Annotated in this window: 53 protein-coding genes (2 of these 53 cut by a window edge); 26 read left to right on the top strand and 27 right to left on the bottom strand. The window is 62.2% G+C overall.

Annotated elements, in window-relative coordinates; all coding sequences use genetic code 11:
- Positions 1–833, top strand: partial view of an aldo/keto reductase gene (locus PCA31118_RS09645; protein WP_150624986.1) — the 3' portion only. It extends 1 nt beyond the left edge of the window; only the last 833 of its 834 coding nucleotides appear in the window; its start codon straddles the left edge of the window (only 2 of its three bases are visible, at positions 1–2); the stop codon is at positions 831–833.
- Positions 834–981: 148 nt separating this feature from the next.
- Positions 982–2,250: an NAD(P)/FAD-dependent oxidoreductase gene (locus PCA31118_RS09640; RefSeq protein WP_150624985.1), complete on the top strand. Its 1,269-nt coding sequence runs from the start codon at positions 982–984 to the stop codon at positions 2,248–2,250.
- 167 nt (positions 2,251–2,417) lie between these two features.
- On the opposite strand, the gene PCA31118_RS09635 is transcribed toward PCA31118_RS09640, so the two are convergent.
- Positions 2,418–3,419, bottom strand: a complete 1,002-nt coding sequence (locus tag PCA31118_RS09635; RefSeq protein ID WP_150624984.1) for an LLM class flavin-dependent oxidoreductase — start codon at positions 3,417–3,419, stop codon at positions 2,418–2,420.
- Between the two features lie 155 nt (positions 3,420–3,574).
- Here PCA31118_RS09635 and PCA31118_RS09630 point away from each other — a divergent pair, with 155 nt between their 5' ends.
- The 3 genes from PCA31118_RS09630 (at position 3,575) to PCA31118_RS09620 (ending at position 6,931) form a co-directional block, all read left to right on the top strand.
- Complete coding sequence (locus tag PCA31118_RS09630) at positions 3,575–4,045, top strand: winged helix-turn-helix transcriptional regulator (RefSeq protein WP_246190151.1); 471 nt, start codon at positions 3,575–3,577, stop codon at positions 4,043–4,045.
- Between the two features lie 417 nt (positions 4,046–4,462).
- Positions 4,463–5,482, top strand: a complete 1,020-nt coding sequence (locus tag PCA31118_RS09625; RefSeq protein ID WP_246190176.1) for a patatin-like phospholipase family protein — start codon at positions 4,463–4,465, stop codon at positions 5,480–5,482.
- Positions 5,483–6,931: a GntP family permease gene (locus tag PCA31118_RS09620; RefSeq protein WP_150624982.1), complete on the top strand. Its 1,449-nt coding sequence runs from the start codon at positions 5,483–5,485 to the stop codon at positions 6,929–6,931.
- A 101-nt stretch (positions 6,932–7,032) separates the two neighbouring features.
- Here the strand turns inward: PCA31118_RS09620 and PCA31118_RS09615 are convergent, their stop codons facing one another.
- The 6 genes from PCA31118_RS09615 to PCA31118_RS09590 all read right to left on the bottom strand — a co-directional run bounded on the left by PCA31118_RS09615 (position 7,033) and on the right by PCA31118_RS09590 (position 13,629).
- Positions 7,033–8,013, bottom strand: a complete 981-nt coding sequence (locus tag PCA31118_RS09615; protein WP_150624981.1) for a M14 family metallopeptidase — start codon at positions 8,011–8,013, stop codon at positions 7,033–7,035.
- 128 nt (positions 8,014–8,141) lie between these two features.
- Entirely contained in the window at positions 8,142–9,461 is a 1,320-nt protein-coding gene (locus PCA31118_RS09610; protein WP_150624980.1) for an MFS transporter, read from the bottom strand.
- Positions 9,462–9,888: 427 nt separating this feature from the next.
- Positions 9,889–10,434 carry a carboxymuconolactone decarboxylase family protein gene (locus PCA31118_RS09605; protein WP_150625197.1) on the bottom strand — a complete coding sequence of 182 codons (546 nt, stop codon included), beginning with the start codon at positions 10,432–10,434 and terminating at the stop codon, positions 9,889–9,891.
- Positions 10,435–11,083: 649 nt separating this feature from the next.
- Positions 11,084–12,037, bottom strand: a complete 954-nt coding sequence (locus PCA31118_RS09600) for a GlxA family transcriptional regulator (protein ID WP_150625196.1) — start codon at positions 12,035–12,037, stop codon at positions 11,084–11,086.
- Between the two features lie 122 nt (positions 12,038–12,159).
- Positions 12,160–13,125: a LysR family transcriptional regulator gene (locus PCA31118_RS09595; protein ID WP_174990410.1), complete on the bottom strand. Its 966-nt coding sequence runs from the start codon at positions 13,123–13,125 to the stop codon at positions 12,160–12,162.
- Between the two features lie 132 nt (positions 13,126–13,257).
- A complete protein-coding gene (locus PCA31118_RS09590; RefSeq protein ID WP_174990409.1) occupies positions 13,258–13,629 on the bottom strand; it encodes a response regulator transcription factor in 372 nt (123 codons plus the stop codon).
- Between PCA31118_RS09590 and PCA31118_RS09585 the strand changes: the two genes are divergently transcribed.
- Positions 13,511–15,199: a sensor histidine kinase gene (locus tag PCA31118_RS09585; RefSeq protein WP_246190150.1), complete on the top strand. Its 1,689-nt coding sequence runs from the start codon at positions 13,511–13,513 to the stop codon at positions 15,197–15,199. The genes PCA31118_RS09590 and PCA31118_RS09585 overlap by 119 nt on opposite strands.
- Here PCA31118_RS09585 and PCA31118_RS09580 read toward each other — a convergent pair whose 3' ends face one another.
- A complete protein-coding gene (locus PCA31118_RS09580; RefSeq protein ID WP_174990408.1) occupies positions 15,200–16,447 on the bottom strand; it encodes an MFS transporter in 1,248 nt (415 codons plus the stop codon).
- Between the two features lie 15 nt (positions 16,448–16,462).
- Positions 16,463–17,104 (bottom strand): response regulator transcription factor, encoded by a 642-nt coding sequence (locus PCA31118_RS09575; protein WP_150624976.1) that lies wholly within the window; start codon positions 17,102–17,104, stop codon positions 16,463–16,465.
- Positions 17,105–17,530: 426 nt separating this feature from the next.
- Here PCA31118_RS09575 and PCA31118_RS09570 point away from each other — a divergent pair, with 426 nt between their 5' ends.
- From PCA31118_RS09570 to PCA31118_RS09530, 9 genes are all read left to right on the top strand, one after another.
- A complete protein-coding gene (locus tag PCA31118_RS09570) occupies positions 17,531–18,382 on the top strand; it encodes an alpha/beta fold hydrolase (RefSeq protein WP_150624975.1) in 852 nt (283 codons plus the stop codon).
- A gap of 112 nt (positions 18,383–18,494) precedes the next feature.
- Positions 18,495–19,214, top strand: coding sequence for a hypothetical protein (locus PCA31118_RS09565; RefSeq protein ID WP_150624974.1), 720 nt, complete (start codon positions 18,495–18,497; stop codon positions 19,212–19,214).
- Positions 19,215–19,224: 10 nt separating this feature from the next.
- The gene (locus PCA31118_RS09560) at positions 19,225–20,271 is read left to right on the top strand and encodes an alcohol dehydrogenase catalytic domain-containing protein (RefSeq protein ID WP_150625194.1); all 1,047 of its coding nucleotides are present in this window, start codon (positions 19,225–19,227) and stop codon (positions 20,269–20,271) included.
- An 11-nt stretch (positions 20,272–20,282) separates the two neighbouring features.
- Positions 20,283–21,137, top strand: a complete 855-nt coding sequence (locus PCA31118_RS09555; RefSeq protein ID WP_150624973.1) for an alpha/beta fold hydrolase — start codon at positions 20,283–20,285, stop codon at positions 21,135–21,137.
- Positions 21,138–21,172: 35 nt separating this feature from the next.
- Positions 21,173–22,180, top strand: coding sequence for a zinc-binding alcohol dehydrogenase family protein (locus PCA31118_RS09550; RefSeq protein ID WP_150624972.1), 1,008 nt, complete (start codon positions 21,173–21,175; stop codon positions 22,178–22,180).
- Positions 22,181–22,339: 159 nt separating this feature from the next.
- Positions 22,340–22,843 (top strand): DUF302 domain-containing protein, encoded by a 504-nt coding sequence (locus PCA31118_RS09545; RefSeq protein ID WP_150624971.1) that lies wholly within the window; start codon positions 22,340–22,342, stop codon positions 22,841–22,843.
- Positions 22,840–23,805 (top strand): dicarboxylate transporter/tellurite-resistance protein TehA, encoded by a 966-nt coding sequence (gene tehA, locus PCA31118_RS09540; protein ID WP_150624970.1) that lies wholly within the window; start codon positions 22,840–22,842, stop codon positions 23,803–23,805. The genes PCA31118_RS09545 and tehA overlap by 4 nt, the downstream gene beginning before the upstream one ends.
- A 211-nt stretch (positions 23,806–24,016) precedes the next feature.
- On the top strand, positions 24,017–25,462 hold the full coding sequence (locus tag PCA31118_RS09535) for a catalase (protein WP_150624969.1): 1,446 nt from the start codon (positions 24,017–24,019) through the stop codon (positions 25,460–25,462).
- A 185-nt stretch (positions 25,463–25,647) separates the two neighbouring features.
- Positions 25,648–26,646, top strand: a complete 999-nt coding sequence (locus PCA31118_RS09530) for an alpha/beta fold hydrolase (RefSeq protein ID WP_150624968.1) — start codon at positions 25,648–25,650, stop codon at positions 26,644–26,646.
- A gap of 275 nt (positions 26,647–26,921) precedes the next feature.
- Here the strand turns inward: PCA31118_RS09530 and PCA31118_RS09525 are convergent, their stop codons facing one another.
- Positions 26,922–27,668: a helix-turn-helix transcriptional regulator gene (locus PCA31118_RS09525; protein ID WP_343043273.1), complete on the bottom strand. Its 747-nt coding sequence runs from the start codon at positions 27,666–27,668 to the stop codon at positions 26,922–26,924.
- Here PCA31118_RS09525 and PCA31118_RS09520 point away from each other — a divergent pair.
- Together PCA31118_RS09520 and PCA31118_RS09515 are read left to right on the top strand one after the other, a co-directional pair.
- Positions 27,655–28,533: a fumarylacetoacetate hydrolase family protein gene (locus tag PCA31118_RS09520; protein ID WP_150624966.1), complete on the top strand. Its 879-nt coding sequence runs from the start codon at positions 27,655–27,657 to the stop codon at positions 28,531–28,533. The genes PCA31118_RS09525 and PCA31118_RS09520 overlap by 14 nt on opposite strands.
- Positions 28,530–29,327, top strand: a complete 798-nt coding sequence (locus tag PCA31118_RS09515; protein ID WP_150624965.1) for a SphA family protein — start codon at positions 28,530–28,532, stop codon at positions 29,325–29,327. The genes PCA31118_RS09520 and PCA31118_RS09515 overlap by 4 nt, the downstream gene beginning before the upstream one ends.
- 119 nt (positions 29,328–29,446) lie before the next feature.
- Here PCA31118_RS09515 and PCA31118_RS09510 read toward each other — a convergent pair whose 3' ends face one another.
- Positions 29,447–30,124 carry a hydrolase gene (locus tag PCA31118_RS09510; RefSeq protein WP_150624964.1) on the bottom strand — a complete coding sequence of 226 codons (678 nt, stop codon included), beginning with the start codon at positions 30,122–30,124 and terminating at the stop codon, positions 29,447–29,449.
- Between the two features lie 114 nt (positions 30,125–30,238).
- Complete coding sequence (locus PCA31118_RS09505; protein ID WP_150624963.1) at positions 30,239–31,117, bottom strand: pirin family protein; 879 nt, start codon at positions 31,115–31,117, stop codon at positions 30,239–30,241.
- Positions 31,118–31,249: 132 nt separating this feature from the next.
- Between PCA31118_RS09505 and PCA31118_RS09500 the strand changes: the two genes are divergently transcribed.
- Positions 31,250–32,155, top strand: a complete 906-nt coding sequence (locus tag PCA31118_RS09500; protein WP_150624962.1) for a LysR family transcriptional regulator — start codon at positions 31,250–31,252, stop codon at positions 32,153–32,155.
- Positions 32,156–32,159: 4 nt separating this feature from the next.
- Here PCA31118_RS09500 and PCA31118_RS09495 read toward each other — a convergent pair whose 3' ends face one another.
- The 7 genes from PCA31118_RS09495 to PCA31118_RS09465 form a co-directional block, all read right to left on the bottom strand.
- Positions 32,160–32,858 (bottom strand): fimbrial biogenesis chaperone, encoded by a 699-nt coding sequence (locus tag PCA31118_RS09495; protein WP_174990406.1) that lies wholly within the window; start codon positions 32,856–32,858, stop codon positions 32,160–32,162.
- Positions 32,859–32,878: 20 nt separating this feature from the next.
- A complete protein-coding gene (locus PCA31118_RS09490; RefSeq protein WP_150624960.1) occupies positions 32,879–33,217 on the bottom strand; it encodes a Csu type fimbrial protein in 339 nt (112 codons plus the stop codon).
- A gap of 49 nt (positions 33,218–33,266) precedes the next feature.
- On the bottom strand, positions 33,267–34,262 hold the full coding sequence (locus PCA31118_RS09485) for a Csu type fimbrial protein (RefSeq protein WP_150624959.1): 996 nt from the start codon (positions 34,260–34,262) through the stop codon (positions 33,267–33,269).
- Positions 34,244–36,643 carry a fimbria/pilus outer membrane usher protein gene (locus tag PCA31118_RS09480; protein WP_150624958.1) on the bottom strand — a complete coding sequence of 800 codons (2,400 nt, stop codon included), beginning with the start codon at positions 36,641–36,643 and terminating at the stop codon, positions 34,244–34,246. The genes PCA31118_RS09485 and PCA31118_RS09480 overlap by 19 nt, the downstream gene beginning before the upstream one ends.
- The gene (locus PCA31118_RS09475) at positions 36,597–37,424 is read right to left on the bottom strand and encodes a fimbrial biogenesis chaperone (protein WP_150624957.1); all 828 of its coding nucleotides are present in this window, start codon (positions 37,422–37,424) and stop codon (positions 36,597–36,599) included. Before PCA31118_RS09475 ends, PCA31118_RS09480 begins: the two co-directional genes overlap by 47 nt.
- Positions 37,425–37,431: 7 nt before the next feature.
- Entirely contained in the window at positions 37,432–37,944 is a 513-nt protein-coding gene (locus PCA31118_RS09470; protein WP_150624956.1) for a Csu type fimbrial protein, read from the bottom strand.
- 183 nt (positions 37,945–38,127) lie between these two features.
- Positions 38,128–38,913, bottom strand: a complete 786-nt coding sequence (locus PCA31118_RS09465) for a helix-turn-helix domain-containing protein (RefSeq protein WP_150624955.1) — start codon at positions 38,911–38,913, stop codon at positions 38,128–38,130.
- A 169-nt stretch (positions 38,914–39,082) separates the two neighbouring features.
- Between PCA31118_RS09465 and PCA31118_RS09460 the strand changes: the two genes are divergently transcribed.
- From PCA31118_RS09460 to tcuB, 4 genes are all read left to right on the top strand, one after another.
- Positions 39,083–39,532 (top strand): hypothetical protein, encoded by a 450-nt coding sequence (locus PCA31118_RS09460; RefSeq protein WP_217431255.1) that lies wholly within the window; start codon positions 39,083–39,085, stop codon positions 39,530–39,532.
- 135 nt (positions 39,533–39,667) lie between these two features.
- Positions 39,668–40,621 carry a LysR family transcriptional regulator gene (locus PCA31118_RS09455; RefSeq protein ID WP_150624954.1) on the top strand — a complete coding sequence of 318 codons (954 nt, stop codon included), beginning with the start codon at positions 39,668–39,670 and terminating at the stop codon, positions 40,619–40,621.
- 63 nt (positions 40,622–40,684) lie between these two features.
- Entirely contained in the window at positions 40,685–42,094 is a 1,410-nt protein-coding gene (gene tcuA, locus PCA31118_RS09450; RefSeq protein WP_150624953.1) for an FAD-dependent tricarballylate dehydrogenase TcuA, read from the top strand.
- Complete coding sequence (gene tcuB, locus PCA31118_RS09445; protein ID WP_150624952.1) at positions 42,081–43,304, top strand: tricarballylate utilization 4Fe-4S protein TcuB; 1,224 nt, start codon at positions 42,081–42,083, stop codon at positions 43,302–43,304. The genes tcuA and tcuB overlap by 14 nt, the downstream gene beginning before the upstream one ends.
- A gap of 3 nt (positions 43,305–43,307) precedes the next feature.
- On the opposite strand, the gene ftrA is transcribed toward tcuB, so the two are convergent.
- The gene (gene ftrA / locus PCA31118_RS09440) at positions 43,308–44,309 is read right to left on the bottom strand and encodes a transcriptional regulator FtrA (RefSeq protein WP_150624951.1); all 1,002 of its coding nucleotides are present in this window, start codon (positions 44,307–44,309) and stop codon (positions 43,308–43,310) included.
- Between the two features lie 129 nt (positions 44,310–44,438).
- Between ftrA and PCA31118_RS09435 the strand changes: the two genes are divergently transcribed.
- The 3 genes from PCA31118_RS09435 (at position 44,439) to PCA31118_RS09420 (ending at position 46,841) form a co-directional block, all read left to right on the top strand.
- Positions 44,439–44,858: a rhodanese-like domain-containing protein gene (locus PCA31118_RS09435; RefSeq protein WP_150624950.1), complete on the top strand. Its 420-nt coding sequence runs from the start codon at positions 44,439–44,441 to the stop codon at positions 44,856–44,858.
- Between the two features lie 120 nt (positions 44,859–44,978).
- Complete coding sequence (locus tag PCA31118_RS09430; RefSeq protein WP_150624949.1) at positions 44,979–45,713, top strand: ABC transporter substrate-binding protein; 735 nt, start codon at positions 44,979–44,981, stop codon at positions 45,711–45,713.
- Positions 45,714–46,253: 540 nt separating this feature from the next.
- Positions 46,254–46,841, top strand: coding sequence for a hypothetical protein (locus tag PCA31118_RS09420; RefSeq protein WP_150624948.1), 588 nt, complete (start codon positions 46,254–46,256; stop codon positions 46,839–46,841).
- A gap of 108 nt (positions 46,842–46,949) precedes the next feature.
- Here PCA31118_RS09420 and PCA31118_RS09415 read toward each other — a convergent pair whose 3' ends face one another.
- From PCA31118_RS09415 to PCA31118_RS09390, 6 genes are read right to left on the bottom strand one after another with little or no spacing between them, the layout of a single operon-like run.
- Positions 46,950–47,363 (bottom strand): RidA family protein, encoded by a 414-nt coding sequence (locus tag PCA31118_RS09415; protein ID WP_150661207.1) that lies wholly within the window; start codon positions 47,361–47,363, stop codon positions 46,950–46,952.
- A gap of 49 nt (positions 47,364–47,412) precedes the next feature.
- Positions 47,413–48,141: an amino acid ABC transporter ATP-binding protein gene (locus tag PCA31118_RS09410; protein ID WP_150625191.1), complete on the bottom strand. Its 729-nt coding sequence runs from the start codon at positions 48,139–48,141 to the stop codon at positions 47,413–47,415.
- A 14-nt stretch (positions 48,142–48,155) separates the two neighbouring features.
- Positions 48,156–49,115: an agmatinase gene (locus tag PCA31118_RS09405; RefSeq protein WP_150624947.1), complete on the bottom strand. Its 960-nt coding sequence runs from the start codon at positions 49,113–49,115 to the stop codon at positions 48,156–48,158.
- Positions 49,112–49,825 (bottom strand): amino acid ABC transporter permease, encoded by a 714-nt coding sequence (locus tag PCA31118_RS09400; protein ID WP_150624946.1) that lies wholly within the window; start codon positions 49,823–49,825, stop codon positions 49,112–49,114. Before PCA31118_RS09400 ends, PCA31118_RS09405 begins: the two co-directional genes overlap by 4 nt.
- Entirely contained in the window at positions 49,815–50,504 is a 690-nt protein-coding gene (locus tag PCA31118_RS09395) for an amino acid ABC transporter permease (protein ID WP_150624945.1), read from the bottom strand. Before PCA31118_RS09395 ends, PCA31118_RS09400 begins: the two co-directional genes overlap by 11 nt.
- A gap of 11 nt (positions 50,505–50,515) precedes the next feature.
- A complete protein-coding gene (locus PCA31118_RS09390; protein ID WP_150624944.1) occupies positions 50,516–51,376 on the bottom strand; it encodes a transporter substrate-binding domain-containing protein in 861 nt (286 codons plus the stop codon).
- Positions 51,377–51,665: 289 nt separating this feature from the next.
- Between PCA31118_RS09390 and PCA31118_RS09385 the strand changes: the two genes are divergently transcribed.
- The gene (locus tag PCA31118_RS09385) at positions 51,666–52,544 is read left to right on the top strand and encodes a LysR family transcriptional regulator (protein ID WP_150624943.1); all 879 of its coding nucleotides are present in this window, start codon (positions 51,666–51,668) and stop codon (positions 52,542–52,544) included.
- A gap of 485 nt (positions 52,545–53,029) precedes the next feature.
- On the opposite strand, the gene PCA31118_RS09380 is transcribed toward PCA31118_RS09385, so the two are convergent.
- Positions 53,030–57,281, bottom strand: the final stretch of a protein-coding gene (locus PCA31118_RS09380; RefSeq protein WP_150624942.1) for a hemagglutinin repeat-containing protein. It continues 4,670 nt past the right edge of the window; only the last 4,252 of its 8,922 coding nucleotides appear in the window; its start codon lies beyond the right edge, outside the window; the stop codon is at positions 53,030–53,032.

The raw sequence follows: 57,281 nt of genomic DNA, 5'->3' as shown, positions 1-57,281 counted from the left end.
TGCGAAAGATTGCTTTCCCTCAGGGCGACAAGGTGCCGGTGCTGGGTCAGGGCACATGGATGATGGGTGAGAAGCCCGAGCGGCGTCGCGAGGAAATCGCTGCGTTGCGGCTCGGCGTGTCGCTGGGCATGACACTGGTCGACACCGCTGAGATGTACGGCGAAGGGGCGACGGAGAGTCTCGTGGGCGAAGCGCTCGACGGCCTGCGAGACGACGTATTCCTCGTGAGCAAGGTCTATCCGCACAACGCCTCGAAGCGTGGCGTGGTTGCCGCATGCGAACGAAGCCTTTCCCGTTTGCGCACTGATCGCATCGACCTGTATTTGCTGCACTGGCGGGGCGATGTCCCGCTCGAGGACACGATTGCGGGTTTCGAGGCATTGATCGACGCGGGCAAGATTCGCCAATGGGGGGTGAGCAACTTCGATACGGACGACATGGAGGAACTGTTCGACGCGCCGGGTGGCGACGCATGTGCGACCGATCAGGTGCTGTTCAATTTGTCGCGACGCGGTCCCGAATACGATCTGGCGCCGTGGCTTGCCGCGCGCAAACTTCCGATGATGGCGTACTCCCCGATCGAGCAAGGGCGGCTGCCGACAGGCGGCGTGCTGGGTGAGATGGCGCGCAAACGACATGTCGAGCCATTGCAGATCGCCCTCGCCTGGGTCATGAGCCGCCCCGGGGTCATCGCGATTCCGAAGGCCGGCTCCGAAGCCCACGTGCGCGCCAATCGCGCAGCGCACGACATCGAACTGACGAAGGAAGAACTCGCGTTGCTGGACCACCACTTCGAAGCGCCGTCACGCAAGCGTCCGCTGGAAATGATTTGACCGTTGGCGCGGCGTCGGCAAGCACGCGTGGAATTCGACGATGCCCGGCTGTAAGTGCTTGACCCGGTGCCCTGTCAGTGCCCCGGCAGTGCCCTGACAGCACACAGGCAGTACACTACGCGTTTTCGATTTTTCGCAGGGCGCGTTCATGAGCGATTCACGTCCCGTTGTCGTTATCGGGGGCGGTTTGGTCGGTGTGTGTACCGCCGCCTATCTTCAGCGTGCCGGGCACGCCGTCACTCTCGTGGACCGGCAGTCGGCGCGACAGGCCGCGTCATTGGGCAATGCCGGCTGCATCAACGGCTCGTCGGTCGTTCCCATCGCCATGCCCGGTGTGCTCTGGCAGGTGCCGGGATGGCTCATGCAACCGGACGGGCCGCTGGTGCTGCGGTGGCGCTACCTTCCGCGCATGGTGCCTTGGCTCATGCGTTTCATTGCCGCGAGCCAGCCCGCACGCGTTGCTGCGCAGGCGCGTGCATTGCGTGCGCTGCTCGGCCCGGCGCTCGAGGCCTATGCACCGCTGCTCGACGATGCCGGGGCGAACGATCTGGTCACGCGCCGCGGTTACCTCATTGCGTATTCGAGCGAGCGCGGCATGTCGGGCGACGAAGGCGGCATGGCGCTGCGTCGCGAGAACGGCGTGCAGATCGAGACCCTGGATGCAGGCGCGTTGCGCGAATTCGAGCCAACGCTGTCGAGCGACTTCATCGGCGCGCGGTACATCAGCGAGACGGGACACACGTCGGATCCGGGGGCGCTGCTGGCTCGCCTGACGGCGCAGGTCGTCGCACGCGGTGGGCGGGTTGTCGATGCTGCCGCCACGGCAATCGAGACCAACGGCGCGCAGGCCGTCGCCGTGCATACCGACAAGGGACGCGAAGCCGCCAGCGCCGTCGTCGTCGCAGCGGGTGCCTGGTCGGCGCCATTCGTACGGCAGTTGGGCGACAACCTCGTGTTCGATACCGAACGTGGTTACCACGTGGAAATTCCGGCGCCCGAAGAGATGCCTTCACGTCCGGTGATGTGGGCAGAAGGCAAATTGTTTGCCACGCCAATGAATGGCCGCCTTCGCGGTGCTGGCACGGTCGAGCTCGCCGGTCTGCAAGCGCCGCCGAACTGGCGACGCGCCGACCTGCTAATCAGGCAGTTGCACAAAATGTTTCCGGGCGCCGTGCCAGGCGCCAGGACTACGCAGTCGGTCGACGGGGCGCGCTGGCAGGGATTCCGACCGAGTACGCCCGATTCGTTGCCGGTGCTCGGCGCCGCGTCGAAAGTGCCGAATGCGTTCTACGCGTTCGGGCACGGCCACGTAGGCCTGACGGCAGCCGCGTCGACCGGGCGCATTATCGCCGGACTCGTCAGTGGTGACCGGCCGGCGATCGATCTGTCCCCGTTCTCCATCGGGCGATTTCGTTGACGGCATGCGGCGTGGCGTACGCCACACCTGCACGCGCCGGCATCGATTACATGGCGATCGGCATATCGATGGGCATATTGATCGGCGTATTGGTCGGCGTATTGGTCGGCGTATTGATCGGCAATCGATCGCCATCCCTACCGCCGCGCCTACCGACGGATCGACCGTCAGCCCTGGCAGACCGCCGCCACGATGTCGCACGAGCGCAGGCGCAGCGCCGGATCGTAGATGTCCGAGACCAGCATCAGTTCGTCGGCCTGCGTGCGCTCCACCAGATCCGACAACCCCGCTTTGACACGCTCCGGGCCGCCGACCACGGCCACGCCGAGGAACGCTTCCACCGAATGCTGCTCGGCCGGATCCCAGCGTTCGTCCATATCGCTTACCGGCGGTTGCAGCTTCAGGCTTTGTCCGCGCATGAGCGCGAGAATTTTTTGCTGCGACGACGTTGCAAGGAATGCTGCCTCTTCATCGGTCGGTGCCGCGATGACCGGCGCACCCACCATCACGTATGGTTTGTCGAGCACCGCCGAAGGACGGAATAGCTCGCGGTAGATGCGAATCGCGTCGAACAGGAAGCGAGGCGCGAAGTGGGATGCAAATGCATACGGCAAACCAAGGTGCGCTGCGAGTTGCGCCGAGTACAGCGACGAGCCCAGCAACCACACCGGGATGTCACTTCCCGCCCCCGGTGTCGCAACGAGCCGTTGCCCCGGTTGGGCCGGCGCGAGCAACGCCCGCAACTCGGCCACCTGCTCGGGAAAATCGTCGCCGTTGCCCAGGCGGTCACGACGCAACGCTCGCATCGTCGCCTGATCGGCCCCTGGCGCGCGGCCGAGCCCGAGGTCGATGCGCCCCGGATACAACGCCGCGAGCGTACCGAATTGCTCGGCAATGACCAGCGGCGGATGATTCGGCAGCATCACGCCGCCCGAGCCGACACGAATGCGCGACGTCTTGTCGGCGATATGCCCGATCAGCAGCGATGTTGCGGAACTCGCGATGCCGTCCATATTGTGGTGTTCGGCCAGCCAGAAACGCGTGAAACCGAGCCGCTCGACGTGCTGCGCCAGTTCCGTGGACTGCTTCAGGGCCTCAGCCACCGTGCCACCGGCGCGCACCGGCACCAGATCCAGCATCGAGATGGCGGTTTTCGACAAACTGCTCATTGAGTTCTCCGTTAGCCTGCGCGCGACGGAACCCAGCCTGACGTCTCGAACATCACGCTCACGGGGTGACGCGCACTATGGTCACAAAGTATAGTGACGAAGGGTCAAAATCCCCAGTAGGCACCTTTTAGTTGAATAGTCACCATTTGGTTACCATGAGCAAACGCGAACCCTTTGTCTTCGAGGAAACCTGCGTGCCGCGTCGTGTGCTGGAGCTCTTCAGCGTGAAGTGGACGAGCATGGTGCTCTACGCCCTGCAATGCGGCACCACGCGCACCGGCGAACTACAGCGCCGTCTGCCCGGCATTTCGAAAAAGATGCTCACCCAGACGCTGCGTGAACTCGAACGCGATGGCCTGATTCACCGGGAGGTCTATGCGGTCGTGCCGCCGAAGGTCGAGTACTCGCTCACCCCACTGGGCGAGTTGTTCATCGAGCCGATCGAAATGCTGTACCGCTGGGGCAATCAGCACGCCGACGTACTGGCGCAACTCAGCCTGCGTCGTGGAAAACCGTCGCGGGATGGCTTGCCTGGCGGGGATACCGCCACGGATGACGACACGGATCACGACACAGACCGCAATACAAACGGCGACGCCGCTGCCAACGTAAAGCACGCTGCCTGACGCCCGCCTCAGACCTTCCCAGGCGCCCCGCGCCTGCCCATGCGAGCCCATGCGGCCACTCCCGCGCCGCCCAATGCTGCGCGGCATAGCGGTCACTTCACGGCAGCGCACGACACCTCACGCCCGCACCCGGCAACCGACCGCGCCGCGAGGTTGCCCATTTCATGTTTATCTGAGACAGTGGTTATGTTGCAGCGCAAACTGCGTACCTGCTGCCACCGTACTCTCGCCACGAACCCAGCGGCAACGCCGCATCGCCGAGGGACCATGCCACGCTCCCGCCCCACCCAACGTCCGCCTCAGGCGCCACGACCGGCACGTCATGACAGTGCGGACAGCGCCACCAGCGCCGCCAGTACCGCTAGCACCAAGCGCGCGTCGTCCAGCGCCCGCACGACCGTTCCCGTCGACCTCGCCTTGCAGGGCGGTGGCGCGCACGGCGCGTTCACCTGGGGTGTTCTCGATCGCCTGCTCGAGGCGATCTCGCACGACACGGCCAATGCGCCGTTTCACATCGAGGGCATCTCCGGCACGTCCGCCGGGGCCATGAATGCGGCGGTGCTGGCGACCGGCTATGCCCGGGGCGGCCCTGATGCCGCGCGCGGCGCGCTCGAACAGTTCTGGCGAGACGTGGCGCATGCAGGACGATTCAGTCCGTTGCGCCGCACGCCGCTCGACATCGTGCTCGGGCGCTGGTCGCTCGATAATTCGCCGTTCTTCATGTTCTTCGATCTGGCCGCACGCGTCGTGTCGCCCTACGATCTCGCCCCCCTCGAATTCAATCCGCTGCGTCGACTGCTGGCCGATCACATCGATTTCGACGGCATCGCCAAAGCCACCGCACCGAGCGACATCCAGCTGTTTATCACCGCGACGAACGTGCGAACCGGGCGCGGCCGTGTCTTTCGCAACGCCGAGATAACGCCGGACGTCCTGCTCGCCTCCGCCTGCCTGCCCATGCTCTACCGCGCCATCGACATCGACGGCGAACCGTACTGGGACGGCGGTTACGCGGGGAACCCGTCGATCACGCCACTCGTGCGCGAGACCGTATCGTGCGACACCATCCTCGTCCAGGTGAATCCGGTCGAGCGGAACGAAGTGCCGCGCTCGGCGCGCGAGATTCTGAACCGCGTCAACGAGGTATCGTTCAACGCCACACTGCTCAAGGAACTGCGGATGATCGCGGTGTTGCGTCAGGTCGTGGACGCCGGGAGCGAGGAAGGCAAACGCTGGGCGCAGATGCGCATGCACCGGATCGCGAGCGACATGATGACGTCGCTCGGTTACTCGTCGAAGCTCTCGGCCGAATGGGACTTCCTCGTGATGCTGCGCGACGAGGGACGCCGCTGCGCGGATGCTTTCCTGCGCGCGCACGGCGCGGACCTCGGTCATCGCTCGTCGCTCGATTTCGATCCGTTGCAGGAGGCCCCCTGAATGGAGCTCGCCGGCATTCTGATCGGGCTGGCGCTACTCGTCTGGCTCGCGTATCGCGGGTGGAGCGTGCTGTTGCTCGCGCCTGCGGCGGCCATGCTCGCCGCCGCGCTCTCCGGTGAACCGATCCTCGCGCACTGGACGCAGACGTTCATGCAGAACGCCGCGCGCTTCGTCGCCCAGTTCTTCCCGCTGTTCCTGCTCGGTGCGTTGTTCGGCAAGCTGATGGAAGACAGCGGTGCCGTGCGCGCCATCGCCGCCTTTCTGACCGAGAAGCTCGGTGCACGACGCGCGATGTTCGCCGTGGTCCTCGGGGGAGCCCTCGTGACCTACGGCGGCGTGAGTCTCTTCGTGGCGTTTTTCGTGCTCGCCCCCATGGCGCATGCACTCTTTCGCGAGGCCGACATTCCGGTGCGCCTGATGCCTGCCGCTATCGCCCTGGGGACCTCGACCTTCACGATGTCCGCCATGCCCGGCACCCCGGCCATTCAGAACGCCATCCCGATGCCTTTCTTCGGCACCACGCCGTTTGCCGCGCCCGGACTGGGCCTGATGGCCTCGGCGATCATGCTGGGCGTGGGGCTTTGGTGGCTGTCGTGGCGCGAAGCACAGGCACGTCGCAGCGGACATGGTTACGCGGACCAGGAGGTATGGGACAAGGCCGCCGATCCGACGGTCGTGCGCGAGCGCGCCAGCGTCGCGCGCGAATTCGATCCGGCGGAAATCGAGCAGGGCCATCGCCACGACGCCCTGCCCGGCGTCTTCACTGCCACGCTGCCGTTGCTCGTGGTGATTGCAGGCAACTTCGTGATGAACGTGATCGTCTTCCCGCGACTGGACGCCAGCTTCCTCGCCGAGCCGAGATGGGGCGGCATCACGCTGCAAAGCGTTGCCGGGGTCTGGGGCGTTTGCGTGGCGCTGGCGAGCGCCATTCTGGTGCTGGTGATCCTGCAATGGCGGCGCCTGCCCGCCCTTCGCAAAACGATGGATGCCGGTGCCAACGCCTCGGTGCTGCCCATCATGTGTACGGCAAGTCTCGTCGGATACGGCGGGGTCATCGCAGCCCTGCCGGGCTTCGAACTGGTGCGCGACTGGGTGCTGTCCATCGACGGTGGACCGCTGGTCTCGCTCGCGCTCTCGGCCAACCTGCTCGCCGCCATCACGGGTTCCGCATCGGGTGGACTGACGATTGCCCTCGATGCGCTGGGCCCCGCCTACGTGAGCCTCGCCGCGCAGCACGGCATCGACCCCGCCCTGATGCACCGCGTCGCCGTCATCGCTTCGGGCACGCTCGACAGCCTGCCGCACAACGGCGCGGTCGTCACGTTGCTGGCGGTCTGCGGCAGCACGCACCGGGAGAGCTATCTCGACATCGTCATGACGAGCATCGTGAGCGCGCTGATCGCGCTGGTGGCGGTGATCGTCGTCGGTTCGCTGGTCGGCACGTTCTGAGGCCACAGCGCGACATCACGCGCGCGCTCAAAAGAAAACGGGCCGGTGCAATACCGGCCCGCATCGAGTGACTTGTGTCAGTTTCCGGGGTCGCCGAGTGCTCAGCGATCCAGCAAACGTCCCAGACGCATCATCGTCACGTTCACCCCCAGATGACGCATCGACGGCTGCACGATCACGCAGTTGTCGTAAGGCGTGACGATCACGTCGTCGCCGTCGCGCGCGATCTCGGTACCGGCTTTCTCGATCACTTCCAGCCCCGTGAAGGGTTGCGAGAAGCGGAAGTCCATCGAGCGCGCCACCACCGGCTGCGTGATCTCGACGAATTTCTGTCGCGCCGGCGTCTGCGTGAGGAAAGACGCCACGTCGGCCTCGGCCACGACACCGGCGTGCAGCAGGAAGCGTGCAGCGCTGTCGAGCGCCACGTCTCGCGCACTCTTCGCGAAGTGCTGCCCCGTCTCGATGAGCAATGCGTTCTTCGGGCTGGCCGGATCACCGAAGCCGCCGTAGTCACGCATGCGGGTGCCGTTGGCATGGCCCTTGTCGATGATGACATGCTCGGGCGTGCCCAGTTCCGCTGCGAGCGCAATCGCCTTCTCCAGCGGCCCGGTCATCATCAGCGGCGCGGAAGCCTCATGCATCGAGTGGATATCGAGCAGCAGATCCACCGTGTCGATGAACGGACGCATCGCGCGCGCACGCGTGAGCTCGCGGCTCTGACGCTCGCCGTCGAGCGTCGAGGGCGTCCACACGCGGTTCATGTCTTCGTCGAGAAAGCGCGTGGCGTCCGCGTTCTCGGCGCTGAACGCCTCATACGCACCCACGTTGCCGAAACCCAGCGACAGGCGTCCCGACACCGGGCGCAGGCCTGAAGCCAGCAGCGCGTCGACGGCGATGGCGCCGCTCACCTCATTGCCGTGCGTGAGCGCGAGGATCATGACGTGCTTGCCGGGTTTGCCGCTGTCGAACGTATGCAGGTAGTCGATACCCGTGTTGCCTTCGCGCCAGCGGGTGATGTCGGGAAACGAAACTTCGATGGGGTACGCCGGCAAGGCGGCGCGGATCGCGTCAAGCGTGGTCATGGATAAGTGCTCCGCAAGGGTTTGCTGCAAAAAAAAGGGACGACGTCGCGCAAGGGGAAGTGCGGACGTCGTCGTTGCAGCGGAAATCAGTGCATCGGATGTCGGGACGGACGTTCGTCAGGCGGGCGTCATGCCTTCGTCGCGCGCGGCGTGCCGTGTGTCATGCCGACGATCTTGCCCGCCCGCACACGACGCGCGAGCGCCGTGACCGCCGTGATGCTGAGCACGGCCGTGGCCATCACGTAGAAGCTCGGTGCGAGCTTGTTCTGCGTGGCGTCGATGAGCCAGGTCACGATGAGCGGCGCGAAACCGCCGAAGAGCGTGACCGAGAAGTTGTACGACAGGGCCAGACCGGTGCCACGCGTGCTCGTCGGGAAAATGTCCGCGAGCAGCGCGGGCAGCGGTGCGAGGCTCACGGCGATGAGCAGGCCGACGAGCGCCTGCACCATCAGCAGCGTCTGGAATGTCGGGTAACGGTTGAGCAGTACGAACAGCGGGTACGTTGTCACGCCCACGGCAATGAGCGCCCAAAGCATGACGCGAATGCGGCCGAAGCGATCCGACAAATGGCCCACGACGGGTGCGGCGATCATCAGCATCACACCCGTCACCACAGCGCCGATGAACGACGACGTGGCCGGGATGTGCAGTTGCTTGACGGCGTACGTCGGCATGTAGAGCTTGTGGACGTAGTTGAACGCGGTCGCGGCCGCCACGACACCGGCGCCGAGCAGCATGTTGGCGCGATCGCGTCCGAACACTTCGCGAAGCGGGGACTTCTCGCGCTGCTTCTCGCCGAGCTTCTTGAAGTCGGCGGTTTCGTCGATGTTGCGGCGGATATAGAGACCCACCGGCCCGATGAGCAGGCCCACGGCGAAGGCAATACGCCACCCCCATGCGCTCAGTTGGTCGGCGGTGAGCAGCAGGCTCAGCAGTGCGGAAACGCCGGCGGCGAGCACCGTCGCGAGACCCTGCGTGGACATCTGCCAGCTGGCAAAGAAACCGCGCCGCTTGGCGTCGGCGTGCTCGACCATGAAGGCCGTGGCAGCGCCGAACTCACCGCCTGTCGAGAAGCCTTGCAGCATGCGCGCGACGATGATCATGAGGGGCGAGAGAATGCCGATCTGCTCGTAGGTCGGTGCAAACGCGATCATGGCCGTGCCGACCATCATGAGGCCGATGGACACCGTGAGCGACGCCTTGCGGCCCGCCCGGTCGGCATAACTGCCGAGGATGATCGAGCCCAGCGGACGCGTGACGAACGAGATGCCGAACGTGCCCACGGAGAGCAGCAACGACGTGGTGGCGTCGTGCGCGGGGAAGAACAACTGACCGATCACGATGGCGAAGTAGCCATAGATCAGCAGATCGTAGAACTCGAGTGCGTTTCCGATACTCGCCGCGCAGATCTCGCGCCACGGGTTATGGGGCTTGGTGTTACCGGTCATTCCTGGCTCCTGGAGGCTCGCTGGCGTTGAAAATCGGTGTGTGGACGGCCTGTGGGCGCGCCGAGCGCGCGCATGGCCGTCTGCCAGTCTCAGGAAGCGGAGTGTAGGCGGCGCAAAATGGCACTTCGTGCCGATTCGGCACGCAAAGGTGCTGATTGGAGCGGATGGGCACCAGCTTGATGCAAAACAATGAACTCCGTCACAGGATCCAGCGCCTGCCGCCCCTCAATAGACACCGAGAAATTCCCCCGCGGTACGCGCGGACGCGTCGAGCCGGTCAGCACCTTGCCATTTACGACGATCATGTCGTGCGCCCGTGCGCGTGCGAATGACATGCCGTCAAAACGGCGCCGCACGTTGTCATTGTCAATGGATGGCGACGATACTCGTCGCCGAGATCACATCACAGGCGTGAATCTGCTGATCCTTAGCTTTGCGATGCGGGAGGGAAGTCCAAAGTCGTGTCGTTGACGCGATTGAAGATATTGGTCGTCAGGATTGCGGTGACTGCGAAGATGGCTTCCGTCACCTGCACATCGCTATATCCCGCTTGGCGGACGCTATCCAACGTGATTTGGGGTACCGTTCCCGATGTGCGTACCAGCGTCAGCGCAAACTTGACGAGAGCATCGATCTTTGCATCGGCGCTCAGACCACCGGCGCGTAGCTCGCGCATCTGCTCTGCGGTATAGCCTGCCATTTTGCCCGCCAGTGTGTGTGCAGCGAGGCAATAGTCGCAGCCGCTGTTTTCGCTGATGGCAAGGTTGATCGCTTCCAGTTCCTTCGCCGACAGTGCACCACTTGATTTCAGGGCCGCGTTGACGGTCAGCAACGATTGGAGCGCGATGGGCGATTGCGAACCGATGGTCGCGTATGCATTCGGCACTTTGCCAAGGCCGCGCTTGATGCTGGTAAAAAGCTCTGCGGTCAGGCCGGTAGCGGATGCAACATCGATCGTAGACATGCGAGTCATCTTTGGGTCCTTTTCTAAAAGAGTTTCACTGTTCATCTGAGTTGCGTCGGAAAAATCAGTCAGATTTAAGGAACGCCGCCGCTCATATGCAACTGCTGCAACCCTAATGGAAACAAGAATTCGTTGGGAGAGCCTTCGGCAAACACAGCTTTCGGTCAGGCGTAACAATCCATCCGGGCGTATCAACTTGCTCGTTGATGGAATTTTTTGATTGGAGGCCGTGACGTGACTATCGCGAGGAAACCTGAGGGGGAGAAACGCATAAAGTCGAACGAAAACCGTCATTCGTCAACAATCCCGATGAAAAATGACGGTTCTCAAGGACCTGAATTCCGTTATCGCGTGCGTGTGGGGGACGTAGGACCCGCAGTTGGATTTTTCGCTTCAGCAACGCGGGATTCGGCGCCCCGCAAATCGGCAAGATACGCGCTGCTATCCCTATCAGGGTCATAGCCCGCAGCCTCGATCTTCATGAGCTTCCTTTGCACTTGTCCGCACGTGACCGGGACCGGCTCCTATGCGGTCTGTGCAATGGCGATCAGCGCAGTCGTCACGGCGATGCCGAAGATCATGCTGCAAGTAATGGGATGTGCGTTCACGGAATCCGAAGGTCCACAAAGGAAGCGGGCGACCGTCCCGCTACAGCTTGTTAGGCGGCAACGGGGGTCCTGGCATCTCGGCGCAATTCTTGAGGGCTTACGCCATAGGTGCTGACGAAGACCTCGCGGAGGTGGCTGCGATCACGAAATCCGGTTTCTCGCGCGATGACTTCCAGGGGGTGCCGGCCGCGCTCGATCATGGTGCGTGCCGTTTCGATGCGTAGCCGTTTCACCGCCTTTGCAGGGGATTGGCCCGTTTCAGACTGGAAGATGCGCAGGAACTGCCGCGTACTAAGATGCGCGGCGCGAGCCAGTTCTTCTACCCGCAATGGTCGCGCCAGGTTCTGGCGCGCATATTCGAGCGCAGTCTGGATGCGGTCCGATTTCGGCGCGAGCTTCAGCATTTCGGACTGCTGGGACTGGCCGCCGGCGCGGCGCTGGTTCATCACCATGACGCGCGCGACTTTGGTCGCCACTTCATTGCCCAGGTCCTTCTCGACCAGACCGAGCGCAAGGTCCATGGCAGCGGTCAAACCTGCCGACGTCCAGATGGATCCATCCATGACGAAGATGTGGTCGGGTTCGATCTGTGCGCTGGGGCAGCGTGCCTGCAACACGTCGGCGTAGGCCCAATGGGTTGTCGCGCGCTTGCCGTCCAGCAGGCCGGCGTCGGCCAGTACGAATGCGCCGGTACAAAGCCCGGCAGTCCGGCGCGAACGTTCCGACGCCGCGCGGACAAAAGCCAGTTCCGCAGCAGTGCTGGAGCGCTGGGTCGGATCGACGATGCCACTGATCATCCAGGTATCGGCTTCGGTGCTCTTGTGAATGGGTTCAGTCCTGACAGAGACACCCAGCGACGCCTGCACGTCTCCCCCCGACAGCGAGTAGTTGGTCACGGCGTAGACGCGCTCGCGGGCCACGACGTTGGCGAACTCGAACACGGATTGTGTCCCGATGGCCATGACCTGAAATCCGTCCGTCAGAAAATACCCGATTCGATGCATCCGCTCCACCGCGCTGCTGTCCGAAAAGCCGGATTATAGAAGGAGCGTGAATTATATGCCGGCCGGAAGAAAATCGGCATGGGTCCATTGTGGCGTGCGCCGTACTGGACGCCTCAGCCTCTTCAGGCTGGCGGGCAGGTGGCGTCCAACTTTGTTCGCCTTTCGTCTTCATACCTCGGAAGGGAACAGGGTGTCTGGCAACTTTCCAGCGCCGAAGACAGCCAGTCGACAAAGACGCGTAGCGCCATCGATTCACGTGTCCGGCACGCATAGACGGCATGGATCGGTTTAGCTCGCGGGCGGCAATGCGCGAGTACTTCCTTAAGCCGTCCGCTGGCAATGTACGGCATTGCCACGGCGTCCCAAACCTGAATGACCCCGCCATTCTGCAAGCCATATTGAAGAAGCAGATCCATGTCGTCGAAGGCGATGGATTCAGGCAGGGGGTGCCGAGTGCTGCGGCCGTCCAATGCAAAGCTGAATTCCCACGGTCGGCCGTCGCCTTGATGGGAAGCGTGCGCCGTGCAATGCGCTGACAAGCTCTGCACCGTATCGGGGCATCCATGCCGGGAAACATAGACGCGGCTCGCTACCGTGATCAGATGGTAAGTGCCAACCTGACGGCTGAAATGGTACGAATCCTCCGGTTCGCCCAGTCGAACCGCACAATCTATGCCATCGCGGATCAAGTTCGAGGAATGCCGCGGTGTGGAAATCTGCAGGCTGACATCCGGATACTGGAGGCGGAATAGGGCTATGTCGGGCATCAACTGGCGCGCAATGTCGCCCGGCAACTCCACGCGTAACCTGCCACTCGCCTGTTCCGCAGCCGATCCGATCTTGGATTTGAGGTCGGTGATGTCGAGCAGAATCTTGAGGCAATGCTCGTAGAAGGTCATGCCGGCGGCCGTCGGCCGAACCTGGCGCGTCGTACGGTGAAGCAGTTTTACTTGCAGATGGAGTTCAAGTTGCTGGATCAGCAAGCTTGCGGACGCCTTTGGAATGCCCAGAAGATTGGATGCGCGCGTGAAATTTTCGCATTCGACGATCCGCGCAAAAACCTCCATCGCTTGTAGCATGCGTTCCATGGAACTTACCTCGTGTGTCACCTTTTGATGATTGTTCGAGTGTATGAGCGGCCGCATCGATGCAACAGTCGCAATTGGCGCATGGTGCGCGACACATTCGTATAGGTCCCCTACTTTGGCGAGGCTGTCGTATCAGGAGGCGGTGTTCAAAACGCGAGACAGCCAGCCGACCAGGTCGTCGGGGTCCACCGGCTTGTCGAGGATGCAGACTGCGCCATGCTGCCTGGCCTCTTCTCGGCAATGCGGCGTGGCATGGGCGGTAACAAAGATGCAAGGCGTATGAAGGCCTGCGGCGCGGAGCTGGCGCAACAGTTCGACGCCGGAAATGGCTTCCAGCGCGATATCGCAGATCAGGCAGTCGTAGTCACTGTTGCTCGGATGGGCCATGAAGCCTTCCGCAGAGGAGAAGAAGGCTGCGCCCCAGCCGAGTGAACGAATCAGCGCGCCGGTGGATCTACGAACGGATGGTTCGTCATCGATGACACAAACAATCTTGGCAGGCACGGGCATCAGCGTCAGAACGGGCAAAACATCGGAGAAGCGCCTTGCATCGGTGAGGGCGCGTGACGGGACATTAGCGCAATCGCGGTACGGGGACACTTATACGGGAGTATCGCGTTGCATACACCATCGCACATCGGGTTTGCACCGAAGGGTGTCGCGATGCCGCGCTTGCCAACGGAATGAGCGCCACAGCCGCCGGCGCCTGAGGCTATACATTCGTATAATTGCCGACACAATCGCTGCATGGCATTGCTACCATGGCGGACGCAGACCCGCCGCAACAATATTCCTCCCTATGCGCCATCCCGATACCGACGTTTCCGCGCGTCCCTGCAAAATCGAACCGGGCGAAAGTGAACGTGTGGAATCCACCAGCCAGATCTTGGACGAGACCTTTCGCTTCGCGCCGATTCCCATCCTTGTGGAAGATTGGTCCGGCATACGGCAGTGGGTCGATGAGCGCAAGGCAGAGGGGGTGCAAGATCTCGACGGCTATCTGGACGAAAATCCCGCGGCGATCCAGCAGTTGCGCGACTGCCATCACCGCTTCGTGGATGCCAACGACGCAGCATTGAAGTTGTTCGATGCCGCTTCGCGCGAAACGTTCTTCGCCGCGGCAAAGGCACTGCTACCGGCCAGCCGCCCCAGCAATTCGAAGGTACTCAAGGCCATGTTCGATGGTGAGACCGCCTGCCAGGGGGAACGTACCCTCACATCGCTGACTGGCCGGACGATTCCAATCGTGTGGCGTTGTTCGCTGCCAACGGACCCCGCCCGCTATACGCGGCTGCACTTCTACGCATTCGATATCTCCGAGTATCAGGAGAACATCAACCGCCTGCAGGTCATGCGTGCGGAGATGGCGCGCGCGGGACGCATTGCACTGGTGGGACAACTGGCAGCATCGATCACGCACGAGATCAGCCAGCCGCTGTCTGCCACGAGGACATCGATCGAAGCCGCTGCGCGATGGCTCGATCGTGATGAGCCCGATATCGCAGAAGCTATGGCGTCCGTAAGTGACGCGCGGCGCTGGGCACGGGATGCCACCGACATCTGCCACAGGCTGCGCGGATTCATGACGCATACGCCCGTGCAGGCGCGATTGCAGTCCGCAGCCGAAGTGGTGGCATCGGCGATCTACCTGATCTTGCCAGAAGCGCGAGCCAAGGCCATCGAGGTCGAGACGTCGGTGGACGAGGGCCTGCGCGTGCTGGTGGATCGTGTGCAACTACAGCAGGTACTGGGCAACCTGCTGCTGAACGGCATACATGCCATCGCAGCCACGTCGGACGCACGGGCGCGCAAACTGACCGTGCACGTCGAACCGGAGGGTGATGCCAGCCTGCTGTTCAAGGTGATGGACACCGGCCATGGCATCGATGCCGCGTCGCACGAAACACTGTTCCAGCCGTTCTCCACATCGAAGTCGGAAGGCATGGGCGTGGGACTCTCCATTTCCAAATCCATCATCGAAGCGCACGGTGGACGCATCTGGGCCGAATCGGTCGAGGAAAAAGGCGCGACGCTGTGCTTCACCCTTCCCGGCGCAAAGGCCTCCGTCGCATAGTCAGTAGCGCACGCGCGTCTGGTGATGCTGTAGCGCCCTCACCGCCACGATAGCGCCCAGGGCCGCGGCCGAAATTGTCCAGGCTGCGGCCATCTGGCTTTCCGCCCATGCGTTCCATGTGGCAATCAGTGCCGGGGCCGTGCCGCCGAACACCGCGACACCGACTGCATAGATAAAGGAAAGCGATGTGGCGCGCGACGTGCTGCGCACTGTCGACAGCAGCAGGGCGACAGTCGGCCCGGCGGCCAGGCAACTCGCCGCCGTCACGGCGACAATGCCAGCGACAAAGAAGCCATTGCCCAAGCCATGCACTGCAGCGAGATAGGTGGGCACCGCGGCGATGATCGAAGCCAGCCGCGCCCAGATGACGACGGTGGCGTATCCGAGACGATCGGCAAGCCATCCACCCACGATAGATGCTGCGGACGTGATCGCGCCCAGCGCGATCGTTACGAGAAACGATTGCCCCAGCGTTGGCATGGTGCCCGCCATTTCGAACGGGGCAGTGAAGGTGGCGACATAGGTTGGCACGGTGCCGCCTGCGATCAGGAGTGTCCCGAGTGCAAGGACTTTCCAGCCTTGCAGGCGCCCGACATCAACCTCCGCGGTAACCGGCCGCGGCATGTCGCGAGCCAACAGGCGCCGACGCAACAGCACTTGGACCGGAATCATCATGACCGCGAGAAAAAAAGGGATTCGCCATCCCCATGCGTCGAGCTGCGCGGCGGTAAGCAAGTCATTCATCAGGAGGCCACAAGCGCCGATAGCCAGCAACGCGATTCCCTGCCCGGCAAGCAGCCAGCCGCAGTAGAGGCCGCGGCGCGCCGGCGCACAATGTTCGATCAGGTACGCACCTGCCGCGCCAATTTCTCCGCCAATGGCGAATCCCTGAAGCATCCGGCAAGCCAGCAGCAGAAGCGGTGCGGCAACGCCCAGGACATCGTAGCCTGGCAATAAAGCCATGCCAAGCGTGCCCGAAGCGACTAGTGTGATGTTGAGCACCAGCGCGGGCTCGCGTCCCGCGTGATCGGCATAGGCGCCCAACACCAGCGCACCGATCGGACGCATCAGAAACCCCGTGGCAAAGGTGCCGAACGCGGCCAGCGATGCGACACCGGCATCGCCGTGCGGGAAGAATGCCGCGCCGATGAAGCGCGCAAACGTGGCATAGGCGAAGTACTCGAAGAACTCGAGTGCATTGGCAAGGACTACCGTCGCCAGCGCGCGGGGATTTAATGTGTTTGTCACGGACAAGGCGCTGTGCTAGCGGGACAGCGGCTCGATGCCAAGCACTTGCGCCTTGCGCACCAGATCGGCAACGGAGCTCGATTTCATCTTCTTCATGGCGGTGCCGCGATGGACCTTGACGGTAATCTCGCTGATGCCGATGCCGGCTGCAATCTGCTTGTTCAATGCGCCGCCGACGACGTAGGCCAGCACCTCGCGCTCGCGCGAGGTCAGAGATTCGTAGAGTTCGATGAGGGCGCTGCGCTGGTAATCGGCCTCAAGCCGCTTCTTGTCCTGCGCCAGAGCGGCCGTGACGGCATCGATAACGTCCTGCTCGGCCAGCGGCTTGAGCAGGAAATCAGCGGCGCCCGCTTTCATCGCCTTGATACAGATGCTCACGTCTGCAAATCCCGTCATGAAGATGATGGGCATCTGCTGGTGGGCCTTCTCCTGCTGCTGAAAGAACAAGCCGCTCTCTCCGCGCAGGCGAACGTCTAGCAGCATGCAGCTGGGTCCGGCATTCTTCTCCGACGCCTTGAATGCCGCCGTACTGTCGAAGCTACGGACCGTGAATCCCACGGAGCGCAGGAGGTTATGCAGTGACGAGCGGGTGGATTCCTCGTCGTCGATGATGTAGACGACTGAAGTCGCATCCTGGCTTTGTGCATTACTGGACATGCATCAATTCACGGGTTTGGTAAGACTGTCGAATCGCGTTGGCAAAGCCGTGATTGCAAGCGTCACGGTCGCGGCGATTGTCGCATAACCGTCCCGCGCAGGTTGGCCGAAAATGGCCGCAAAAACACCTGTCAAAGCGGATCACGCAACGTCTCCCGTGCACGATTGTTCGGGTTGAATGGAAATACTGTTCACGCGTCCGCGCTTTATCCGCTCTGGCTTTGCGGCTAACTTTCATATCGAAGCAGCGCTCGGAAATGATGCTGCCGATGGGTGAGCACGACGCTCCTGGATGGGTTTCGATGTCCGAAAACCTCACGATAAATGTCGTTTCCGATGGATCGGAAAAGGGCAATGATGGGGGCTGGGATACGTGTTCGCGTCGCATCGATGGTCAATGCAAGGTTGGACAAAATGAATACTTCAATGGCCGAAGCCTCGGCAAGCCTTAACGCCAGAACCCGGTTCGTCGACGTGCCGGGGCGGCGTCTCGCCTATCGCACGATCGGCAGCGGCAAGCCGATTGTCCTCTGCGTACGATTCCGCGGCACCATGGACGCTTGGGACCCGCTGTTCCTGGATAGCCTGGCGAACCAGGGCTTCCAGGTGACGGTGTTTGACTACAGCGGGCTGGGACAATCAACAGGCAATCCGACCTATCAGCCTGCGGCACTAGCCCGCGATGCGATCGATCTCATCACTGCGCTCGACCTGGGCAGCGTCATCATTGGCGGCTGGTCGGTGGGTGGCATTGCCGCGCAGCTTTTGATGACGATGGCACCACAGCTCGTCAGCCACACGGTGTTGATCGGCACCACGCCGCCGGGCAATCTGGTCAAGGTCGGCGAAGCGCTGTTCTACACGCTGGCGAAGCGCGAGAATGACTTCGATGACTTTGTCAGGCTGTTCTTCGAGCCATCCTCGGCGCAGAGCACGGACGCCGCCAGGCGGACTGCCGATCGGCTTGCTGCACGCAAGCTCGACCTCAGCCCGGAAGTTCCGTGGCAGTGGGCCGGAACCCAGCTTGGCGATGGTCCAAAGAATCCGGTCTTTCCAGTGGATGCCGTGCTTGAGGCGCTCAAATCCACCCGCATCCCTGTCCTGCATATCGGGGGCGATCACGACATCGTATTCCCGGTGGAGAACTGGTACGCGCTCAACAACCAGTTGCCGACCTTGCATCTTGTGACCTTTCCGCGCGCCGGACACGGGCCACAACTCCAGTATCCCCAGGCATCCGCGCGACATATCGCCGCGTTCGTCGACGCCCACGTATAGCGGAATCCTGTTGATCGTCGGCGCGTCAACGCGCCACTCAAGTACTTCGAGAGCCCTGCCTCGAAGGGGATTGTCTCGCCCTCCTAGTAGCAAACCAAGCAGAAGGTAAATCATGTCTGACCTGATCCATTTCGTCATCGATGCCGCAGGCGGTCTCGAACGCTTCCAGAGCTTCAAGCGCGTCTCCGCGCATCTGCACCACACTGGCATCCTGTGGAACCTGAAACAGCGCGTAGGTGTGCTGACGGATTCGCACGTCACGGTAGACCTGCACACGCAACGGGTCTCGCATGAGCCGTTCGCACCGACCACCGATCATTCCGTTTTTACGCCGGATCGCGTTGAAATCCGACAAGCAGACGGCACGCTCGTCGAGTCGCTCGATCGTCCTAGAGCATCGTTCGCCGGTTTTGAACTCGAAACACCGTGGTCGAATCCTCAACTGGCGTATTTCGCGGGCTACACGATGTGGACGTATCTGACGTCGCCGTTCGTGCTGCGCCATCCCGGTGTGGTGGCAACCGAAATCGAGCCGTGGGTGGTCGACGGCCTGTCCTGGCGTCGTCTGCGTGTGACGTTCCCGGATTCGGTGGCGACGCATAGCGCGGAGCAAACCTACTACTTCGACGCGGACGGACTACTGCGCCGTCACGACTACGAAGTGGACATCCAGGGCCGCAATGCAGCCGCTCGCTACCTCAGTGATTATGTCGAAGTGCAAGGCATTCGCATGCCGACTCGCATGCGTATCTATCCGCGCACGCCAGAGAATCTCGCGATGCCTGAGCCGCTGATCGTAGGCGTGGACCTTTCCGACTTCCACTTCGAGTGAGGCCATGACGATGACTGCAAATCAAACCTATCGCGCTGCCGTAGTCGTGGCACCTGGCAAGTTGTCGATAATCGATCGGCCGATCGAGGCGCCCGGCTTCGGACAAGTTCGCATTCGCGTGGAGGCCTGTGGTGTCTGCCACTCGGACAGTGCGACGGTTGCCCGCGCTCCGGCCAATCCGGAGCACGGGCTGACTCCCGGTCATGAAGTCGTGGGCCGCATCGAAGCGGTCGGCAGCGGCGTCGAGGGCTGGCATGTAGGCCAGCGTGTGGGCGTAGGCTTTCTCGCCGGCGAAGACCGGACTTGTCCGTCGTGTCGCCAGGGCGACGTGGTGAATTGCCAGAGTCCGGTAATCACGGGCATGACGACCAACGGCGGCTATGCCGAAAGCATGCTGGCAGAAGCACGCGGCCTCGTGCGTGTGCCGGATGAGCTCGACGCCGCTGAAGCGGCGCCGCTGCTGTGCGCTGGCCTGACTACGTTCAACGCCTTGCGCAATGCGAATGCACGGGCTGGCGATGTGGTGGTGGTGCATGGGCTTGGCGGCCTGGGTCACCTCGCCGTGCAGTTCGCGCGCAAGATGGGTTTCCATACGGTGGTGATTGCGCGGGGCGCAGACAAGGCGGAACTCGCGGCTCAACTCGGTGCGCATCGCTACATCGATTCCGAAAGTGAAGATGCGGTGGGGGTACTGCGCAGCCTGGGGGGTGCAAAGGTGGTATTGGCGACGGCACCGACCGGCGCTGGCATGTCCTCTCTCATTCCGGGATTGGCGGCTCGCGGCCAATTGATCGTCGTGGCTGTGCCGGGAGATCCTCTCTCGTTGACCGCTACGGACCTCGTGTTCGGTGCGCGCGCCGTAGTGGGTGCACTGACCGGTACGGTCTTCGACAACGAGCAGACGTTGGCCTTTGCCAATCTGCAGGACATTCGTCCCATGATCGAAACGTTCCCGCTGGAACAGGCTCAGGTTGCGTACGATCGAATGATGCGTGCCGATGTGCGGTTCCGCGCGGTGCTGGTCATGCCGGCCTACGACGGCCCCTCTGCCGCTTGAAGGAGGCAACGATGACACTCATGACTTCCTCGAATGCCTCGACCCAGTATGTCGAAGCGGGTGGCGTGCGCTATGCGTATCGCCGCTTTGGCAACACCAATGGCGGGCTGCCGCTGCTTTGCCTGCAGCATTTCACGGGCACCCTCGACAACTGGGACCCGGCCATCGTCGATACGCTGTCGGCGGATCGCGAAATCATCCTGTTCGAGAACGCCGGAGTCGGTAGATCCGGCGGCGCCGTACCGGCATCGATCACAGCGATGGCGGAGCATGTCCTGCAGTTCGTTACTGCGATCGCACTGTCGAAGTTCCATATCCTGGGCTATTCGCTCGGCGGATTTCTGGCGCAAGAGATTGCCATCGCAAAGCCTGATCTGGTTGAGCGCATGGTGCTTTCCGGTAGCGCACCCGAAGGCGGGAAGGGAGCCGGCATGGATCGACCGGAACTGGTCGCCATCTATACGGATGCCCAGATGCCGATGCAGGAGAAACTCAAACGGCTTTTCTTCCCGGAGACGCCCGAGGGCAAGCAAGCCGCAGAAGCCTTCGTGAACCGCCTGGCATCGCGAACCGGCGAAGCCGATCTACCGGCCAATGCCGAAGTCGCGCCGGCGCAGCTTGGCGCAATGATCGCCTGGGCGAACTGGCCGGGCGATGTGGCGCGCAAGCTGGCAACGATCCCGCATCCGGTGCTGGTTACCAATGGTGACAACGACACCATGATTCCCACGCGAAACAGCTTCGTGCTCGCGGAGGGCTTGCCGAATGCCACGTTGATCATCTATCCGAACGCTGGTCACGGCGCGCTGTTCCAGTATGCGTCCACGTACGTCGCACACGTGCGCGAGTTCCTGCGTGGCGCCTGAGCGCGCTGCATTTCCCTTTCGAGGAGTCAAGCAGAATGAAAGCGATTGTTTACGAGAAGGCCGGCCTGCCGATCGATGATCCGCGCGCCCTGTACGAAATGGAACTGCCCCGACCGGAACCGCAAGCGCGTGACCTACTGGTCAGGATCGAGGCAATTGCCGTGAATCCGGTAGACAGCAAGCTGCGTCTCGGCGTGCAACCGAATGGTCCTCGTGTACTGGGCTGGGATGCGGTAGGCACCGTGGAAGCGGTCGGCGAGGCGGTGGAGCTGTTCAAGGTGGGCGACAAGGTCTGGTATGCGGGCGATATTACGCGACAAGGCAGCTACGCGGAGTACGGACTCGTGGACGAACGCATTGCCGGCCATTGCCCCAAGTCGTTGAAGGCTGCCGATGCGGCAGCCCTGCCGTTGACGAGCATTACCGCCTGGGAACTGCTGTTCGATCGTCTGCGCATTGCGGAGGGCGGTGCCCACGGACAAAGCCTACTGGTCATTGGCGCCAGTGGCGGCGTGGGCTCTATCCTTGTCCAGTTGGCACGCCAGCTCACGGGCCTGACTGTGATCGGCACGGCGTCGCGACCCGAAACTCGGAAGTGGGTAACGGATCTGGGTGCGCACCTCGTAGTCAACCATAGCCAGCCCCTGCAACCGCAGCTTACGGCGATGGGCATTCACCAGGTGGACCACGTCATCAGCCTGACTCATACGGACAGCTACTACGCGCAGATTGTGGAACTGCTCAAGCCGCAAGGTCAGTTGGCACTGATTGACGATCCCGCCACGCTGGATGCGATGCCTCTCAAGCTCAAGTCGATCTCGTTGCACTGGGAGTTCATGTTCACACGTTCGATGCACCGTGCGGCCGACATGGTCGAACAGCACAGACTGCTCGACCGTGTGGCTGCATTGCTCGATGAGGGAGTACTCAAGACCACGGTTGGCGAACACTATGGCGACATCACGGTCGATAACCTGCGTCGTGCGCACGCAGTACTGGAGAGCAGCAAGGCCGTAGGGAAAATTGTCCTTGCACGTAGCTGAACCAAGCGATCCGGGCTCGTCCGCCGGGCCTGGCACGCAGTCCTTTATGGACCGGCGGCGGCACCGGGCGCGCGACGATTGTCGAGGCCCCCTGGTGGACCATGGAGGCCGCCTTGCAGGGCGGCAGGGCCCTCCACTTACGAACCAGGAGTTGGCAGGATGACTTCGACGATAGTACAGACAAACCTTTCGGTGACACACGTCAGCGAGATCTTCGAAATTGCGCCGGATGAGTTCTGCTGGCTGTTCGAACAACAACTTGGAAAGCTGGATCACGGCGCGTTGGAGTTGATGTATCAAGATCCGGCCGCCGCAGAAGCGCGGATCGCGGAGATGGAAGGTCCGCACGGACTGATGCTGTTCGACAAGCTGGATCACGGCGTCCTGTTCGCACTGGGCGGCGAGCCACGCGTTTCCATCCGCTATCACATCGGCAATCCCCTCGTGGCGTGGCGCATGACGCGGCATGATATGCGCGCCGCGTTGTACGCGCCGCTGACCTTGCTCGTCTTTAGCAATGGTGACCAAGTCACGCAGGTCGAGTACGACCTGCCGTCATCGCTCTTTAGTCGGTTCGGGGATGCCGTCGGCGCCGTTGGCAAGGTCCTCGATGAAAAGCTGCGGGCGATATTCAGTGCATTGGCAAACCAAGAGGCACGATGACTTCGCCGACGACGAAAGGGTTCTCGATTCCGGCGTCCGCTATGGGCATTGTGCTCGGCATGGCCGGTCTATCGAACTGCTGGCGAATTGCCCACACGTTGTGGGGCATCAGGGCAACGGTATCCGATGTGCTGTTTGCAGTTACCACGTTTATCTGGGCGGTGCTCGTGCTCTCATTCGTCGCCAAATGGCTCGCGCACCGCGACGAGGCACTCGCCGAAGCCCGGCATCCGGTAGCCTGCTGCTTTATCGGTCTGATACCGGTGGCGACGCTGTTGGTCGCGGTCTGGCTGCACGGCTTTGCGCCGGCGATTGGGACGACCTTGATCGTCATCGGCGTGGTTGCCCAACTGGCCTTCTCGACGTTTCGCAGCGGAGGCATGATGCGCGGCGGCCGCAAGCTTAGTGACACTACCGCGGTCATGTATCTGCCGACGGTGGCGGGCAACTTTGTCTCCGCGATGGCCGTGGCCTCGCTTGGTTGGATGGATCTGGCCAAACTTTTCTTCGGGGCTGGACTGTTTTCATGGTTCGCCCTGGAGTCGATTATCACTTATCGCCTTTATCTGGGCGACGAACTGGCGCCTGCGGTTCGGCCGACGCTTGGTATCCAGCTTGCGCCGCCAGTGGTCGGTGCGACGGCATATCTTGCGGTGACGGGCGGCAGGCTTGACTGGCCTTTCTGTGCAATGGTCGGCTACGGATTGCTGCAACTGCTGTTCCTGTTGCGGCTCTCACGTTGGTTTCTGGTATCTGGCGCGACACCCGGGTTCTGGGCGTTCAGTTTTGGGATCACGGCGTTGGGGCTTTCGTGCATGCGTGCAGCAACCCTTGCGCCGGATTCCCTGTTCGCGAGCATTGCATTGCCGGTGTTTATCTTTGTCAATGTGGCAATCGGCTCGTTGATCTTATTGACGCTGGGGCTTCTGCTGAGAGGGCGCCTGTTTCGTCGAGCTGGTTGACCGATGGAAGAGCGGATGGACATCGCTGAGACAGTAGAAATTGTGTAGGTGCGACACGCTGCACGATCACCTGTTCCATGTACCTGTTCGTGTGTAAAAGATGGCATTCCTTTCCATCCCTATGAAGGACATTGGAAGGAAGCTTGTTGGTAGAACCGAAAAAATGCACGCGCAATGCTCCAGAGGCAGGGCCGCACATCAATAGACTCTTATGAAAAAGCTCACGACATCTTTCGGCGCGCCCGTCGTCGACAACAACAACATCCAGACGGCTGGCCAGCACGGCCCGGCGTTGCTCCAGAATGTCTGGTTCCTGGAAAAGCTCGCCCATTTCGACCGCGAAGTCATCCCCGAGCGTCGCATGCATGCCAAGGGGTCAGGCGCCTATGGCACGTTCACCGTCACGCACGACATCACCAAATACACGCGCGCCAACCTGTTCTCCGAAATCGGGAAGAATACCGAGTTGTTCGTGCGCTTCTCGTCGGTGGCCGGCGAACGCGGCGCTGCCGATGCCGAGCGCGACATCCGTGGCTTCGCCGTCAAGTTCTATACTGAGGAAGGCAACTGGGACCTGGTGGGCAACAACACGCCGGTGTTCTTCCTGCGCGACCCGCTCAAGTTCCCCGACCTGAACCACGCCGTGAAGCGCGACCCGCGCACAGGCATGCGCAACGCCGAGACCAACTGGGACTTCTGGACCAGCCTTCCCGAGGCTTTGCACCAAGTCACCATCGTGATGAGCGACCGCGGCATTCCGCGTAGCTGGCGCCATATGCACGGCTTCGGCAGCCATACTTACAGCTTCATCAGCCAGGACATGCAGCGCTACTGGGTGAAGTTCCATTTCGTCACCCAGCAGGGCATCCAGAACCTGACCGACGCCGAGGCGGCCGAGGTGACCGGGCAGGACCGCGAGTACCATCAACGCGACCTTTACGAAGCCATCGAGCGCAAGGAATTCCCGCGCTGGAAGCTGTTCGTGCAGATCATGCCTGAGGCCGACGCCGGCAAGTATCGCTACAACCCCTTCGACCTGACCAAGGTCTGGTCGAAGAAGGATTACCCGCTGATCGAAGTGGGCGTGATGGAGCTGAACCGCAATCCGGAGAATCATTTCGCCGAGGTGGAACAGGCCGCGTTTGCGCCGTCGACGATAGTGCCGGGCATCGGCTTCTCGCCGGACAAGATGCTGCAAGGTCGCCTGTTCTCGTATGGTGACGCCGCGCGCTATCGCCTGGGGGTGAACCATCACCTGATTCCTGTGAACGCGCCGAAGGCCGCGAAGTACGTCAACAGCTATCACCGCGATGGCCGTGGCCGTACCGACGGCAACGCGGGCGGCACCATCGGCTACGAGCCGAACACGCGCGGCGAGTGGGCCGAGCAGCCGGACTTCCGCGAGCCGCCGCTGTCGGTGGAAGGCGCGGCCGACCACTGGAACCACCGCGTCGACGACGACTATTTCTCGCAGGCCGGCGACCTGTTCCGACTGATGTCGCCGGCCCAGCAGCAGGCGCTGTTCGACAACACGGCCCGCGCCATCAAGGGCGTGTCCAAGCCCGTGCAGCAACGGCACATCGACCACTGCACGCAGGCTGAGCCGGCCTACGGCGCCGGTGTCGCGGCCGCCATCGAGAAGATCGAAGAGAAGTAATCATCCCTGGATGACTCGCGATCGTTGTACTAACCGGATCTGCGCGCCGGGAGCGCGGACCCGTACACCGATGGCGCCAAGGTTGCAAGCCTGCCCCGTACACCGACGGTTCGCGCAAGACGCAAAAGTAAGGGCCGGTTTCGGCGTCATCAAATAACTTCAATCATTTTTTTCAGGAAAAGCTCATGTCGAACATCGTCCTCCAACAAAACGCTGAACAACTGGATCAACCGGGTGCCGCGCGCCGCAAGCTGCTGGTCGGCAGCACGGTGGGCGCCGCCGCCGCATCGGTGGCTTCGATCGCCGCGCTGACGCCGGCCGTCGCCCAAGCCGCGCCGGCCGCCGGCCACCAGTCGAAGCAGGGTCACTTCGTGACCGTCAAGGACGGCACGCGCATCTTCTACAAGGACTGGGGTTCGGGCCGTCCGGTGGTGTTCTCGCACGGCTGGCCGCTCGATGCCGACGCCTGGGACGCCCAGATGCTGTTCCTGGTGCAGAGGGGCTTCCGCGTGATCGCTCACGACCGCCGCGGCCATGGCCGCTCGGACCAGCCGGCCCAGGGCAACGACATGAACACCTACGCCGATGACCTGGCCGCCGTACTCGATGCGCTGGACATCAGGGGCGCCACGCTGGTCGGCCATTCCACCGGTGGCGGCGAAGTCGCCCGCTACATCGGCCGCCATGGCACGAAGCGCGTGGCCAAGACCGTGCTGATCGGCGCTGTGCCGCCGACCATGGCCAAGAGCGCCGCGTACCCGAACGGCCTGCCGCTGGAAGTGTTCGACAACATCCGCAAGGGCGTTGCCGAGAACCGCTCGCAGTTCTACAAGGACCTGGCCACACCGTTCTTCGGCTTCAACCGCCCCAACGCCAAGGTATCGCAGGGCACTGTCGACGCGTTCTGGGCGCAGGGCATGGCCGGCGGCATCCTGGGACAGTACCTGTGCATTAAGGAGTTCTCGGAAGTGGACTACACCGAGGACCTGAAGAAGATCGACGTACCCACGCTGATCCTGCATGGCGACGACGACCAGATCGTGCCGATCGACAACGCGGGCAAGCTATCCGCCAAGATCGTCAAGAATGCCACGCTGAAAGTCTACCCTGGCGCCTCGCACGGCATGTGCGTGGTCAACGCCGACCAGGTCAATGCCGACCTGCTGGCCTTCCTTGGCACCTGAATCCCGCAGGTGCACTAACGCCATGTGCGAAACGAATCGGTCGTGATCGGCGGGCCCGCGGCCGGCTCTCCAGTTTCATCTTCTCCGCCGAGTTGGACCGCCAATAGTAGTGGGAACGCGATCGTAAGGTCGCGTTCCCGGTGTCTCCCGAGACACCGGATCTTTTGCCCTTCTGAGCGTTCGAGCAAGCGACGCTTCGGAGTCAATTGTTTCACATCACTTTGTGCCCGGATCCGCTTGCTTCGGTGCAAACGCAACCTGCTATTCCGTATTAGCTAGCGTTGGCCAGCGCTTCGGAACTGTCGTGGTTGCACCCCATTCTGGCGCTTGAACGCAATCGAGAACGCGGCTTCGGATTGGTTTCCGACCTGCCACGCGATACGACCGACCGATTGCGACGTCTGCGCAAGCAGCCGTGCAGCCTCCTGCATGCGAAAACGCGTGATGTAGCTGAACAGCCCCTCCCCTAGCTCGTGCTGTGACGCGGCGATCAGACGAGAGCGCGACGTTCCCGCAGCGCTCGCCAGTGTCTCCAGCGTCCACGGTCGTGATATGTCGCGATGGAACTCTCGCAATGCCATCGCCACGCGCGAATCGTCGGGCAGCGACACCCATGCGGGCAAGCGCGGCGTGTGAGACGCAATGTAATGCCGAATGATGTCGATCACGATCAACTCGGCCTGACGCACGGCGACCGATCGAAACCCCGGGCGCTGGCATGTCAGTTCCTCGCGAATCACGTCGGTCGCGCGGCATAGCCATGCAGGCAACTCGTTGAAGTTCAGCAAGAGGACGTCGGGTAACGCGTCGAACAGCGATGTGCTTACGCCCTTGCTCGGAGCCATACCGACGAAAAACGTCGACGTGATGCCCCGGTCGGGCGATTCGCCGAAGGCACGCGTCTGAAAGCGATCGACGTGATCTTGCCTTGCGTCTCTCGGGCGAAATCGGCCCTGCTCACGCTGGATTTGTGACTCACACGCTTGACGACAACACTCAGGAGACGAGATGAAACTCGCCATGTTCCGCGAAGGCGGCAGAGATCGCATCGGTGTCGTCCAGGCCGACACGATCATCGACGTGACGGCCGGGCTACCCGCGCACTCGCCCGAACTCATCGACTGGTTGCCGGGCATGGACACGTCGTGGCAAATACTGGCAATGCTCGCGCAGCAGTCGACTGTGCGCCTGCCGCTCTCGACCGTGCGGCTGCTGCCCCCCGTTCGTCGGCCGGCCGCATTTCTGGCGATCGGTGGCAACTACGAATCGCATATCCGTGAAATTGCGCATCTGAACGTTACGGTAGGCGAGCACCAGATATGGTTCAACAAGCAGGTCTCGTGCATCACAGGCCCGTATGACGATCTCGTTGTCCCGGAGGGCATGTCGACGCTCGACTATGAAGTGGAGCTCGCCGTTATCATCGGCCGCCCCTGCCGCAAAGTTTGCGCGCGCGACGCTGCGAAGTACATCGCCGGATACACCGTCTCGAACGACGCCAGCATCCGCGAGCGCCACGGCCGGAGTCCCACCATCACGCTTGCGAAATCGTTCGACTCGCTCGGGCCGTTGGGGCCGTGGATGGTCACGGCCGACGAGATTCCGGATCCTCACTCGCTTCAGGTCCGCACATGGGTCAACGGCGAACTCCGCCAGGACGGCAACACGGCGGAAATGCGCTTCAACATCTTTGAGCAAATCGAAGAGCTCAGCCATGCCATGACGCTGCAACCGGGCGACGTGTTGGCGACCGGTACGCCTGCCGGCATTGGCGCGACGCGCCAGCCGCCTCTCTTCCTGTTGCCGGGCGACGTCGTTCGCATGCAGATCGAAGGCATCGGAGAGATCGAAAACCGAGTGGTCGCCTCACGTCCCGAAAAGGACTGAAAACGGCCGATCACCGCTCCCGGAGATTTAGCGGGACAAAGTTCTACGGTGACTCTGGCAAGAGTTCCACGACGTCGGTCCGCCTGCCGGGCGGCATTGGCGAATTCGGCCTGCTGTATGTCTATCCGTTCCAACTGTTCGGAGGAACGCTCGGCACCTCAGTAGCGACCGGCTTCGGATGGGGCAATATCACGGTCAATGGGAAGCGCCAGAACTTCAAAGGCATGAACGATCTGTACACGGACGTGCTGACGTGGAGCAAGCACCTTGGTCCGGTCGATGCAGGCATGCCGCGCGGATTGACGGTCAAACTTGACTATTCGATGGTCATTCCGATCGGCAAGTACAACACGACGGATCTGTACACCACAGGCCAGAACACCTACTACTACATTCCGAATGCGGCGCTGACGTATCTGACCGGCCCCAACGCGCTGGGCGACGGTACCGAGTTCAGCGTCCACTTCTTTCTGGATGTGGCCGGCAAGAACACCGCGAGGAACTACACGAACGGGCTCGTGGCAGATGTTGACGTTGCCATCAGCGAAATCATCGGCCGGTGGCAAGTGGGCGTGGCCGGTTACTACGCCCGGCAATTCACCGACGACAAGATGAACGGCCAGCCGGTGCCGGGCGGTAACCGGTTTGCAAGCGCGGCGGTCGGCCCCGCCGTCGCCTACAACATTCCCGAGTGCAAGTGCAGCATCAAGTTCAAGGCGCAGTTTTCCGTGTTCACGCGGAATTCACTCGCGCCTAATGCCGCCTATTTGTTTGTCAACAAGGCATTCAATTAGACGGCACAAGCCGCTCCCGAGGATGGCGGACCGCCGGGTCAACCGCCACGACAACGACGTCGCAGAGCGTTTCTCAGGGCATTGAAAAAAGAGCGAATCGAACGGCGGATCTATCCGAATCAGCGCACCGAATCCAGCACTTCGCTGTTTTTCTGGACGTCCTGCGCCTTCGTATAGCTCTCGATCAGCAATTGATAGGCCGGGAAAATCTTCGTGTAGATCTCGGCCCATTGCTGCGCGTCGTCCCGGTGCCAGGTTTTCTGCAGCTCCGAAGCCACGGCGGCCGTGTCCATGGGCACCACGCCAGCCTGCACCACGCGCGCAAGCGTAATCTCCTGCGCCATCTTCGAATACGTGCCGGAGGCGTCGATCACCGCGAACACCTTGTAGCCGTCAGCCACAGCTGAAATGGACGGAAACGCCATGCACACGCTGGTAATCGTGCCCGCGATGATCAGCGTTTTGCGGCCCGTTGCCTTCACGGCAGCGACGAATTCGGGGTTGTCCCACGCGTTGATCTCGCCCTTGCGCGCGATGTACTGGGCGTGCGGTGCGTTCTCGTGAATCTCCGGAATCAGCGGGCCGTTCGGGCCCTGCGGAACCGAAGCCGTCGTGATGACCGGTAATTTGCACAGCGTTGCCATTCTGGCAAGCGCCGCCGCGCGCTGGCGCAGTTCAGGCATGGGCATGTCGCCCACGGTCTGGAACAGGCCGCTTTGGTGATCGATCAGCAGCATGGCCGTGTCGGCGGGGTCGATGACGGGGCGCTGGCCGTTGAAGTTGGCGGGTTGGCTCATGATGTAGCTCCTTGGTATGCGAGGTGCGGATGCACCGGGAATATGTCCGCCGTCGGAGGCAAGGCGCATCGACGGCGGGCGAACGATCAATGGAAGGCGGGTTAGAAAGCCGGGTTAAGCGGCAGGACCTGGCGCAGGCTCGGCGAAGTGCCCGCTGTTCAGATCCGCGATCGCCTGAGCGATTTCCTGCTGGCTGTTCATGACGAATGGCCCATAGCCGACGATGGGTTCATCGATGGGCTCACCGGCCAGCAGAAGCACGACGGCATCCGTGTTGGCTTCGATGCAGACCCCGCTGCCGAGGCGCTCAAGCACCACCATCTGGGCCTCGCCCGCCAGGGCGCTCGTGTTCACCCGCACCGTGCCGCGCAGCACGACCAGCGCGGCATTCCATCCCTGCGGAACCGGCAATTCGGCAACGCCACCCTGTTTCAGACGCAGATCCCAGACGCTCAACGGGGTAAAGGTGTGCGCCGGGCCGCGCTGGCCGTCGTACTCACCGGCAATCAGCCGCACCGTTCCGGCATCGCGAGGCAGTGCCAGCGCCGGAATATCGCGCTGAGCGATGGCCTGATAGCCCGGCCGGGTCGTCTTGCTACGCGCCGGCAAATTGACCCAGAGCTGCACCATCTCGAGCGGGCCGCCCGATTGCGTGAATCGCTCCGAATGAAACTCTTCGTGCAGGATGCCGCTACCCGCAGTCATCCACTGCACGTCTCCGGGACCGATCACGCCACCCTGACCGGTGGAATCGCGATGCGCCACTTCCCCTTCGTAGACGATGGTCACTGTCTCAAAACCGCGATGCGGATGCATCCCGACGCCGCGCGGCTGACTGGCCGGGTTGAAGTGTGCCGGGCCGGCATAGTCCAGTAGCAGGAACGGGCTGAGCTGCTTGCCGTGGCTTTGATACGAGAACAGCGAGCGAACGGGAAAACCGTCGCCGACCCAGTGCTGGCGCGGTGCGCTGTACACGCCCATCACGTTTTTCATGTGTCTCTCCTAATGCGTTGCGGGCCGGCGATACCGGCGCCTTGTGAAGAAGCATAGGAGAATCGCAACGTTGCTTGTAGACTGCGATTTGCGGTCTCACAGTCCTATTTTTAGAACGATGGCGGCGCAAACATGCAAGACCTCAATGACCTCTACTACTACGTGCAGGCGATTGATCACGGCGGGTTCGCCCCGGCAGGCCGGGCGCTGGGCATGCCGAAATCCAAGCTCAGTCGCCGCATTGCCATGCTCGAGGAACGACTCGGCGTGCGCCTCATCCACCGCTCGACGCGTCAGTTTTCGGTAACCGAGATCGGCCGCACGTATTACGAACACTGCAAGGCCATGCTGGTCGAGGCCGAAGCCGCGCAGGACGTCATCGACATGAGTCGTGCGGAGCCGCGCGGGACCCTGAGAATCGCCTGTCCGATTGCGTTATTGCAAACACGGGTCGGCACGATGCTCGCTGAGTTCATGGCGAGGCACCCTTACGTGACGATCCATCTCGAGGCCACGAACCGCCGCGTGGATGTCGTTGCCGAGGGCGTCGACATGGCGATCCGGGTTCGGCCGCCGCCGTTGCAGGACAGCGATCTCGTTGTCCGCGTGCTGTCCGAGCGCACGCAGTGCCTGATTGCCAGTCCGCTGTTGATCGAACGCCACGGCATGCCCGCCTCACCGGCGGAATTGGGGGACTGGCCGAGCCTGGGGGTCGGACAGCCGCAGGCTGACCATGTGTGGAAGCTGTTTGGCCCGGATGGCACTTCAGCGGATATTCACCACCGACCGCGCTTCGTAACCGGCGACATGATCGCCATTCGCAACGCAGCGATCGCAGGCGTAGGCATTGCCCATTTGCCGACCATGATGGTGACGGAGCATCTGGCGGACGGCTCGCTCGTCCGGCTGCTGCCGCAATGGGCGCCCAAGCCTGAAATCCTGCATGCGGTGTTCCCCTCTCGGCGCGGCTTGCTGCCTTCGCTGCGGCTTCTGCTCGATCATCTGGCAGCAGCGTTCGCACAAATGGAGGAGGAGTAATAATTCATTCGCACGCCAATTGGATGGGCTCGCTCCGCTCGACGACCTGCGCGTTCAGAATCGTGAGCACGCCGTTGACGACAGCTTCGAAATGCCCCGTTTTGTACTGACTGAACTTGCCGGGCAATATCCATCGTTTATAGCTGCAGGGCAGAATATAGCCGGATAGATCGGGAACCAGAACCTGTGCGTCGACCGCCGAGATTCGGTACGTCAGATCGACTACCTTGGCTCGATAGCCTTTGGGGTTGATGAGGTGCAGTTGGGCCCTGCCATCGTCCGTGGTTTTCAGCTGTGCCAGCAACGCTACCGGGCGTTCCCCCATACTTTCGACAAACACCGGCAACGAGTATCTTGGCGTTACGGCGGCTGGCGGATTCGTCGTGGCGTCGATGATGAGTCGGAATGCCCGCTCCCGTTGTGTCGTGGCGTTGTCCCGTCGGATAACGCGCAAGCGCTGGCGTGCACCGGGCGCGATATCGGCTCGAGGCGGACTCACGCCAACGTCGCTCGTGGGCTTCAGCAGTTCATCCCCTTCGACCTGATTCCACGAAAAAATTTTCGCCGTCACGTGGATGGACTCAGGCCCATGATTGCGAATCCAGATCGATGTGCTGGACTCGGAGAGGTCAACCGTCACAGGCTCGATCTGCAAATCGGCGCCATGGACGACGTTGCCCAGCAAGCAGGTCACGACGAACATCAGGGCTCGGTATCCGGTCATCAAAACACCACGGTAACCGTCTGCGTCGACGGCTCCTGACGGTCCTTCGGCACCGGCTGGGACGTTTGCGGCAACGCGGGCTCTGGCTGAGCGTCCGGGGGGAGTACTACGGTCTTGTTGACACCTGGCGAGCACGACACCGATGGCGTGTCCCGCGCGCCACCCGTACGAACTTCGCACCGTTCAACCAGTGTCATGGCAACCTGGAATTGAGTGGCAGACGTTCCGGCTTGACTCGACGCCATCAGACAGAGCAGCGCGACGCCCAGCACACCGGAAGGCGTGGTGGTACGGTCGAAATACCGCAGAGCACTGCAACGAGCGCGCGAATGATCCATGTCGAATTCGTTTCTGCGCAACGTATCGTCACGCTATTGAAATAGGCGATCAATAGTAAAGCGTGGCAATGATGGTGTCGGCGTAAAAACCGCCGGACGCGTCCGGTTGCGGCGGGACCGCGCCGTACACTGTGACGGTCTGGGAACTGCCAGTGACGTCCGTGGTGCCGACGACCATGCTAATTGCATCGTTGCCCCAAATATTGGTACGACTTTCATCTATGTATAGTTGATATTTCACGTATCCGCCAGCCCCGGCCATTCGACGCATAATTCCGTCGTAGTGCTGACCATTATCCAGTCCAAGTTTCCATGTCGTCCCCGGTGCACACTGCACACGAATACTGGAGGTCGCATAAACGCTGGTCTGGGGCGGAGGGACGGGACCGAAGTCCAGATCCGTGACGACGATCGTGCAGGAATTCTCGTAAGTCGCGAGCACACCGGACGACCCGAACCCGACGCTCCCGCCGCCTATGCCGCCCACTGTGCAATCTTCGGAATTCGGGAAGCCGTTCGTAGCATAGCGGTAGCGAATCAAACCCTGGTGGCTTTGTTCCTGGTAAGCCTGAACGGCAGGCACCGACTGTCCTGGGTACACCCATCCGTAAATGGAAGCATTGGCTGTCACCGGGCTGCCTGGTGGCACCGCCGTGTAGACACGATAGACCGGCGTAGTTCCGGGGGCTCCGATAATTTGTGTGCGCGCCGGATCGGCGAACAGGTCGTAGTTCAGAAATGCACCGTTGTAATTGCTCATTCGTCGGGTGGGCTGGCCGGCGCTCCAGTCCCCAGGTCCAATGTATATGCAGTTTTGATAGTAGTACGTCTGATTTGCACCGGAGTAGTCCGGCGCACAGGTGTAAGTCAGTTGCGACGTCGCCGCTCGCCCACTGGTGCCGACGGTACCGAAGTTCATTCCAAAGGCCCCATTGACATAGCAGCTTTGCGCGACCGCCGGCGTGGCAAGTCCCAATGACGCTCCGATCAGGATCAGCATCATGAACCACGTTCGAAAGCACATCTTCATCTTGTCTGCAGACATGCCAATTCTCCGAGGTTGATGCGCCCACGCGAGGGCAAATCGACGGGCAAACCGACTTCACACAGGCCGTGCACGACGAGCCGCGCGCCTGCGGGGGGATCCTGCAAGTACAGGCGGCCGTCATAACCGGTGACGGCCGTCTGCTCGCCCGGCAGGATATTGACCTGGGTGCCTGCGGGCACCCATTCGCCACGACCATCGCGCAGTGCGAGTTCGACCACCAGAAGCGATTTCATGGGGAAGCGCGCGAGCATGCCGCTGCCGGTGGCAGGCACGGCAGCCAGGCGAACACGGTCCACGGTGACATCTGCAGGCAGGACCAGAGGGTCGATGGAGAGGTCGTTGTTCTCCCAGGCATTGAGTGGCGTCACAAGCAGCAGACCTTTGTCGTCCGTCGTGCCGACCAAGCGGTTCTCCAACTTCACCGGCACCCCTTCGATCCCGTCAGTGGACACCATCGCAAAAGCGTCATCGACCCGTCGCATGGGGAACATGCTGCCTTCCATCAGCAGAAGTCCGCCGGTCGCCCCCGCATAGGCAGCGGTATTGCTTTCACCCGCGTTGGTCCAGTACTGAGCGCCCGCGCGCCACTGCCCGTAACGGGTGAGCTGACTGATTTCCGCACCGCTCGTAGCGCTGCGCCCCGCGCTTCCCTGCACCCGCCATCCCCATCCGTCTGTGTCCCCCGGCAGTGTTCGCATTGCGCCTACGGTCAAACCATCTCCGCTTCGCTGGCTTTGCGCGCTCGCCCAGGCGTGGTGGCGATTGCCGATCGGCACCGACCAGTACACAAACGTTGTCGTGCCTGCGCCGCCACTGACATCCCGGCTGACGCTGAGATTGACGTTGCCGTAACTGCCCAGCGACTGCGCCCAGCTCAACGCGACGTAACTCGCCTTGGGGGTGTCAGGGTAATCCTGCCTCACATAACTGGCACCCAGTTGCCCGCGCCCGATGGTGACGCCCAGGAACGCCTGGTCCGTGCGCCGTGGCATTGTGCTCCCCTCCAGGCTTGCCACGTCGCGGAAAGCACTGTCACGCCGCACCGTGGCGACGTTGGCGCTTAGCCATTGGCCTTGCCACTCGTAGCCAAGGCTGTACTGTCGGCCCTGCATACCGCCATTGCGGCTCATTCCGTAGGACAGACTGACGACGCCACCGGCTCGGCCCAGCAGCAGCAAGGTTCCGAGCCCACCCATCGTCAGGCCGTTTGTCGACTCGGCATGGCCCTCAAGCGTCACATGGTTGTTGAGGCCATACCTCCCGCTGCCGCTCGCCATGACGTTATCGGAATAGGAAAACGAGCTCAGTCCATAGTTTTTCCGCAGCTTGCCCAGATCGATGGACCAGTCGCTGAGGCCGGACTGCAGCAGCCGGGCGCTGTTGTACAAGGAGAAATTGACAACGCGGCTCTGACCGGTGATGTCGGTGATGACCACCTGCGCACTGCCCGCGCCATTGAGTACCGGAGCACTGAGCACCTGAAAGCGTCCGGGGGAAACCGTGCTTTGCGACTCGCGAATCCCGTTGATGAACAGATCTACGGTGGAAGGAACCGTCGTATCGCCAATGAACGACGCGAGGGGCACCGTGACCCGATACGGCTGCAAATTGAAATTCCTCGAGATGCGAATGCCGCCGTACCGCATCGTACGTGTCCACGCGAGCGCACCGCTGTAGGTGTCACCAAGCGTGATACTGACCATGCGCTCGGGAAAGTCCATTTGCCACGACGTGTCTAGTCGCGTGCTCTGGAACCGGTCGCCTGCGAACCGCGCCCCCGTCCACTGCGTGATATTGCTGCTGCGAAAAACGCCCGGCCCCACGCCGAACAAACGGACTTCGCTCCAGCCTGAGAGGCTGCGAGTCTGGCCGTCGTCCTGCGTATAGAGGTCATAGTTCAGCAGCAGGCCGGGGGCGCGCGTGGCCGGGTCCAGACGGGGTGCAGGGGGCGGCTGATAGCCAACGACTTGTGCGTCGCCTTCGAGAAGTTCGACCGACGTGTTCAGGTCCAGGCGTTGATCGGCAATATCGTAATAGGCCCGCAGGCCTGGCAGGCTGTCGAGTGCGACAAGGACATGCTCATCCGGCACGGCAAGCCCGAGCGCGTGTAGCGTATGCGCCTCGACATAGAGGCGTCCCTCGCGAAGCACGACAGGCACGATGCGCCCAACGCGCACTCGATTGAGAACGACCTCCAGATACAGCGCTTCGTCCCCCGGCGCGGAATTGGCGACGTCGCCGGGGACCTCGATCGATTCAACTTGCGATTGCGCTGCGTTGGCAGGTTTCCCGTGCCCTGCGGCGACCGCGCCAGCGAGGGCGACGCCAATGCTAACGCTGAGCCCCCATCGGCAGCGCCCGAGCTTCCCTATCGTCATTAAATCGCGCCTTGAGGATCAGGTTTTGAGACGGGGGAAAGGGGACGTTGATCGGCCAGGCCATCTGCTGACCGGGCAGCACGTAGCCGACGAGGCCATTGACAAGCGACTGTTGTCCGCCGGATGGGCCCGAGGTGACGAGATCGCTGATGCGGATCGCGTAAGCGCTCGAATTGTTTACCAACAGTGAGGATTTTCCATCGGGTCCGGCCACGAGTTTGCTTTGCACCTGGCTGAGATCGGTCGGCGGCACTTCCCCGGGGGTGCCCGGGGAGCCTGTGACGCGATTCGCGGAAGCGGGCTCAACGAAGAGCGGGATGGAGTAACGCATGAGCACCTTGATGCCCGCGCCGGACGTGATTTTGCTTGTCGGCAATTCATCGACAAACACTCGGTAGCTAAGTTGCTGATTGGAGGGAGCCGGACGCAGTCGCACGAGGCGAACGACTCGGGTCTGCCCCGGGCTCACTTGCAGAATCGCCGGACTCGCGACCAGATCGTCGACCGGATCGAAGCGGTCCTTGCCGCCTTCCTGAGACCACCGGACGATACGCACCTGGGCATCGAGGCTCCGAGTCCCGCTGTTGGATACCTGCAGCGCTTGCGCGTGCTGCGCCGAAGCAAATTCGATGCGCACAGGCGACACCTGAAGCACCGCCGCCGTGGCGCTTCCCACGTGAAAGCATGCCGCCAGCGATAGAAGCGCCGCCGCGCGCACCGCGACGGATCTCGTCAACCGAGCACCGCGCGATGCGACTCGCACAGGATTGTTCATGGTCATTCCCCAATCAGTAGGTCAACGTTGCCGTCACGGTGTCCGAGTAAGCGCCGGACGGCTCGTTTCCGGTAAGGGTCGCCTGTGCGTATACCGTCAGCGAGATCTCATAGGCGGATCCAAGTCCCTGCCCCACGCCGGTCTGCCAGTTTGAACTGTCGTTTCCCCAGATGGGTCCGGTCGGACTGTTACGTCGCAGCGTGTAGGGAATTTGAACACCGGTACCGTTGACCATGGCCCGGGCGTTCACATCTGCGTTGGTCGTCCCGCCATCCAGCCCCACGGAGAATGGCAAGTCTTTCGTGCACTGCACGCGAATGGTGCCTGTCTGGGAGTGGGAGCCCGCGCTGGGAACGTGCGTTCCGAAGTCGACGTCCGTGGAGGTGAGCACAAGACATGTGCCCTGGATGTTGATACGAACCTGGAAAGTGTCTGTGAGCGTTTGCGTTTGGGGCAAGGCGCTACCCGCGATCAAGAAAAGCGCACCTGCCAGGGGAAGCCTGATGAATCGACGTACATCCAGCATACCGATCTCCATGGACGGGAATCAATGCAGTGCAAGTGACGCCATATCATATTTGGACAAACGCCCGCCTGACAACGAGTGCGTTTAATTCCGTTTGCGTTTGTGGATTATTTGCAATGCGTAATTTTTATTACTCCCGAACGACGAAGTCGTCGATCTGATCGACACCCCACCTGCGCGACCTCACATCGCCATCGCGCGCATGATGCGGCCGGTCGCTTCGTCGGCGGGGTAAAACGCTTCGAGTGCGAGTTCGGCAAGCGTCACGTCAACGGGCGTGCCAAAGACGGTCGTCGTACTGAAAAACGACAGCAGCCCGTCGTTCGTTCGCAACTGCATCGGCACGAAGATGCTCGCCGACGGCGGCACGGCCGGAGCCGGGCCGCGCGCGTCCACGGGATAGGCCTTCAGTTCCTCATACAACTCGCCCAGCGTGGCATCGCCGCTGGCGTGAATCTGTTGACGCAGGCGGTGCAGCAAATGCTCGCGCCACTCCGGCAGATTGGCAATGCGCGAGGCGAGACCGTCAGGATGCAACGACAGGCGAAGCACATTGACGGCGCCACTCAGCAGCGAAGGATCGACACCATCGAGCAGCGGCATCACCGCGCGATTGGCGGCGAGCAGCGTCCAATGCCGATCGACGGCCAACGCCGGGTAAGGCTCATGACCGTCGAGCACACGTTGAACCGCTTCGCGGGCGACGGCCATGTCAGGCGCATCCAACGCGCGCGCCTCGAAGCGAGGCGCGAAACCGGCTGCCACGAGCAGCGCGTTGCGCTCACGCAGCGGGATGTCGAGCGCCTGTGCAAGATGCAGCAGCATCTCGCGGCTGGGTTGCGCGCGACCTGTCTCCACGAAACTCAAATGGCGGGTCGAAATCTCGGCTTCCAGCGCGAGATCGAGCTGGCTCATGCGCCGGCGCTGGCGCCAGTCGCGTAACAGGGTTCCGATAGCGGGTGTCGTCATGACGCGAATGATAACGGTTGCGCGAGGCGCTGCCATTACCTCGGAGGTAATCGACTGCACGACATGCATTCGCGAAGATGACAGCCAGCGAGATCCAATGTCTCGTGATCCTGACCAACGCCGCCACGCGCGGATTGTTCGGTTCCGTCCCACTTCGAAGGAGGTCATCATGATGTCATCCCGTCAGTCTTCTCTCGAGACTTCTCGTCACGACTCCCGTCATGCTTCACCCAACGCATCGTTCCTTGCCCGCGTGCTGCTTGCCGATGCGCTTGTCAGTGGTGCCGTCGGGCTGCTGCAAGTGCTCGCGGCGGCGCCACTGGCGGCATTGCTCGACCTGCCCGCCGAGGGTCTGCGCATCACGGGCCTTGTCCTGCTCGTCTACGCCGCTGCGCTCGTCTGGCTGGTGCGACGCACGGCATTACCCGCGGCGGCCATGTGGACGGTCATCGGCATCAACCTGATCTGGGCGCTCGACTGTGGTCTGTTGCTGGCGTCCGACTGGATCTCACCCAACGGGCTAGGCCAGGTCTTCATCGGTGTGCAGATCGTGACTGTCGTGGTATTCGCCGAGCTGACCTTCATCGGGCTGCGCCGCCGTCGCGCAGCGCTTGGCTGAAATGCCTGGCCGAAATGCCTGGCCGAAATGGCGGGCTTTCCGGCGACGGCGTGACTTGCTCCGCGCCCTGCGAGTCCCCCCGGGACTCGCAGACCACGAATAAAATGTCCGGGTATTCATTCGAATCGTCGCGACATGGAACTCAGACAACTGCGGTATTTTCTCAGCGTCGTGGAACACGGCAGCATGGGCAAGGCAGCGCTGGAACTCGGCGTTGTGACCTCGGCGCTGAGTCAGCAGATCAGCCGTCTCGAGAGCGAACTGTCCACGCGTTTGCTGCAACGCACCTCCGGCGGCGTCGTGCCGACCGACGCCGGTCTGGCGTTCTGGCGTCAGGCGCAACTCGCCTTGCGTCATGTCGACGACGCGGCAAACGCCGCACGCTCGGCCCGCCTGTCGGGCCACGTCAGCGTGGGCATGGCGCCGAGTACGGCCAGCGTAATGGGTGTCGCGTTCCTGCAAGCCATGCGCGAGCGGTACCCCGATGTACGACTGCACATGGTCGAGAACCTCTCCGGCCATCTGGCGTCCATGCTGAGCGCGCGTCAAATCGATCTCGCCGTGCTGTTCCATGAAGCGCCCGCGCAACGCTGGAGCGTGCAGCCGCTGCTCGACGAGCGGCTGTTCCTGATCGGTGCACGCGATCTCGACGGCATGCCCGCAAGCACCTCCGTCCGGCTGAAAAACCTCGGCGACCTTCCCTTGATTCTCCCCAGCGGCACCCACGGCCTGCGTTCGCTGCTGCTCGCGGCGTTCAGGCGTGCAGGGTACGAACCGAACATCGCCGCCGAAATCGACGGTCTCGCGCTGCTGATGGACGTCGTGCGTGCCGGCGTTGGCGCGACGATACAGCCCGGCGCGGCGCTCGCCAGACCCGAGAACGCCATTCTGACGAGCGTACCCGTCGCCGAAAAATACGCCATGCGGCCCAACATGCTCGCCAGCGTCTCCGATGACGAACTGTCTCCGGCCGGACTCGCCGCTCGCGTGGTGCTCGCCGACGTCGCCCGTCAGTTGGTCCGGGAACATCGCTGGCCCGGTGCGCAGTTGCGCGCGCCCGGCACTTCACAAATCGTGAAGACCCCTTGACGGCTGACGGATGGCGCCTACGGCGCGAGACCTTTACGATTTGTCCGAAAGGAGGCAAGTCTGATGGTCGATGTGCTCGTAATCGGGGGAGGGAATGCCGCACTGTGCGCCGCGTTGATGGCGCGCGAGGCCGGTGCTTCGGTCCTGCTTCTGGAATCCGCACCGCGCGAATGGCGCGGCGGCAACTCACAACACACGCGCAATCTGCGCTGCATGCACGACGCACCGCAAGACGTGCTCGTCGATGCCTATCCGGAAGAGGAATTCTGGCAGGACCTGTTGAAGGTGACGGGCGGCATCACGAACGAGTCTCTGGCGCGGCTGACGATCCGTGCATCGTCGTCGTGCCGAGCGTGGATGCAAAAACACGGCGTGCGTTTCCAACCGCCGCTATCCGGTGCGCTGCACGTGGCACGCACCAACGCGTTCTTCATGGGGGGCGGCAAGGCCCTCGTCAACGCGTATTACCGCAGCGCCGAAGCGCTCGGCGTCGATATCCGCTATGACACTCCCGTCGACTCCCTCGAACTCGAAGGATCCCGTTTCATTGCCGCGCGCAGCGGCGACCAGCGGTTCGAAGCTCGCGCCTGCGTACTGGCAGCGGGCGGCTTCGAATCCAATCGCGAATGGCTGCGCGAGGCATGGGGACAAAACGAGCGTGGCGAATGGCCCGCCGACAACTTCCTGATTCGCGGCACTCGCTTTAACAGGGGCGTGCTCATCAAGCATATGAGCGACGCCGGGGCGGACATGATCGGCGACCCGTCCCAGTCGCATTGCGTTGCCATCGACGCGCGCGCACCGCTTTACGACGGCGGCATCTGCACGCGCATCGACTGCGTATCGCTGGGGGTGGTGGTCAATCGCGACGCTCAGCGCTTCTACGACGAAGGCGAGGACTTCTGGCCCAAGCGCTATGCCATCTGGGGTCGACTCGTGGCGCATCAGCCGGGACAAATCGGCTATTCGATCATCGACGCGAAAGCCGTCGGTCGCTTCATGCCGCCCGTCTTTCCCGGCGAGAAGGCCGACACGCTGCCGGAACTCGCGCGCAAGCTTGGACTGCCGGAGGCGCGTTTCATGGAAACCATCACGCGTTATAACGATGCGTGCCGCGTCGGCACCTTCGATCACACCGCCCTCGACGACTGCCACACTGAAGGCCTCACACCGCCCAAGACGCATTGGGCGCGTCGCCTCGACACGCCACCGTTCTACGGATACGCGCTACGCCCGGGCATCACCTTCACATATCTCGGACTCAAGACCAACGAGCGCGCACAGGTCCACTTCGGTGGCCGCCCCAGTGACAACCTGTTCGTTGCCGGGGAAATGATGGCCGGTAACGTTCTCGGCAAGGGGTATACAGCCGGGGTGGGCATGTCGATCGGCACGGCGTTCGGGCGTATTGCCGGGACGCAGGCTGCGCGCGCCGCACGCCAGACAACGGAGGTATCCCGTGCAGCAGTCTGACCCGCTCGCAGCCGAGCGTTCACACAGGGCGTCATCAAGCGATATGAAAAACCCGTCACATGGCAGCGCAGCGCGCGTGATTCCCATCGTGCCGATGAGCGCGAGCGAGACCGAAGTGGCACGCCAGATGCAGATCTGCAACGCGTGTCGCTATTGCGAAGGTTTCTGCGCAGTGTTCCCGGCCATGACCCGCCGCCTCGAATTCGGCAAGGCGGACGTCAACTATCTGGCAAATCTGTGCCACAACTGCGGCGCCTGCTATCACGCGTGCCAGTACGCCCCGCCTCACGAATTCGGCGTGAACGTGCCGAAAGCGATGGCGGAAGTTCGTCTCGAGACCTACACCGAATACGCGTTCCCCGCGTCGTTCGGTGCACTCTACAAGCGCAATGGCCTCACCCTGTCGGTGGCGCTCGCGGCCGGCCTCGTGCTGTTTCTCTGGCTCGGCGTTGCCTTGCAGGGCGGCTTGCCGGTCGACGGCGCGCCCGGCAGCTTCTACGCGATTTTCCCGCATAACCTGCTTGCGGCCATGTTCGGCACCGTGTTCCTGTTCTCGCTGCTCGCGTTGGGCGTGGGCGTGAGGCGCTTCTGGCGCGACGTGTCTGTGGGATCGGCGGGAGAGACGAACAGGCGCGCGCCTGCCGTGGCGGAGGCGACCCGAGACGCGCTGACGCTGAAATACCTGGATGGCGGTCATGGCGATGGCTGCAACGAAGCGGACGACGCCTTTACGCTCGCACGGCGCCGCTTCCATCACCTGACGTTCTATGGCTTCATGCTGTGTTTTGCGGCGACCGCCATCGCCACGCTCTATCACTATGCACTCGGGGTCGAGGCGCCGTATCCGGTGCTGAGCGCGCCGGTTCTGCTGGGCATCCTGGGCGGCATCGGGCTGATCGTGGGGCCCGCAGGGCTGCTGTGGCTGAACCTGAAGCGGCCTGCGGCGCGGGGCGATGCCCGTCAGCGTCCGATGGATCGTGGCTTCATTGCGCTGCTGCTCCTGACAAGCGCGTCCGGTCTCGCCTTGCTCGCGCTGCGCGCCTCCTCGGCGATGCCGTCGCTGCTGGCGATACACCTTGGCATCGTGATGGCGCTGTTCGCCACGCTGCCTTATGGCAAGTTCGCGCACGGCATCTTCCGCTGCGCAGCACTGCTCAAGTCGTCGATCGAGAAACGGCAGCGCAGCACACTGAGCGTCGGTTCGGATTAGTCGTTACCGAGACGACACGGGCGTGCGGGTGCCTGCCGATGGGGGGCTCGTGTCGTGACCGAACTTCTGCCGGTACGCAGCCGGACTCGTGTGAGCGATGCGTCGGAAGTGCCTGCGCATCGACTCCTCCGACCCGAAGCCCGCCAGTTCGGCAATGCGCGCCATGGGGGCCGACGGCTGCGCTTCGAGCAATTCGCGGGCGACGGCCACCCGCTCATGCGTCAGCCATTCGTAGGGCGCCATGCCGGTAGCTTCCTGAAAATGCCGTTGCAGCGTGCGCGAACTCATCGACGCCTGTTCGGCGAGCGAGCGCAGCGTGTGCGGCAATGCGGGGTGTTGGCGCACCCAGTCCATCAGCTTCGCCAGACGTCCGCTTTCGTCGCGCGGCACCGGCCGCGGCACGAACTGGGCCTGGCCGCCTTCGCGATGCGGCGGCACGACGAGGCGCTGTGCGACCCGGTTTGCCACCGCGCTGCCATAGTCCCGGCGCACTAGATGGAGCAGCATGTCGAGCCCCGCGGCCGATCCTGCCGACGTAATGATCTGGCCGTCGTCGACATAGAGCGTGTCGGACTGCACCTTCACGCTCGGGTAGCGCTGCTGCAACTTTTGCGCATAACGCCAGTGGGTCGTCACCGTCTTGCCATCGAGCACGCCGGCCGCCGCCAGAACAAACACGCCGGAGCAGATCGAACAAAGCCGTGCGCCGCGACGATAAGCGGCGCGAATCTTCTTGAGCAATGCCTCGGGCGGCAACTCGTCCGGGTCGCGCCAACCGGGCACCACGATCGTATCCGCACGATCCAGCCGCGAGAGCGTGTACGGCGCGGCGACCGTAATACCGCCGGCCGCACGCAGGGGGCCGGACTCGATGGCGCACACGTTGAACCGGTACCAGTCCACGCCGAGCTCAGGACGCTCCAGCGCGAACATCTCGGTCACACAGCCAAATTCGAAGGTGCAGAGCCGGTCATAGGCCAATGCCGCGACAAGATGATGTTTCATGGCGCGATGTTACCGGATATTGTCATTTGCGACACTTATCCGATCGCGGGTGCAGCGGCAGAATGAGGACTCCCCCATCGCCTTTATCGGGGGCCCACACAGATACCGACCTTCCTACCGATCCAAGCCATGTCCGACCTGAACGAAAACAACGCCGTCACCGCCGTCCCCGCCGCTGAGAGCACCGCCGCGCTGGCGCACTTTCGCGCGTCGCTGCAATTCGAAACCGACTGCGCCGACGTTGCCGGCGCGCTTGCCGGCGGATCGCCCGGGTTCGTGTTGCTCGACGTACGCAGCCCGGCGATGTTTGCACAGGGACATATTCCCGGTGCCGTGAATCTGATGCACGGCAAGATCATCGCGTCGAAGCTCGCGGATTATCCAGCCGACACACTGTTCGTCACTTACTGCGCAGGGCCGCACTGCAACGGTGCGACACGGGGCGCCATCCGATTGGCGCAATTGGGACGTCCCGTCAAAGTGATGATCGGCGGCGTGACCGGCTGGCTCGACGAAGGCTTCGCGCTTGCGAGGCACGATGCCGCTTGATGCCGCTTGATGCCGCTTGATGCTGCATGATCGCGCAAATGCGGTAAGCTCGGCACATCGCTGATCGTCAGCGCCGCCTCTCGGCTGCACGTCCTGAAACCCGCTACGCGACTTCCCATCATGACGCTCGACCCGACCCTTCTTGCAGCGTTCGCTCCGACCGGCGTGCTGCGCGCCTGTATCAACCTCGGCAACCCCATTCTCGCGGGCACCGACGCGGAGTCCCGCCCCGTGGGGATTTCCGTCGATCTGGCTGGCGCGTTGGCAAAGCGCCTGGGCGTCGCGCTGGAACTGGTCGTGGTCGACGCCGCGGGAAAATCCGTCGAAGCGGTCACGAATGAAGCGGCGGATGTGGGCTTCTTTGCCATCGACCCGCGCCGCGCGGCGACGATCGGTTTCACCTCGCCCTACCTCCTCATCGAAGGCTTTTACCTCGTGCGCAACGAGTCGCCCGTCACGTCCAACGCCGACGTCGACCGGGCAGGCACGCGGGTCGTCGTCGGCAAGGGCAGCGCGTACGACCTGTTCCTCACACGCGAACTCAGGCACGCCGAGATCGTGCGTGCGCCGACTTCGCCCGCCGTGGTCGGAACATTCATCGAGACAGGCTGTGAAGTGGCCGCCGGCGTGAAGCAACAACTTGCACAGGACGTGGCCAGCCTGAGCGGTTACCGACTGCTCGATGAGCGCTTCATGGTAATTCGTCAGGCGATGGGGGTACCGATTACGCGCGGCGAAGCCGCACTGACCTTCCTGACGACGTTCGTGGAAGACATGAAGCGGGAGGGCTTCATTGAGGACGCAATGCAGCGACACGGCATCACGGGCGTTAGCGTTGCGCCAGCCCGGGCCTGATCGGCCGGGTCGCTTACTCGGCCAGCTACTCAGGCATTCGGTATAAAGATGAAAGAAAGCATAGAAATGTCATATAAGTATAAAAAATAAACTTACATTTAAAGATTTGCACGTGTGGTGGACGAAGATCTGCCCGGCTGGACGGGGCGCGACTGCGTCCCGTGGTCGAAGTGATGAAGGAGTTCGGTCTTTGGCTCAATGCACGTGACGAGGCAGGTGACGAGGCGCGCTGATCGCACCAGTCGTCGGGATATACCCGAACCGATGACGCTCGCGCATGCGCGGAGCCACGTCCGGCGGGCGTGCGCGAAGCGCGCGCGTGGGATACCGCACGGCATTGATGCAAATTGGGGTAGCGGTATGCAAATGACTGACTAAAATTCCTAAATGCATACGGTGCAAGCAAACCGCTAAAGACGGTTCGGAACTGTTCAGGACTGTTCGTTATACGAAGTTCGAAAAGTGCCGTCTTTGCGTCGTACGAAGGTAAAAATGGGGCCAGCGCAATAGCGTTTCCATTCCTTCACGGGAGGCATGTCCATGACGTGCCTGAGCAAATGGATGATAGGTGCCTGTGTCGTCACGCTTAGCGGCGTGGCGTTGGCTGCGGGCGCCGACTCGGGTTCATCCGAACAGATGATCATGGCCAATCTCGGGCCATCACCGCTACCCGTGCGCGTCCCACCCCCACCTGCCCCCGTGTCGGTCGCCGCCGTCCCGCCCGTTCCCGTTACCCTGTATCCGTTCGGTCGGGAGAGCCCGGAGACACCGGAGCGCATCGACAGAATGCCGGTGACGCAGACCGACGCATTTCTCTACACGCGGATCGAAGCCGTCAATAGTGCGGCGCATGGAAACGACCACCGGTCGGCGGACTGGCTCGAATCGACGCCTGCCGCGGACGCCGCCGCGGCCAAAACCCAGCAGAGTTACCTGAGCATCGGGCCCAACCGCTCGCCACAGTTGTCTCTCGTCCAATGGAACAATTCGGACGACAAGCTCGGCTCCGATCCCAAGCGCGGACTCTCGCTCAAGACAGAGGACTGGACCATTTCCGCGAGCGCCAAGATTCCGATCCTTCGCCAGAAAGATCTCGGCGCAACGGTGTACGTCAAGCGCCGCTTCTGAAGGCTACGACGGCGCCCAAGGCCGACACGCCTGCGTCGGCCTGGGCTTTTGCATGCGGACTCGTTCGATGCGCGTAATGCTGTCGTCACACCGTCGGCTATCCCTTCGTCACGCCGTGGGCTTCACAGCCGTCACATCGATCTCCACCAGCCACTCCGGGCGCGCCAGCGCCTGCACCACGATGCCCGTCGACACGGGGAACACGCCCTTGAGCCAGCGTCCCATCACGTTGTACACCGCCTCGCGATATCGCGGGTCGACGATGTACACGGTGACCTTGCAGATGTCCGCGAGCTGACTGCCGCATTCGTCGAGCAGCATCTTCACGTTGGCCATCGCTCTTTCGGTCTGCGCCGTCACGTCGCCGATGCCGACCGACTCGCGCGTATCGAGATCCTGCCCGATCTGGCCGCGCAGATAGATGGTGTTGCCTGCGATGACCGCCTGGCACAGATCGTTGTCGAGCTTTTGTTCCGGGTAGGTCTCGCGGGTGTTGAACTTGCGGATTCTTGTGTGCGTCATGATGTTCCTGGGGTTCCGATCGTTCCAATGAATTGGCGGGAAGTCGCGCTCAATGCGCGAGAATCTTCGAGAGAAAACGTTTGGCGGCAGGGCTGGCGGCCTCGTTGAAAAACGCGTCGGTCGGACTGTCTTCGACGATCGCGCCATCCTCCATGAACACCACCCGATGCGCCACGCGCCGCGCGAAGCCCATCTCATGCGTGACGACCATCATCGTCATGCCCTCACGCGCGAGCTCGACCATGACGTCGAGCACTTCGTTGACCATCTCGGGATCGAGCGCCGAGGTCGGTTCGTCGAACAGCATCGCCATGGGGTCCATCGACAGTGCACGCGCGATGGCTACACGCTGCTGCTGCCCGCCCGATAGCTGCCCGGGATACTTGTGCGCGTGCGCGGACAGGCCGACCCGATCCAGCAACGCCCGTGCCTTGGTGCGCGCCGCATCGGCGTCGCGTCCCAGCACGATTTGCTGGGCGAGCGTGAGATTGCGCGTGAGATCGAGATGCGGAAACAGCTCGAAATGCTGGAAGACCATGCCGACCTTGCTGCGCAATGACGGCAAATCGGTCGACTTCGCAGTGAGCGAGGTGCCCGCCACGACGACGTCGCCCTTCTGAAACGGCTCCAGCGCATTGACCGTCTTGATCAGCGTCGACTTCCCCGAGCCGGACGGCCCGCACACCACCACGATCTCGCCTTTGGCAACGTGCGTGGAGCATTGCTTGAGCACGTGGTGCGCGCCGTACCACTTGTCGACGCCGCGGATATCGATGATGGGTTGTGCGGTGCTCATTTGTCGAAGTGTCCCGCGCGAATAGATGCGCCGATCAGGTTCAGAATGAGGCGTCCCGCCGTCACGCAGGAGATGAGGTTGGCATCGTCCTTCTCCGGTTGAATCTCGACGATGTCCATGCCCACGACGCGGCCCTTGCGCACCAGGCCGTGAATCAGCTTGCGCGCCTGCACGAAGGTCACGCCGCCCGGCGCCGGTCCCGCGACGGCGGGCATCGTCGACGGATCGAGGCCGTCCGCGTCGATCGTGAGGTAGTAGTTGCCGCCGTCGGGAATGCGATCGAGCACGGCGTCCATGCCGATGTCGTGCAGTTCGTACGCGGTCACCAGCTCTGCGCCGTACTCGCGCGCAGCCGCGAGATCGGCCGGACGGCCGCTGCCTTGCGCGCGCAGACCGATCTGGACGATGCGATCGACGTGCGCCATCTCCGAGGCTCGACGAATCGGGCTCGACAGGCCCTCGCGCACCCCATTGACTTCGTCGCGCCAGTCCAGATGGGCGTCGATATGGACGAGCGTGATCGGCCCTTTCTGATCGAGGCCGCGCAGCACCGGCGTGGTGATGCCGTGATCGCCGCCCAGCACGATCGGCATGGCGCCGCCTGCTGCAATGCGACGCACCGCCGCTTCGGCGCGCGCATAGTGCTCGCCCGGCTTCGACAGATCGGGCACGATGTCGCCGCAATCGACGAAACGGATGTCCTTGCGGCCTTGCAACAGCGGGCCGTCGATATCGAAGTCGTAGTGCTCGGGGCGACGCACCACACGGTCGGTCGCCTGACGAATCGCCGAGGGCGCGTTGGTCTGGTCGTTACTGAAGTCGGACGCGGCGTACGGCGCGCCATATGGCATGCCGAGCACGGCAATGTCAGCCTTGAGGTTGTCGATGTCGAGATCGAGTTCCGAGTACAGCAGGGTCGGGTGGCCGGTGCGCGGCGCGACGGTGTAAGTCGTCATGAAAGTTGTCCTTTTCCTTTGGCGGGGAGTGTCGAGAGGGGAGCCACGTCGGGTGTGCGGGTACGTCGCCCGACAACGTTTTCCAGACGTCGCCCAACACCGGCCAGCAAGACGCTGCTGAGCCAGTAGATCAATGCCGTGGTGCCGAGCACTTCGACGTAAGCGAAGGTGTTGGCGGTGAGCAGATTGCTTTGATAGGTCATCTCCGGCAGGCTCATCACCGAGAAGATCGCCGAGTCCTTGAACATCATGATGACGAGGCTGGTCGTTGGCGGAATGAGGAAGCCGAACAATTGCGGCGCAATGATGTGGCGCTGCGTCTGCCAGTAAGTCATGCCCAGCGAGAGCGCCGCGTGCGTTTGTCCGCGTGCGACGCTGCGCAGTGCCGCGCGCAGGATTTCGCAGAAGTAGCCACCGGTGTAGAAGGCCGTACACCCCACGGCGACGGTCATGGCGGACGCACTCACACCGAGCTTCGGCAATCCGAAGAACGACAGGTAGACGAGGATCAGGTAGGGGATGTTGCGTACCAGCTCGACGTACGCCAGTGCGATGGGACGCAACAGCGTGCGCGACTGCGCCGCGTAGGCCGCCGCAATCCCGATCACGACACCGATCGGTATGCCCACGACGCTCACCAGCGCGGTAATGCGCAGGCCTTCGAGCAGCACGGGAATCGCTTCCCGTACGATGGAAAAATCAATGGCCATGGGGCAGCATCCTGGAGACGCGGCGCTCGCAGACTCGCGACGCGGCCGAAATGCAGAACAGAAGCACGAAGTACACGGCCGCCGTGATCGCGAAGACCTGCAACGGCAAATCCGTTTGCAAGGTGGCATTGCGCGCGACCGTCGCCAGTTCCGGCACGGCGATGATCGACATCAGCGACGACGCCTTGAGCAGAATCGTGAACTCGCTGGTAAGCGGCGGAATCGCGCGATAGATGACCTGCGGCAGCAGCACGTGACGCCAGACTTGCGGGGCGCGCATGCCCATCGCGTACGCGGCCGCGCGTTGTCCGTAAGAGATCGTGCCGAGCGCGCCGCGCAGGATCTCGACGATGTAAGCGCTGGTGTTGCATGCGAGCGCCGCCACGCCAGCGGTGATCGGCGAGATCGAGATATCGAACATGGCCGGGACCATGTAGTACGCGATCAGCATGTGGATCAGCGCGGGCGTGCCGCGAATGAGACTGACCCACAACACGACGAACGAGCGCAGGGGTGCGAGCGGCGAGATGCGCGCGAGCAGCAGCACGATCCCGAGCCCCAGACCGATGATGAAGGCGCCTGCGGAGGCGGCGAGCGTGATTGCCGTGCCTGATACCACGCCTTCGATGAACGGCTGGAGCACGCCTCGCATCTGTTCCATGCCGGGCCAGTTGAACATGGCGGCCGCCGTCAGATGGCGCCTTGCGGCAGGTAGTTCTCGCGCGGCGTATCCATCGGGCCGCCGAACCACTTCTGCTGCAATGCGGCGAGCTTGCCGTTGGCGCGGAACTCGTCGAGCGAATCGTTGATGAACTTGCGGATTTCGAGATCGTTCGGATTGGCCACCCACGCGAGCAGCTTCGGCTGACCGATGGTCCCGGCGATGCGAAACGCGTTCGGTTGTTTGCGCATTTGCACCGCAGCGATGTTCGACGGCATCAGCGCCACGTCGATGGTCTTGTTGGCGAGCGCGTTCGAGACATCCGGATACGCCTGGTAAAGCCGCGTGCCGGCGTAGCCCTTACCCGTCTTCGCCTTGAGTTCCTTTTCGAACTCGTCGGCCACCGGTTGCGACGACGAGCCCATTTGCGTGCCGATGGTCTTGCCCGCGATGTCCATATCGCCCTTGATGGCGGTCTCGTCGGTTCGCACCATCAGCACCGAGCGCACCACGCCGACGGGCTGGCTGAACGCGAAGCGTTTGGCGCGCTCGGGGGTGATGCCCACGCTTGTCGCCACGAAGTCGAACTTGTGGGACATGAGGCCCGGGAGCAACCCCTGGAACGGCAGGTTCATTTGTTCGAGCTTGACGCCGAGTTTCGCGGCCATCAGTTCGAGCACGTCGTGCCCATACCCGACCACTTGTCCGTTTTCGACGAATTCGAACGGTTCGTATGCCGCTTCGGTGCCCACGGTCAGCTTGCCGCGCTTCTTGATGTCGGCAAGCGTGCCGCCTTCGGCAAAGGCCAGCGACGGCACCGTCGGCAGCGCCAGTGCGGCGCTCGAAGCAAGCGTCGCCTTTACAAAGGATCGTCTGGACCAGGTCTTCATAGCTTGCCTCGCGTCATGTGGGTTGGGTGTTCCGACGGGCGCGTCCGGCAGTGACCGGTGTCGTGCGCCTCTGAAACCCAATGTATGCGGGCAAAAAGATCATGAAAAATGATTTTTTTATTGGTATGGTTTCAAAAAATGAAACCTTTTGTGCACCGCGCATGGCAATGGTTTGTGAGGCGTTCAGCGCGAATTCTGGCCTGTGCGATGAGGGTGCTGTGAGGCGTGTGAGCTTGCCTTACGGACGATGATGTATCGGGCAGTGACGGACGCGATTGGGGACGAGGCGATGGCAAATCGGGAGTTCAGCGAGCGAGACCTTCGCTCGTTACGCATTTTTTGCGCAGTGGCGCAGGCGAGTGGCTTTGCGGCGGCCGAGAAGCAGTTGAACATGTCGAAGGCGTCGATCAGCCGACATATCCGCGAGGTCGAGGAAACGCTGGGCACGCGACTGTGCGAGCGTGGCCCGTCCGGCTTCGTGCTCACGCATGCGGGCAAAGTTGCGCTGGAGTTGGCCCGCGACGCGTTGAAGTCGCTGGAGCGGATTCGTCCGGAAATCGATGCCGTACGTGGCGTGCTGTCGGGCACGCTGTCGATCGGGATGGTCGAGCACATCCTGTCGGATGTGGGGTGTCATATTCCCGAAGCGTTGGATGCACTTAAGACACAAGCGCCGGACGTGAAAGTCGAACTGACGGTGATGACGTTCAACGAACTCGATCTGGCGTTGCGCGAGCGTCGTGTGCAAATCGCGATACGCGGGATGTACCGGCGTGAGGCCGGGTTTCACTATCAGCCACTGTTTATCGAGCGTCACCAGTTATACGTGGCGAAGCATCGCGTGAAGGAAGCGTCGACGTTGCCGCTGGTCTATCGGACGCAGCCGTTCGTGCACGAAGCGCTCAATACCCTGGGACTGACGCGTGGGCCGACGGCGTCCGGCTTGGAAGCGGTGGCGATGCTGGTGCTCTCCGGGCATTACGTAGGGTTGCTGCCGCAGTATTACGCCGCATCGTTCGCGAAACGTCATGCTGTGGTGAGAGTACCGTCGGGGCCGGAGTACGAGAACGCGATCAGCGCAATCACGGAAGCGTCACGGCCGAGAACTCGGGCGCTGGACTTGTTCTTGGATTTGTTGGCGGAGGTGCATTCGGGCGCGTGTCCGTGAGCGGCGAATATGGAGAGACCGACAAACGTCGACGTAGACTTACTGCTCGACGAACCTGATTCAGCTCCACTTTGGTTTCGGGCGTGTTACCCACAGTAAGGGGCTCAGCGTTCCCTTAGCCTGGTCAAGCCTCCCACCGCACCATTCGCCACGCATACCTCCGCAACGCAAAAAAGCGTTTACTTTTCGAAATCCCCTTCACGCGCTGTACTAGTTCCCATCAGAGTTAAACCAAGGTCCAAGTGTCTTCGGATCATCGCTCAGCATCCCTGCTTTTCTTAGCGGCTTCGGCAAGTACTTCACAAAAACACAGAAGGAAACGACAGCGAACGGGAGAAAAATCAGCGTCATAGACACTCGTTCTTCGAGACCGAAAGCAACTCTACAAACGCCTGCGATCAGGAACGACCAGAATCCAGCACCAAACGCCGATGCAAGACACACAACAAACCAAATTTGAAAAGTTGAATAAGCCCTTCGCCAATTCATCTGCTTTCTCCGGCACGACGAGCATCTTCGATAACGGCAACCCCTTTCGACCCCACACCAAAAATCAAAATACCTTGTGTCGTTCCGTAGGGAGCTGCTTGCTTCGTTATCGGAATTAGAGTGTTGTTATTAATTTTAGGCACCATCACGTTAAACATGGATCCCGGACGGTTGAGACCATCGGCAACGCCCATTTTTAGTGGAACAGGTACCCTTAAGGCGAGCAGCGAGGCCGAAAAGTTCAACACGTCGTAGGACAAATCCCCCCAAGTCGGGCTCAGGTAGTTGGCTCCGTAGCGTAGCGGATTCAGGCCAGGGGAATCAATGCCGTTGTAACGTTTATACAGCCCGTTGGAACCCTCGCTTAACTCACTCAGGCCAAACGCCACCATCGGCAAACCAACCGCACATCCAAAACCAGTAGTACAAAATCCTGCACCCGTCTTCGCTGTCACACCACCCATGACAACTTTGGAGGCATCTTTTGCTACTCCGGCAGGATCATGTTTGATTGCATCGCCGACCTTTTGCCAAGGCGTATATTCAAAAAGGCCGCCTACTTTCTGTTGTTCAACCCAATCCAACTGCGCCTTCAACTGCGCCGCTTCCACATCACTAACATAGTTCTGGTTGCGTTCCGCGCTTCCCTCGGCATATTCCGCCCAGCATTTGACCGCATAACATGCTGCACGTGTAAGTCGTCGTTCCTCCTCCTTGTCACCGTTTGCTTTTGCTCGAATAGCCTTCTTCTCATCCGGATGCAACTGCCGGTTAAACCGATCAACGTTGTACCCGGTGAACGCCCCCGAACTTCCACCAACCGCTGCCCCCACCGCAGTACCAACCCCTGTCGCTACGATCTGCGCGAGCGCTTCATCGATATCGGCGTTACCCGTCGGACGGGCCTTCTGAATGTTCTCGCTCAGTTCGTTCAGAGTCCCGCCAAGCTTCGATGTCAATCCTGCGCCTAATGCACCACCAAGCGCATTGCCGCCTCCCAAGCCTGCGATGATCGCGCCTCCCGCCGCGTGCATTGCCGCACGGTAGTCACCACCCTCCTTCCAATTGTCGGCTTCCTTCTGATACTGCGCCTTCAACTCCGGATCGGTCGTGGCATCGGCCAGCTTCTGCGCCGCCTCTCGCTTCTTTTCCGCATACGTCCCGATATCCCGCGCCACCGCTTCCCCGGCCGCCGTCGCCGCCGCCATCAGGCGTGACTGATCATTGAGCAGGTTCTGCAAATCCGGTGTGCGGTTTACCGTTTCGTTCAGGTTCGACGTGTCCCGGTTCAGACTGGCGAGATCCTGCGTCTGGTTCGCGCCGTTCGTCAGCGTGATCGTGCCTTCGCTCACGCCGCTGCGCGTCACACCTCGCTCGCTGCCGCTCTCCGACTGCGGCAGCATGGGTGCAATGCCACCCGTGTTCTTGCCCGAACTCGGCCCCGTCGTCCGCTCGTTAGCGCCCCCGTTGCCGAACGTGCCCCCGCCGCCAAAGCCAAAGCTGTTCGCGCTGTAGTCGGAATGGTTCTGAATGTCGGAGAACGTCAGCGTGCCCGTCGTCAGTTGGTTCTTCGACGGATCTGCCGTACTGGCGATGTATGCGCCCTTCAGATCCGTATTGCCCTTGACGTCAACGTCGAACCCGCCAGACCCGGCCTGAATGCCCGATTGCTCAACAACACCGGCGTAGTTGCCGCTCGCATTGCCGCGCGAATAGCTGAAGCTGCCCGACGCGCCGCCCATGCTCGCGCTGAATCCGCCGCCCATACTCTCCTGATGCGCCGAACTCTCGCTCGTGTCCTGCACGCTGGCGATGTTCAGATCGCCCCCTACACGCGCAATCACCTTGTCCGCATTCACATTGCCGCCGACGATGTTCGTATCGCCGCCGCTCACAATCACCGCCGTATTACTCGCGTTGATATGCGAGTTGTTCTGGAACGTCGAATCCGAGTTGGCGTCGCCGTTGGACTTCGAGAACGACGCCGATACACCCCAGCCACTAGTGCCAAACGAAACGCCAAAGCTGCCGCCCTTCGACTCGTTGTCGCTGCGCGTCGACTCCGTGTCCTTGCTGCTCAGGACATTGACCTGATTGTTGGCTTGCAGAAGGACATCCTTCGCATCGATGTTCGATCCGATGATGTTGACGTTGCCCTTGCCCGACGCCGCATCCCCAGTGGCGACAAACGCCGTCGTGCCGCCCGACCTGATGTTGCTCGACACGTTCTGCGTCGAGTCGACAGACGACGTCGACTTGCTGCTCGACGAACCCCAGCTCAGTTCTACCTTGGCCTCAGGCTTCGCCTTCGAACTCGGATCCGCAAACATATCCGCTGCTCGCGCAGCCTCGTTGTAAGCGCCATAAGCGCCACTTGCCGCAGCATATCCACGCAGCGCCGAGACACGCGCATCTCCGCCGGAGTCCACCGCTGCCTTGACCTGATTCGTCACGTTTTGCACCGCATCGATCACCGGCGACTTCACCGCCAGCGTAAATCCGGAGCTCTTGAACTCATGCGTCTCGTCATGATGCTGCTGGTTGAGCGCCGATTCGATCGTGACGTTCTGACCGATGCCGGTAATATCGCCGGCCGCCATGATGTCGCTGCCTCTGACCCGCAAGTCGTTGCCCGCCACAATGCTGACATTGCCGTTCAGGCTGCCCACCATGCTGCCCGTCTGCGTCACGCTGCTGTCGTTGGTCTGGTCACGTTGCTCGTTCTTGCCGTACGAAATACCCACACCACCCGACGAACCCAGGCCAGAACTCTTCTTCTCGTAAAACGAGCTACTCTGGCTCTCGTTCTGTGCCGACTCGATGCGCGCGTCTCGTCCCGCCTGCAAGGCGACGTCCTGCGTGCCGACGACCGTTGAACCACTCACGACGAGGTCACGTCCGGCCGACACGCCCACTGCGTTGCCCGACACCGTCGAGCCCACCGCAATCGTCTGATGTGAGCTGGATGACGATGTCTCCTCCGTTTTGGAGAGGAATCCCGAGCTGCTGTCGTGCTGCCATTTCTGACTGTCGTGCGTCTGCGTCACCGTGCCGATATTGACATCGCCCGTCGCCGCCAATGCGATGGTTCCATTACCCTGCGACGACACGGACGAACCCAGCACAGACAGATTGCCGGTCCCCGAGGAGGCAACGACCGGCGTAATCTGATAAGTGCCCAGCACGCCACCGACCGCACTCGCCTGGCCCGCCCCGATCAGCACGTGATTACCTGCGCTCACGCTGGCACCATTGACGGCTTCGTCCAGCGACGATTTGGTGTACTGCAACGAGCCCCCGAAGGAGCGCTCATCGTGCGTGTGCGAGTCTTTGACCGCCGTTACCGTGACATCATTGCCTGCGAGCACCGTCGCGTTGCCACCTGCTGCAACTGTCGTTCCGCTCAACGTGGTGTCGCGCCCTGAGACCGTCGTCAGATTGCCGCCAGCGGAGATCGCACTGCCAACGTTCTGCACAATGACGTCGCGACCGCCGTTCTGTCCATCGGTCGTGCCGACAGTTTGCGACTGGCCGACCGTCAACGTGTTGGCATTGATGTCGCGCCCCGCCGCGACCACTACAGCGCCATCGCTGGCGATTGCGCCCGCATTGAGGGTGACGTCGCGTGCAGCCACGGCCGTGGCACTGTTCGATCCCGAGATGATGCCGACCGCGCCGATGCCGGTAGCCGACGCCGACGATGTGAAGCTGCCACCGTTGTCCGTTCCCGCCGTCTGGGTGAGCGTGGTCGATTCGTTGATGAGATCGCGCCCCGCCTGCACGACGACGTCCTTGCCGCCGATACGACCGCCGGAGTTGCGAATATCACCCAGCGACGTCAACGACGTCGTGCCGCCACTTCCGATGACACCGAGGTTGACGATGGCGTCGCCCAGAATCGTCGTCGCCGTATCGCTGACGATCTGACCGCTGTTCTTCACATCGCCCGTCGCGGCGAGCTTCACGCTGCCACCCGAAACCAGCGCGCCCGTGTTCGTGAGATCGACCGTATTGGCTTGCGCCAGATACACCTGCGGCACGAGCACCGACTGAACGGTGCCATCAGGAAGGGTGACTTCCTGTGAGACCAGCCAGACCATGTCGGTGGTCAACTGCTTCATTTGCGCGTCCGACAGGGCGACCCCTACGCTGAGGCCGAACTGCTTGCCATATGTCACGCCGTTATTGAGCAGCGCCGTGTATTCGTCGAGATAGCTGGTGTATCCCGCGAGCAGTGTTTTGCCAGTG

Source organism: Pandoraea captiosa, from assembly GCF_902459775.1.
In the GTDB taxonomy this organism is placed as follows: domain Bacteria; phylum Pseudomonadota; class Gammaproteobacteria; order Burkholderiales; family Burkholderiaceae; genus Pandoraea; species Pandoraea captiosa.
The sequence above is the reverse complement of the archived record's forward strand: the minus strand, read 5'-3'. Positions and strand labels throughout refer to the sequence as shown.

Bases quoted from the DNA above. Each gene is read 5' to 3' on its own strand.
- PCA31118_RS09470 (WP_150624956.1), bottom strand. From the start codon at position 37,944: ATGCTGGATGTACGTCGATTCATCAGGCTTCCCCTGGCAGGTGCGCTT.
- PCA31118_RS09455 (WP_150624954.1), top strand. From the start codon at position 39,668: ATGGAACTCAGACAACTGCGGTATTTTCTCAGCGTCGTGGAACACGGC.
- PCA31118_RS09615 (WP_150624981.1), bottom strand. From the start codon at position 8,013: ATGACCACGCTTGACGCGATCCGCGCCGCCTTGCCGGCGTACCCCATC.
- PCA31118_RS09405 (WP_150624947.1), bottom strand. From the start codon at position 49,115: ATGACGACTTACACCGTCGCGCCGCGCACCGGCCACCCGACCCTGCTG.
- PCA31118_RS09575 (WP_150624976.1), bottom strand. From the start codon at position 17,104: ATGTCCAGTAATGCACAAAGCCAGGATGCGACTTCAGTCGTCTACATC.
- PCA31118_RS09490 (WP_150624960.1), bottom strand. From the start codon at position 33,217: ATGGATCATTCGCGCGCTCGTTGCAGTGCTCTGCGGTATTTCGACCGT.
- PCA31118_RS09635 (WP_150624984.1), bottom strand. From the start codon at position 3,419: ATGAGCAGTTTGTCGAAAACCGCCATCTCGATGCTGGATCTGGTGCCG.
- PCA31118_RS09485 (WP_150624959.1), bottom strand. From the start codon at position 34,262: ATGTCTGCAGACAAGATGAAGATGTGCTTTCGAACGTGGTTCATGATG.
- PCA31118_RS09435 (WP_150624950.1), top strand. From the start codon at position 44,439: ATGTCCGACCTGAACGAAAACAACGCCGTCACCGCCGTCCCCGCCGCT.
- tehA (WP_150624970.1), top strand. From the start codon at position 22,840: ATGACTTCGCCGACGACGAAAGGGTTCTCGATTCCGGCGTCCGCTATG.
- PCA31118_RS09420 (WP_150624948.1), top strand. From the start codon at position 46,254: ATGACGTGCCTGAGCAAATGGATGATAGGTGCCTGTGTCGTCACGCTT.
- PCA31118_RS09530 (WP_150624968.1), top strand. From the start codon at position 25,648: ATGTCGAACATCGTCCTCCAACAAAACGCTGAACAACTGGATCAACCG.
- PCA31118_RS09525 (WP_343043273.1), bottom strand. From the start codon at position 27,668: ATGGCGAGTTTCATCTCGTCTCCTGAGTGTTGTCGTCAAGCGTGTGAG.
- PCA31118_RS09480 (WP_150624958.1), bottom strand. From the start codon at position 36,643: ATGACGATAGGGAAGCTCGGGCGCTGCCGATGGGGGCTCAGCGTTAGC.
- PCA31118_RS09510 (WP_150624964.1), bottom strand. From the start codon at position 30,124: ATGAGCCAACCCGCCAACTTCAACGGCCAGCGCCCCGTCATCGACCCC.
- PCA31118_RS09570 (WP_150624975.1), top strand. From the start codon at position 17,531: ATGGCCGAAGCCTCGGCAAGCCTTAACGCCAGAACCCGGTTCGTCGAC.
- PCA31118_RS09610 (WP_150624980.1), bottom strand. From the start codon at position 9,461: ATGACCGGTAACACCAAGCCCCATAACCCGTGGCGCGAGATCTGCGCG.
- PCA31118_RS09550 (WP_150624972.1), top strand. From the start codon at position 21,173: ATGAAAGCGATTGTTTACGAGAAGGCCGGCCTGCCGATCGATGATCCG.
- ftrA (WP_150624951.1), bottom strand. From the start codon at position 44,309: ATGAAACATCATCTTGTCGCGGCATTGGCCTATGACCGGCTCTGCACC.
- PCA31118_RS09475 (WP_150624957.1), bottom strand. From the start codon at position 37,424: ATGACCATGAACAATCCTGTGCGAGTCGCATCGCGCGGTGCTCGGTTG.
- PCA31118_RS09595 (WP_174990410.1), bottom strand. From the start codon at position 13,125: ATGGAACGCATGCTACAAGCGATGGAGGTTTTTGCGCGGATCGTCGAA.
- PCA31118_RS09390 (WP_150624944.1), bottom strand. From the start codon at position 51,376: ATGAAGACCTGGTCCAGACGATCCTTTGTAAAGGCGACGCTTGCTTCG.
- tcuA (WP_150624953.1), top strand. From the start codon at position 40,685: ATGGTCGATGTGCTCGTAATCGGGGGAGGGAATGCCGCACTGTGCGCC.
- PCA31118_RS09535 (WP_150624969.1), top strand. From the start codon at position 24,017: ATGAAAAAGCTCACGACATCTTTCGGCGCGCCCGTCGTCGACAACAAC.
- PCA31118_RS09560 (WP_150625194.1), top strand. From the start codon at position 19,225: ATGACTGCAAATCAAACCTATCGCGCTGCCGTAGTCGTGGCACCTGGC.
- PCA31118_RS09465 (WP_150624955.1), bottom strand. From the start codon at position 38,913: ATGACGACACCCGCTATCGGAACCCTGTTACGCGACTGGCGCCAGCGC.
- PCA31118_RS09415 (WP_150661207.1), bottom strand. From the start codon at position 47,363: ATGACGCACACAAGAATCCGCAAGTTCAACACCCGCGAGACCTACCCG.
- PCA31118_RS09605 (WP_150625197.1), bottom strand. From the start codon at position 10,434: ATGACTCGCATGTCTACGATCGATGTTGCATCCGCTACCGGCCTGACC.
- PCA31118_RS09400 (WP_150624946.1), bottom strand. From the start codon at position 49,825: ATGGCCATTGATTTTTCCATCGTACGGGAAGCGATTCCCGTGCTGCTC.
- PCA31118_RS09555 (WP_150624973.1), top strand. From the start codon at position 20,283: ATGACACTCATGACTTCCTCGAATGCCTCGACCCAGTATGTCGAAGCG.
- PCA31118_RS09505 (WP_150624963.1), bottom strand. From the start codon at position 31,117: ATGAAAAACGTGATGGGCGTGTACAGCGCACCGCGCCAGCACTGGGTC.
- PCA31118_RS09520 (WP_150624966.1), top strand. From the start codon at position 27,655: ATGAAACTCGCCATGTTCCGCGAAGGCGGCAGAGATCGCATCGGTGTC.
- PCA31118_RS09495 (WP_174990406.1), bottom strand. From the start codon at position 32,858: ATGTTCGTCGTGACCTGCTTGCTGGGCAACGTCGTCCATGGCGCCGAT.
- PCA31118_RS09545 (WP_150624971.1), top strand. From the start codon at position 22,340: ATGACTTCGACGATAGTACAGACAAACCTTTCGGTGACACACGTCAGC.
- PCA31118_RS09460 (WP_217431255.1), top strand. From the start codon at position 39,083: ATGATGTCATCCCGTCAGTCTTCTCTCGAGACTTCTCGTCACGACTCC.
- PCA31118_RS09630 (WP_246190151.1), top strand. From the start codon at position 3,575: ATGAGCAAACGCGAACCCTTTGTCTTCGAGGAAACCTGCGTGCCGCGT.
- PCA31118_RS09600 (WP_150625196.1), bottom strand. From the start codon at position 12,037: ATGCATCGAATCGGGTATTTTCTGACGGACGGATTTCAGGTCATGGCC.
- PCA31118_RS09385 (WP_150624943.1), top strand. From the start codon at position 51,666: ATGGCAAATCGGGAGTTCAGCGAGCGAGACCTTCGCTCGTTACGCATT.
- PCA31118_RS09430 (WP_150624949.1), top strand. From the start codon at position 44,979: ATGACGCTCGACCCGACCCTTCTTGCAGCGTTCGCTCCGACCGGCGTG.
- PCA31118_RS09565 (WP_150624974.1), top strand. From the start codon at position 18,495: ATGTCTGACCTGATCCATTTCGTCATCGATGCCGCAGGCGGTCTCGAA.
- PCA31118_RS09395 (WP_150624945.1), bottom strand. From the start codon at position 50,504: ATGTTCAACTGGCCCGGCATGGAACAGATGCGAGGCGTGCTCCAGCCG.
- PCA31118_RS09620 (WP_150624982.1), top strand. From the start codon at position 5,483: ATGGAGCTCGCCGGCATTCTGATCGGGCTGGCGCTACTCGTCTGGCTC.
- PCA31118_RS09500 (WP_150624962.1), top strand. From the start codon at position 31,250: ATGCAAGACCTCAATGACCTCTACTACTACGTGCAGGCGATTGATCAC.
- PCA31118_RS09640 (WP_150624985.1), top strand. From the start codon at position 982: ATGAGCGATTCACGTCCCGTTGTCGTTATCGGGGGCGGTTTGGTCGGT.
- PCA31118_RS09585 (WP_246190150.1), top strand. From the start codon at position 13,511: ATGAAGCCTTCCGCAGAGGAGAAGAAGGCTGCGCCCCAGCCGAGTGAA.